The 56,827-nt window shown below is 60.4% G+C and carries 52 protein-coding genes and 2 pseudogenes (1 of these 54 cut by a window edge); 19 read left to right on the top strand and 35 right to left on the bottom strand.

Going from position 1 to position 56,827, the window contains the following annotated elements; genetic code table 11:
- Positions 1–163 precede the first annotated feature (163 nt).
- A complete protein-coding gene (queD, locus tag IE038_RS18425) occupies positions 164–520 on the bottom strand; it encodes a 6-carboxytetrahydropterin synthase QueD (RefSeq protein WP_083199754.1) in 357 nt (118 codons plus the stop codon).
- Between the two features lie 50 nt (positions 521–570).
- Entirely contained in the window at positions 571–1,653 is a 1,083-nt protein-coding gene (locus tag IE038_RS18430; RefSeq protein ID WP_189396070.1) for a patatin-like phospholipase domain-containing protein, read from the bottom strand.
- Between the two features lie 156 nt (positions 1,654–1,809).
- Between IE038_RS18430 and IE038_RS18435 the strand changes: the two genes are divergently transcribed.
- The 4 genes from IE038_RS18435 to IE038_RS18450 are packed head-to-tail and all read left to right on the top strand — an operon-like array spanning position 1,810 to position 4,431.
- Positions 1,810–2,118 (top strand): PepSY domain-containing protein, encoded by a 309-nt coding sequence (locus IE038_RS18435; protein WP_065758494.1) that lies wholly within the window; start codon positions 1,810–1,812, stop codon positions 2,116–2,118.
- Complete coding sequence (locus tag IE038_RS18440) at positions 2,118–2,432, top strand: PepSY domain-containing protein (protein ID WP_163939854.1); 315 nt, start codon at positions 2,118–2,120, stop codon at positions 2,430–2,432. The genes IE038_RS18435 and IE038_RS18440 overlap by 1 nt, the downstream gene beginning before the upstream one ends.
- Complete coding sequence (locus tag IE038_RS18445) at positions 2,432–3,100, top strand: response regulator transcription factor (RefSeq protein ID WP_163939855.1); 669 nt, start codon at positions 2,432–2,434, stop codon at positions 3,098–3,100. The genes IE038_RS18440 and IE038_RS18445 overlap by 1 nt, the downstream gene beginning before the upstream one ends.
- Entirely contained in the window at positions 3,097–4,431 is a 1,335-nt protein-coding gene (locus tag IE038_RS18450) for a sensor histidine kinase (RefSeq protein WP_189396071.1), read from the top strand. The genes IE038_RS18445 and IE038_RS18450 overlap by 4 nt, the downstream gene beginning before the upstream one ends.
- A 30-nt stretch (positions 4,432–4,461) precedes the next feature.
- Here IE038_RS18450 and IE038_RS25365 read toward each other — a convergent pair whose 3' ends face one another.
- Complete coding sequence (locus tag IE038_RS25365) at positions 4,462–5,217, bottom strand: methyl-accepting chemotaxis protein (protein ID WP_438810786.1); 756 nt, start codon at positions 5,215–5,217, stop codon at positions 4,462–4,464.
- A 102-nt stretch (positions 5,218–5,319) separates the two neighbouring features.
- Positions 5,320–6,609: pseudogene (locus IE038_RS25370) on the bottom strand (methyl-accepting chemotaxis protein); the annotation flags it as partial.
- A 254-nt stretch (positions 6,610–6,863) separates the two neighbouring features.
- Between IE038_RS25370 and IE038_RS18460 the strand changes: the two are divergent.
- Complete coding sequence (locus IE038_RS18460; protein WP_189396073.1) at positions 6,864–8,183, top strand: Na+/H+ antiporter family protein; 1,320 nt, start codon at positions 6,864–6,866, stop codon at positions 8,181–8,183.
- Here the strand turns inward: IE038_RS18460 and IE038_RS24815 are convergent.
- The 3 genes and pseudogenes from IE038_RS24815 to IE038_RS18475 form a co-directional block, all read right to left on the bottom strand.
- Positions 8,132–8,323: pseudogene (locus IE038_RS24815) on the bottom strand (hypothetical protein); the annotation flags it as partial. The gene IE038_RS18460 and the pseudogene IE038_RS24815 sit on opposite strands and share 52 nt — an antisense overlap.
- Positions 8,305–10,074, bottom strand: coding sequence for an acyl-CoA dehydrogenase C-terminal domain-containing protein (locus IE038_RS18470; RefSeq protein WP_189396074.1), 1,770 nt, complete (start codon positions 10,072–10,074; stop codon positions 8,305–8,307). The gene IE038_RS18470 and the pseudogene IE038_RS24815, both read right to left, overlap by 19 nt.
- A gap of 32 nt (positions 10,075–10,106) precedes the next feature.
- Complete coding sequence (locus tag IE038_RS18475) at positions 10,107–11,729, bottom strand: acyl-CoA synthetase (RefSeq protein WP_189396075.1); 1,623 nt, start codon at positions 11,727–11,729, stop codon at positions 10,107–10,109.
- Positions 11,730–11,921: 192 nt separating this feature from the next.
- On the opposite strand from IE038_RS18475, the gene IE038_RS18480 reads away from it, so the two are divergent.
- Entirely contained in the window at positions 11,922–13,712 is a 1,791-nt protein-coding gene (locus tag IE038_RS18480; RefSeq protein WP_163934624.1) for a PAS domain-containing sensor histidine kinase, read from the top strand.
- A gap of 13 nt (positions 13,713–13,725) precedes the next feature.
- The gene (locus tag IE038_RS18485) at positions 13,726–14,358 is read left to right on the top strand and encodes a response regulator transcription factor (RefSeq protein WP_189396076.1); all 633 of its coding nucleotides are present in this window, start codon (positions 13,726–13,728) and stop codon (positions 14,356–14,358) included.
- A gap of 26 nt (positions 14,359–14,384) precedes the next feature.
- On the opposite strand, the gene IE038_RS18490 is transcribed toward IE038_RS18485, so the two are convergent.
- A complete protein-coding gene (locus IE038_RS18490) occupies positions 14,385–14,705 on the bottom strand; it encodes an ElaB/YgaM/YqjD family protein (RefSeq protein ID WP_189396077.1) in 321 nt (106 codons plus the stop codon).
- A 129-nt stretch (positions 14,706–14,834) separates the two neighbouring features.
- On the opposite strand from IE038_RS18490, the gene IE038_RS18495 reads away from it, so the two are divergent.
- Complete coding sequence (locus tag IE038_RS18495; RefSeq protein ID WP_163934621.1) at positions 14,835–15,089, top strand: hypothetical protein; 255 nt, start codon at positions 14,835–14,837, stop codon at positions 15,087–15,089.
- Positions 15,090–15,130: 41 nt separating this feature from the next.
- Here the strand turns inward: IE038_RS18495 and IE038_RS18500 are convergent, their stop codons facing one another.
- On the bottom strand, positions 15,131–15,607 hold the full coding sequence (locus tag IE038_RS18500) for an LEA/WHy family protein (protein WP_163934619.1): 477 nt from the start codon (positions 15,605–15,607) through the stop codon (positions 15,131–15,133).
- Positions 15,608–15,760: 153 nt separating this feature from the next.
- Here IE038_RS18500 and IE038_RS18505 point away from each other — a divergent pair, with 153 nt between their 5' ends.
- The 4 genes from IE038_RS18505 to IE038_RS18520 all read left to right on the top strand — a co-directional run bounded on the left by IE038_RS18505 (position 15,761) and on the right by IE038_RS18520 (position 19,051).
- Positions 15,761–16,087 carry a hypothetical protein gene (locus IE038_RS18505; RefSeq protein WP_163934616.1) on the top strand — a complete coding sequence of 109 codons (327 nt, stop codon included), beginning with the start codon at positions 15,761–15,763 and terminating at the stop codon, positions 16,085–16,087.
- Positions 16,088–16,118: 31 nt separating this feature from the next.
- Positions 16,119–17,267 carry a PQQ-dependent sugar dehydrogenase gene (locus IE038_RS18510; protein WP_163934613.1) on the top strand — a complete coding sequence of 383 codons (1,149 nt, stop codon included), beginning with the start codon at positions 16,119–16,121 and terminating at the stop codon, positions 17,265–17,267.
- A gap of 73 nt (positions 17,268–17,340) precedes the next feature.
- Positions 17,341–18,459 (top strand): cell division protein ZapE, encoded by a 1,119-nt coding sequence (gene zapE, locus IE038_RS18515; RefSeq protein ID WP_189396103.1) that lies wholly within the window; start codon positions 17,341–17,343, stop codon positions 18,457–18,459.
- Positions 18,460–18,469: 10 nt separating this feature from the next.
- Positions 18,470–19,051, top strand: a complete 582-nt coding sequence (locus IE038_RS18520; protein WP_163934610.1) for a DinB family protein — start codon at positions 18,470–18,472, stop codon at positions 19,049–19,051.
- A gap of 13 nt (positions 19,052–19,064) precedes the next feature.
- Here the strand turns inward: IE038_RS18520 and IE038_RS18525 are convergent, their stop codons facing one another.
- Positions 19,065–19,499: a YqaA family protein gene (locus IE038_RS18525; protein WP_163934607.1), complete on the bottom strand. Its 435-nt coding sequence runs from the start codon at positions 19,497–19,499 to the stop codon at positions 19,065–19,067.
- Positions 19,500–19,509: 10 nt separating this feature from the next.
- Positions 19,510–19,938 carry a DUF411 domain-containing protein gene (locus IE038_RS18530; protein ID WP_189396078.1) on the bottom strand — a complete coding sequence of 143 codons (429 nt, stop codon included), beginning with the start codon at positions 19,936–19,938 and terminating at the stop codon, positions 19,510–19,512.
- Positions 19,939–20,222: 284 nt separating this feature from the next.
- Here IE038_RS18530 and IE038_RS18535 point away from each other — a divergent pair, with 284 nt between their 5' ends.
- Positions 20,223–20,969 carry an SDR family oxidoreductase gene (locus tag IE038_RS18535; RefSeq protein WP_163934606.1) on the top strand — a complete coding sequence of 249 codons (747 nt, stop codon included), beginning with the start codon at positions 20,223–20,225 and terminating at the stop codon, positions 20,967–20,969.
- Between the two features lie 12 nt (positions 20,970–20,981).
- Here the strand turns inward: IE038_RS18535 and mapR are convergent, their stop codons facing one another.
- The 5 genes from mapR to IE038_RS18560 all read right to left on the bottom strand — a co-directional run bounded on the left by mapR (position 20,982) and on the right by IE038_RS18560 (position 26,963).
- Positions 20,982–22,391: a GntR family transcriptional regulator MpaR gene (mapR, locus tag IE038_RS18540; RefSeq protein ID WP_189396079.1), complete on the bottom strand. Its 1,410-nt coding sequence runs from the start codon at positions 22,389–22,391 to the stop codon at positions 20,982–20,984.
- A 39-nt stretch (positions 22,392–22,430) separates the two neighbouring features.
- Positions 22,431–23,843 (bottom strand): cytochrome c oxidase accessory protein CcoG, encoded by a 1,413-nt coding sequence (gene ccoG / locus IE038_RS18545; protein ID WP_189396080.1) that lies wholly within the window; start codon positions 23,841–23,843, stop codon positions 22,431–22,433.
- 777 nt (positions 23,844–24,620) lie between these two features.
- The gene (locus tag IE038_RS18550) at positions 24,621–25,520 is read right to left on the bottom strand and encodes a hydroxymethylglutaryl-CoA lyase (RefSeq protein ID WP_189396081.1); all 900 of its coding nucleotides are present in this window, start codon (positions 25,518–25,520) and stop codon (positions 24,621–24,623) included.
- Complete coding sequence (locus tag IE038_RS18555; RefSeq protein WP_065758515.1) at positions 25,517–25,942, bottom strand: MerR family transcriptional regulator; 426 nt, start codon at positions 25,940–25,942, stop codon at positions 25,517–25,519. The genes IE038_RS18550 and IE038_RS18555 overlap by 4 nt, the downstream gene beginning before the upstream one ends.
- Before the next feature lie 94 nt (positions 25,943–26,036).
- Positions 26,037–26,963, bottom strand: a complete 927-nt coding sequence (locus IE038_RS18560; RefSeq protein WP_163932106.1) for a LysR family transcriptional regulator — start codon at positions 26,961–26,963, stop codon at positions 26,037–26,039.
- A gap of 138 nt (positions 26,964–27,101) precedes the next feature.
- Here IE038_RS18560 and IE038_RS18565 point away from each other — a divergent pair, with 138 nt between their 5' ends.
- Entirely contained in the window at positions 27,102–28,334 is a 1,233-nt protein-coding gene (locus IE038_RS18565; protein ID WP_163932104.1) for an acyl-CoA dehydrogenase, read from the top strand.
- Here the strand turns inward: IE038_RS18565 and IE038_RS18570 are convergent.
- The gene (locus IE038_RS18570; protein WP_189396082.1) at positions 28,328–29,650 is read right to left on the bottom strand and encodes a substrate-binding domain-containing protein; all 1,323 of its coding nucleotides are present in this window, start codon (positions 29,648–29,650) and stop codon (positions 28,328–28,330) included. The genes IE038_RS18565 and IE038_RS18570 overlap by 7 nt on opposite strands.
- A 182-nt stretch (positions 29,651–29,832) precedes the next feature.
- Here IE038_RS18570 and IE038_RS18575 point away from each other — a divergent pair, with 182 nt between their 5' ends.
- Positions 29,833–30,381, top strand: coding sequence for a hypothetical protein (locus IE038_RS18575; protein ID WP_189396083.1), 549 nt, complete (start codon positions 29,833–29,835; stop codon positions 30,379–30,381).
- Between the two features lie 112 nt (positions 30,382–30,493).
- Here the strand turns inward: IE038_RS18575 and xthA are convergent, their stop codons facing one another.
- A complete protein-coding gene (gene xthA / locus IE038_RS18580) occupies positions 30,494–31,306 on the bottom strand; it encodes an exodeoxyribonuclease III (RefSeq protein WP_163932102.1) in 813 nt (270 codons plus the stop codon).
- Between the two features lie 160 nt (positions 31,307–31,466).
- Between xthA and IE038_RS18585 the strand changes: the two genes are divergently transcribed.
- The 3 genes from IE038_RS18585 to IE038_RS18595 all read left to right on the top strand — a co-directional run bounded on the left by IE038_RS18585 (position 31,467) and on the right by IE038_RS18595 (position 37,591).
- Positions 31,467–32,117, top strand: coding sequence for a GNAT family N-acetyltransferase (locus IE038_RS18585; protein ID WP_163932111.1), 651 nt, complete (start codon positions 31,467–31,469; stop codon positions 32,115–32,117).
- Positions 32,118–32,180: 63 nt separating this feature from the next.
- Positions 32,181–33,920: an autotransporter assembly complex protein TamA gene (locus IE038_RS18590; RefSeq protein WP_189396084.1), complete on the top strand. Its 1,740-nt coding sequence runs from the start codon at positions 32,181–32,183 to the stop codon at positions 33,918–33,920.
- Positions 33,917–37,591 carry a translocation/assembly module TamB domain-containing protein gene (locus IE038_RS18595; protein WP_189396085.1) on the top strand — a complete coding sequence of 1,225 codons (3,675 nt, stop codon included), beginning with the start codon at positions 33,917–33,919 and terminating at the stop codon, positions 37,589–37,591. The genes IE038_RS18590 and IE038_RS18595 overlap by 4 nt, the downstream gene beginning before the upstream one ends.
- 1 nt (position 37,592) lies before the next feature.
- Here IE038_RS18595 and IE038_RS18600 read toward each other — a convergent pair whose 3' ends face one another.
- The 4 genes from IE038_RS18600 to IE038_RS18615 form a co-directional block, all read right to left on the bottom strand.
- Positions 37,593–38,165, bottom strand: coding sequence for a DUF2589 domain-containing protein (locus tag IE038_RS18600; protein ID WP_163932100.1), 573 nt, complete (start codon positions 38,163–38,165; stop codon positions 37,593–37,595).
- A 67-nt stretch (positions 38,166–38,232) separates the two neighbouring features.
- Complete coding sequence (locus IE038_RS18605) at positions 38,233–38,877, bottom strand: DUF2589 domain-containing protein (protein ID WP_163932097.1); 645 nt, start codon at positions 38,875–38,877, stop codon at positions 38,233–38,235.
- A 46-nt stretch (positions 38,878–38,923) separates the two neighbouring features.
- Positions 38,924–39,313 (bottom strand): Mor transcription activator family protein, encoded by a 390-nt coding sequence (locus IE038_RS18610; protein WP_163932094.1) that lies wholly within the window; start codon positions 39,311–39,313, stop codon positions 38,924–38,926.
- Positions 39,314–39,614: 301 nt separating this feature from the next.
- Entirely contained in the window at positions 39,615–40,073 is a 459-nt protein-coding gene (locus IE038_RS18615) for a hypothetical protein (protein WP_163932091.1), read from the bottom strand.
- A 149-nt stretch (positions 40,074–40,222) separates the two neighbouring features.
- Between IE038_RS18615 and IE038_RS18620 the strand changes: the two genes are divergently transcribed.
- Positions 40,223–40,411, top strand: coding sequence for a hypothetical protein (locus tag IE038_RS18620; RefSeq protein WP_065758527.1), 189 nt, complete (start codon positions 40,223–40,225; stop codon positions 40,409–40,411).
- A 40-nt stretch (positions 40,412–40,451) separates the two neighbouring features.
- On the opposite strand, the gene trhP is transcribed toward IE038_RS18620, so the two are convergent.
- The 13 genes from trhP to nuoC form a co-directional block, all read right to left on the bottom strand.
- Positions 40,452–41,771 (bottom strand): prephenate-dependent tRNA uridine(34) hydroxylase TrhP, encoded by a 1,320-nt coding sequence (gene trhP / locus IE038_RS18625; protein WP_189396086.1) that lies wholly within the window; start codon positions 41,769–41,771, stop codon positions 40,452–40,454.
- 123 nt (positions 41,772–41,894) lie between these two features.
- Positions 41,895–43,997 (bottom strand): TonB-dependent receptor family protein, encoded by a 2,103-nt coding sequence (locus IE038_RS18630; RefSeq protein ID WP_163932088.1) that lies wholly within the window; start codon positions 43,995–43,997, stop codon positions 41,895–41,897.
- Between the two features lie 168 nt (positions 43,998–44,165).
- Entirely contained in the window at positions 44,166–45,641 is a 1,476-nt protein-coding gene (gene nuoN / locus IE038_RS18635; RefSeq protein ID WP_163932085.1) for an NADH-quinone oxidoreductase subunit NuoN, read from the bottom strand.
- A gap of 7 nt (positions 45,642–45,648) precedes the next feature.
- Positions 45,649–47,181 (bottom strand): NADH-quinone oxidoreductase subunit M, encoded by a 1,533-nt coding sequence (nuoM, locus tag IE038_RS18640; protein WP_189396087.1) that lies wholly within the window; start codon positions 47,179–47,181, stop codon positions 45,649–45,651.
- A 39-nt stretch (positions 47,182–47,220) separates the two neighbouring features.
- Positions 47,221–49,074 carry an NADH-quinone oxidoreductase subunit L gene (nuoL, locus tag IE038_RS18645; RefSeq protein WP_065758532.1) on the bottom strand — a complete coding sequence of 618 codons (1,854 nt, stop codon included), beginning with the start codon at positions 49,072–49,074 and terminating at the stop codon, positions 47,221–47,223.
- Positions 49,071–49,379 carry an NADH-quinone oxidoreductase subunit NuoK gene (gene nuoK, locus IE038_RS18650; protein ID WP_028944232.1) on the bottom strand — a complete coding sequence of 103 codons (309 nt, stop codon included), beginning with the start codon at positions 49,377–49,379 and terminating at the stop codon, positions 49,071–49,073. The genes nuoL and nuoK overlap by 4 nt, the downstream gene beginning before the upstream one ends.
- 4 nt (positions 49,380–49,383) lie before the next feature.
- Positions 49,384–49,884, bottom strand: coding sequence for an NADH-quinone oxidoreductase subunit J (gene nuoJ, locus IE038_RS18655; RefSeq protein ID WP_065758533.1), 501 nt, complete (start codon positions 49,882–49,884; stop codon positions 49,384–49,386).
- Positions 49,885–49,893: 9 nt separating this feature from the next.
- Positions 49,894–50,439, bottom strand: coding sequence for an NADH-quinone oxidoreductase subunit NuoI (nuoI, locus tag IE038_RS18660; RefSeq protein WP_065758534.1), 546 nt, complete (start codon positions 50,437–50,439; stop codon positions 49,894–49,896).
- An 11-nt stretch (positions 50,440–50,450) separates the two neighbouring features.
- Positions 50,451–51,458, bottom strand: a complete 1,008-nt coding sequence (gene nuoH / locus IE038_RS18665; protein ID WP_065758535.1) for an NADH-quinone oxidoreductase subunit NuoH — start codon at positions 51,456–51,458, stop codon at positions 50,451–50,453.
- Positions 51,455–54,169: an NADH-quinone oxidoreductase subunit NuoG gene (gene nuoG / locus IE038_RS18670; protein WP_189396088.1), complete on the bottom strand. Its 2,715-nt coding sequence runs from the start codon at positions 54,167–54,169 to the stop codon at positions 51,455–51,457. Before nuoG ends, nuoH begins: the two co-directional genes overlap by 4 nt.
- A gap of 132 nt (positions 54,170–54,301) precedes the next feature.
- A complete protein-coding gene (gene nuoF / locus IE038_RS18675) occupies positions 54,302–55,657 on the bottom strand; it encodes an NADH-quinone oxidoreductase subunit NuoF (protein WP_065758537.1) in 1,356 nt (451 codons plus the stop codon).
- Entirely contained in the window at positions 55,654–56,151 is a 498-nt protein-coding gene (nuoE, locus tag IE038_RS18680; RefSeq protein WP_065758538.1) for an NADH-quinone oxidoreductase subunit NuoE, read from the bottom strand. Before nuoE ends, nuoF begins: the two co-directional genes overlap by 4 nt.
- Positions 56,152–56,153: 2 nt before the next feature.
- Positions 56,154–56,827, bottom strand: partial view of an NADH-quinone oxidoreductase subunit C/D gene (gene nuoC, locus IE038_RS18685; RefSeq protein WP_163932083.1) — the end only. Its footprint extends 1,108 nt past the window's final position; the window shows 674 of its 1,782 coding nt (coding positions 1,109–1,782); its start codon lies off the right edge, out of view — the gene reads right to left on this strand; its stop codon occupies positions 56,154–56,156.

Here is a 56,827-nt window from a genome sequence, read left to right on the forward strand (position 1 = left end):
GGGGTTTCCCCATGTGAGAGTAGGTCATCGTCAAGATTAAATTCCGAAACCCCTATCTGCACATGCAGGTAGGGGTTTTGTCTTTGTGGCCTGGAAAATCATCGGTTTTCGCAGGCCAAAAAAAACCACCCATCCTGGGTGGTTTGCCGTTCGTTGCATGCACTTAGTCGCCGTAATACTCGCAGCCACTGGTGCAGGTTTCATGAATGCGGACTTTGGAAAGCTCCGGTAGCAGCGGCTTGACCTGATCCCAGATCCACTTGGCAATCACTTCGCTGGTAGGGTTTTCCAGGCCAGGAATGTCGTTCAGGTAGTTGTGGTCGAGTTGCTCATAGAGCGGCTTGAAGATCGCCTTGATCTCGGAAAAATCGCGGATCCAGCCGGTATGAGGATCGAGAGGGCCGGTCAGGTGCAGGGCGACCTTGAATGAGTGGCCATGCAGGCGCCCACACTTATGCCCGTCTGGTACGTGCGGCAGGCGGTGGGCGGATTCAAACGTGAACTCTTTGAAAATTTCCACGGTGTCTATAACTCTTAGAAGCAATGCTAGCGAGCAGTTTAACAGCAAGGCTAGTGCAGTGGTTGCAGACGCTCGTGCAGCTTGCCAGTTTCTACCAGTTCAAGAAACTCATCGCCTAGACGTTGGCTTTCGGCCATCGCCTTGTGCCAGTAGCGTTGCCGAGCAGCAGCATCTCCCATGAAACGTTTGAAATCGCTACGGTCCGGTAGTTTGCCGTAAGGCAGGCTGGCCAGGTACTGCGCTGATGGCGCCAGTAACAGTACATTTTTCAGGTGCTCGGTATTGCCTCGTCGCCAGGGCAGGGCTTTGTCGAACCAGCCTGGTACGACCTTATCAGTGAAGTGTGGGTACAGGACGATGTCATCACCGTTGTAGGGCAGGTCGAGGTGGTAGTCGAGGAGGCCACCATCGCGAAAGGTTCCGCTGCCGACGCCCTGTATGTCGCGTACGCCCTCCATCACCATCGGAATCGAGCCAGAGGCCAGCAGCGCTTGACGCAGATTAGTGACTTTCAGCGGTAGTAGCCGCGATGGGAAGTCATTCAGTGGCTGCAGGGGTGGGGGCAGGCGGGCATCGTGGAGGATGATCCGTTCAAAATGCCGTGCCAGTCGTGAGCGCCCGAGTAAATTGTCGGCAATCACTGCGGATAACCCGGCCCCTAATCGAGCACGCTGATCGTGTGCAAGCAAACCATGGCTTTTGACCAACATGATGTTCAGTCGATAGAGCGGATTGTCGAGGATTTGCGCATCGCGTCCTTCAAGCAGCGCATCGAGCATTTGGTGACAACTCAGACTGACCTCTGCTTGGGTTGCACCTTTGGCAAAGTCCAAGGCGGTGTATAGCGCGCCTAATCGGCGTAACGCCTGTGCAGGCTGGGGTAGGCAGGCACTGGCGAAGCGCCAGGAACCGATCGAGGCTCCGATCAACGATCGTTCACGTGGTGCTGACGGTAGCCATTGCCCGAACAGCGCCAGATCAAGGCCCTGGATGCCCAGTGCCTTGGGGCCACCTGCAGCACCAGGCACGGTACCCACGTCCATCGCCTGCAAGGTTCGTTGATGCAGCCTGTGAAAGGCCCGTGTGCCCGCTTTCAGGGTTAGCGCTGGATACTTGATATGGATCGCACTCATACAGACCTCGCCGTCAGAGGTGCTGATTATAGAGAGCGCCAGACATTAGCGGGGGTAGTGCTGCGCTATCATGGGGCCAGCCATTTTCAGTTTGAGTTAAGTCCAGTCCGTTACTCTGCTCCCCGTGGACAAGATTAATCTTAATGGAGACGCACTATGAAAACGTTGACTGCCCTGTTCGCCACTGCCGCCCTTGCCCTGACTGCCAACATTGCCATGGCAAAAGACCTTGGGCCGGACCAGGCAATGAAGCTGGTTCAGGAGAACAAGATCCAGTCCTTCGAGAAGCTCAATGCTGCAGCCTTGGCCAAGCACCCAGGCGCAACAGTGACGGACACTGAGCTGGAAGACGCCTACGGCCGTTACATCTATAAGGTCGAACTGCGTGATGCCCAGAACGTAGAGTGGGATGTGGACCTGGATGCCACTACCGGTGCGGTCCTCAAGGACCATCAGGACAAGTGATGAAACACGTCTCTCGAACGGGCTTGGCGCTGCTGCTGATACTGTCAGCGTACTGTGCGCAAGTGCTGGCCCGTGACCTTGATCAGGATGAAGCCCTGCATTTACGTCAGCAGGGCGTTATCCTGCCGCTCGAGCAGTTGATGCAGCAAGCCCTGGGCCGACATCCCGGGGCGAGGCTGTTGGAGGCCGAGCTGGAGGAGAAACACAATCAGTATGTCTATGAAGTGGAACTGCTGACCACTGAAGGCGTCGTGCGTGAAATCAAACTCGATGCAGCCACCGGTGCGCTGCTCAAAGATGAGGAAGATGACTGATGCGCTTGCTACTGGTCGAGGACAATGTTCCGCTGGCCGATGAGCTGACTGCCGGTCTACAACGTCAGGGCTATGCCGTGGACTGGCTGGCTGACGGGCGTGATGCCGTGTATCAAGGCGCGAGCGAGCCCTATGATGCGATCATTCTGGACCTCGGCTTGCCTGGCTTGCCCGGTCTGGAGGTTCTGGGACAGTGGCGTGCAGGCGGGCTGGCAACACCCGTACTGATCCTGACGGCGCGCGGCTCCTGGGCTGAGCGTATCGAAGGGCTCAAGGCTGGAGCCGATGACTACCTCACCAAGCCGTTTCACCCTGAAGAACTGCAATTGCGAATCCAGTCGTTGTTGCGTCGTGCGCGCGGCCTGGCCAATCAGCCGAAGTTGGAGTCGGCGGGTTTGCATCTGGATGAAGGGCGCCAGTGCGTAACGCGTGACGGTGAAGACGTACAGCTGACAGCGGCTGAATTTCGGCTGTTACGCTACTTCATGCTCCACCCGCAGCAGATCCTCTCGAAGAGCCACTTGGCTGAGCACCTCTACGATGGTGAAACCGAGCGCGACTCCAATGTTCTGGAGGTCCACGTCAACCACCTGCGCCGCAAGCTCGGCCGCAGTGTGATCGAAACCCGTCGGGGTCAAGGCTATCGCTTCGGCGGAGTGGCGGAGTGAAGTCGATACAGGCGCGCTTGAGCCTGGGCCTGGTTGGCGTATTGGTGGTCGTGGGCCTGGTGCTGGCCCAACTGAGTTTGTGGCTGTTCGAGGTCGGACTGCAGCGCTATCTCGAAACCGGCTTACGCAAAGAGAGTGAAAACCTTCTGGTTGCGTTGGGGCGGGGTCACTCTGGCCTGGAGCTGGATGAGCGACGGGTATCCTCTGCGTACAAACGGCCATTTTCCGGCTATTACTTCCGCGTTGATTTTGAAGGGGGGAACTGGCGGTCCAGGTCCCTGTGGGACATGGACATGCCCATGCCGAAAACCCCAGGTTTGCACGCGGGGCTGCAACTTGGGCCTGAAGGGCAGCAGTTGCTGGTGCTGCGTGCAGACTATCGACGCCTGGGCCAGCTGATTTCCATCAGCGTTGCGCAAGACTACACCCCAGTACGCGATGGTTTTCGGCGCATGCAGCAGATCGGTTTGGGGATGGGGCTGATAGCTTTGTTGCTGATCCTGATACTTCAGCGGATTACGGTTACCCGATCCTTGCGGCCTCTGGAGCGTACGCGCGAACAGATTGCCCAGCTCCAGCAGGGCAAGCGCTCGCAGCTCGATACCCAAGTACCCACAGAGCTGGAACCTCTGGTTGCGCAGATCAACCACTTGCTGGCCCATACCGAAGAGAGCCTCAGGCGCTCGCGAAATGCCTTGGGCAACCTTGGGCATGCGCTCAAGACACCACTCGCGGTGTTACTCAGCCTGGCGTCCAGTGACAAGCTCGATGATCACCCAGAGACCCGTGAGCTGCTGCGTGAGCAGCTTGAGCAGATTCAGCAACGGCTGGGCCGCGAGCTGAATCGTGCAAGGTTGGCGGGGGATGCATTGCCGGGCGCCTTGTTCGATTGTGATGCCGAACTGCCGGGTTTGCTCGCCACCTTGAGCATGATCCATGGTCAGGCGCTTATTCTCAGCCACGTATCGGCGCCGGGGCTGCTCTTGCCTTGGGATCGTGAAGACGTGTTGGAGCTACTCGGTAACCTGCTGGACAACGCCTGCAAATGGGCGTTCGCCGAAGTGCGTGTGAGTATTCAGGAAAGCCCCGAGGGTTATGTGCTGTGGGTCGATGACGATGGCCCGGGCATTGCGCCGCATTTGCGTGAAGAGGTGCTGAACCGAGGTGCTCGACTGGACGAACAGGTCGATGGTCATGGTCTGGGCTTGGGTATTGTGCGGGATATCGTCGATGCCTGGGGCGGGCGCATGAGCTTGCAGGACAGCCCCATGGGCGGTTTGCGCGTCAGCATTGAGCTGCCACGCCAAGGCACGCGGCAGGCGTCCCCGTAGCGGCCTGATCGCCGCTACGGGGGTAGGTTGTTACACCCGGAACTGATCCATCAGGCCCTGTTGCTGGTTGGCCAGGCTGTTGAGTGACTGGCTGACCCGTGCCGATTCGTTGGCCTGACCGGCCAGCGATTCAGTGACGTCGCGAATGGTTGCGACGTTGTGATTGATTTCCTCGGCCACCGCGCTCTGTTCTTCGGCAGCACTGGCAATTTGCAGGTTCATGTCGGTGATGACCGTGACGGCATCACCAATCTGACGCAAGGCGATGACCGCCTGGCTGACGTGCTCGACGCTGCCCTGGGCTTGGCGATGGCTGCTGTCCATCGCGCCTACCACCTCTTGCGTGCCGGCCTGAAGTTGCTCAATGACCTGACGGGTCTCCTCGACGGATTCCTGGGTGCGCCGCGCGAGGTTACGCACTTCGTCGGCGACGACGGCGAAGCCGCGTCCGGCTTCACCGGCCCGGGCTGCCTCAATGGCTGCGTTCAGGGCCAGCAGGTTGGTCTGTTCGGCGATTGAGCGAATCACTTCCAGTACAGAGCCGATCTTCTCGCTGTTTTCAGCCAAGCCTTCGACCTGACGCATGGCGGTGTTCATATCGGCGGCCAGGGTGTCGATGCTGCTGGTCGTAAGATCGATGACCGACAGGCCCTGGCGTGTCGCCTGGTCGGCCTCGCGGGCCGCCTGGGCAGCTTGGGCGGCGCTGCGAGCGACGTCCTGCGCGGTGGCACTCATCTCATGGGAGGCGGTTGCCACCTGGTCGACCTGGCGGTACTGCTGTTCCATGCCTGCACTGGTCTGGCTGGCGATTGCCGAGGACTGGTCGGCCGTATCGCGTGCGGCCTGAACCGAGTGTTTGACCTCTGCAATGGTCGGTTGCAGCTTGTCCAGGAAACGGTTGAACCAGCCGGCCAACTCGCCCAGCTCGTCGCGTTTGTCGTAGTTCAGGCGGCGGGTCAGATCGCCTTCACCACTGGCGATATCCTTGAGCATCGCCGCAACACCGAGGATGGGGCGGGTGACGCTACGGGCCATCAACCAGACCAGCAGCAAGCCCACCAATGCCGCCAGCAGGCCAAGCCCCAGTTCGATCAGGGTACCGCTGGTGTTACGTTGATCCAGCTCCGCCTTAAGTGCTTCGGCTGGGCCTGTCAGTGCGCTTTCGGGTACATCCAGTAATACGCCCCATGACTTGGCGCCTGGGATCGGTGCAAACGATGCCAGTACTTTCAGGCGGTTGTTGTGATGGATGCTGTGCATGGCTTTGGTGTCGGCCAGCAGGCGAACCAGTTCGGCGCCATTGGCGCTGTCGACCTGTTCAAAGCGCTGCGCCAGTTTGCTCGCGTCAGGGCTGTAGCCAGCCAGCAGGCCGACGGGGCTCAGGATCCCGACCTGGGTGCGGCCCTCATACAGGCTGCGGCTGGCTTGCTGGCTGAGCCCTTGCAGGCTATTGAGGTTGATGTCGACGGAGAGGGAGGCAACGACCTTGTCGGCCACCATCAACGGGTAGACGATGCTGGTCATCAGCACTTGTTGGCCGTTGATTTCATAAAAGTACGGCTCGACCACGCAGGGTTGGCGAGTGGCGCGCGGGCAGGCGAACCAGGTGTTGGCAGGCTCCCCACTCGGGCCGACGCTGGTGTCGCTGATGTCATGCTCAGGCAATGCCATGGCTACCAGATTACCGGGAGTCGGTTGCGACCAGTACAGCGCGAAACGACCTGTTTCGTTACTGCCCAGCGCCTTCTGACCAATGAACAGTGCGTCCTTGTTATCCAGTGCGTTGGGATCGAAGACGAGCGACAGGCCCAGCAGATCAGGGTTGGCCTGCAATGCCGAACGCACTTGGCGCGTCATGTCTTCACGCAGGTCGAAAGCATCCAGGAAGCGCTTTTCGGACTGTTCGCGCAGGAACAGGACCTGGCGCGCGAAGCCGGCACCGTACTGGTACGCGTCCATGAATTGACGGCGAATGCTTGAGGCCTGGACTTCGCCCTGAGACTCGATGCGGGCCTGTGCAGCCTCAGTCAACATCTGCATGCTGCTGGCCTTGACCAGGTCTGAGTTGTGTTCCATGCGGTACAACGAGAGGCCCACCAGCAGGGTGACGATGCTTGCGAGGCACAGTCCGGCCAGTAGCGTGATTTTCCACTGAATGGAAAGTTGTCTGAGCGACATGGCGAAGTCCTTTGAATCAGAGAAGGGCGAAGCTATCGACTGTAACGGCCGACAGGATCTTTTCTTTATTCAAACGACCAATTGAAAGGCGTCGCGTTCGGACATTCAGGCGACTTCCCTCGGGCCCCGTGCTTTGACAAGCCAAGGTCTCTGCTTCAGAGTGTGCGCCCTCCATAAAAATACTAATCACTTCGGCCGGGATACCCCGTTGCCGAAGCGCATGCTTTTTGTCTGTTTTTCAAGAGGTTTCTGGAATGAATGCAGTAATTGCCGCGGTCGGCATCATGCTGATATTGAGCCTGTCCCGCGTGCATGTGGTGATTGCGCTGATCATTGGCGCGTTGGCCGGTGGGCTGGCAGGTGGTCTTGGCATCGAGGGCACCTTGAAGGCGTTCAACAGTGGCCTGGGCGGCGGCGCGACGGTAGCACTCTCCTATGCACTGCTTGGAGCCTTTGCCGTGGCCATTGCCAAGTCGGGGTTGGCGCATGCACTGGCTGATCGGGCGCTGGCAATGTTCGATCGACAGCGGGACAACGAGGGCGGCAAGGTCAAGTGGTTGCTGATTGTTCTGCTACTGGTAGTGGCCATTTCCTCGCAGAATATCTTGCCGATCCATATCGCGTTCATTCCACTGTTGGTGCCGCCACTGTTGTACGTGCTGACCCGGTTGTCGATCGACCGTCGGTTGGTGGCCTGCGTCATGACCTTTGGCCTGATCACACCCTACATGTTCCTGCCCGTTGGTTTCGGTAACATTTTCCTTAATGAGATTCTGCTGGCAAATGTCAACCGCAGTGGTGTGGATGTGAGTGGGGTCAATGTGACTCATGCCATGGCCATTCCAGCAGCGGGCATGCTTTTTGGGCTGTTACTGGCGGTGTTCTTCAGTTATCGAAAAAAACGCACTTACGACCTGGAAAAGATCGAGCAGGTCGAGCAGGTTGCAGTACGCTACAACCCGCTGACACTGTTGGTGGCCGGTGGCGCCATTGCTGCCGCGTTCATTATCCAGCTATGGCTGGACTCAATGATCATTGGCGCCATGGCTGGTTTCCTGATCTTCTCGCTGTCGGGCATCGTCCGCTGGAAAGAAACAGATGGCCTGTTTACCGAAGGCATGAAGATGATGGCCATGATTGGCTTCATCATGATTGCGGCGTCTGGCTTTGCAGAGGTCATGAAGGCGACGGGCGAAGTGAAAACACTGGTTGAGGCATCGGCGTCATGGATCGACCACAGTAAAGGGGTCGGTGCATTACTGATGCTGCTGGTTGGGCTGTTGGTCACCATGGGCATCGGCTCGTCGTTTTCAACCGTACCGATCCTGGCGGCGATCTTCGTCCCCCTGTGCGTACAGTTGGGCTTTGACCCTCTGGCGACCGTGTGCATCGTTGGCACCGCTGGCGCGTTGGGTGATGCCGGTTCACCGGCGTCGGACTCGACCCTGGGGCCAACGTCCGGGTTGAACGTCGATGGTCAACATCACCATATCTGGGACACGGTGGTTCCGACCTTCATTCACTACAATCTGCCACTGCTCGCCTTTGGCTGGGTGGCGGCCATGGTGCTGTAGGTCGAAAGTGACTGAGCATCAGTCTTCCGCGTGACTCCGCGCACAATCAAATGGAAGGCTTTTTCAGACAAGACAACGGGCCCTTGTTGCGTGCACACCAAGGACCCGTTTGTGGTCCGACTTAGAACTGCTCGGCGGACAGCGTGTAGAGCGACGTGCTGCCAGCACGAATGCTGGCGTTCAGCGACAGCACGCGTGGCAGCAGGCGCTCAAAGTAGAATGCCGCGGTGGCCAGCTTGGCCTGATAGAAGTCAGGGTCTTGCGCACGGTTTTCGTGTGCGGTTGCTGCCATCCGCGACCACATGTAGGCATAGGCTACATAGCCGAACACATGCAGGTACTCGACCGACGCCGCTCCCACCGCATTCGGGTCCTTGACCGCCTGTTGGCAAAGCCACTGACTGATGCTTTCCAGTTGAGCCAAGGCTTGTAGCAGCGGCTCGCTGAACGGTGCTGCCGTCTCACAGAAGGCGCGGATTTCCCGGGCGAAGATCGCCAGCGACTGGCCGCCATCGGCAACCACCTTGCGACCTAGCAGGTCCAGTGCCTGAATACCGTTGGTACCCTCGTAGATCTGCGCGATCCGCACATCGCGTACCAGTTGTTCCTGGCCCCATTCGCGGATATAGCCGTGACCACCAAATACTTGCTGGCCCAGTACGCAGCTTTCCAGGCCCGTGTCGGTGAAGAATGCCTTGGCGACCGGCGTCAGCAGGGCCACTAGACGCTGGGCCGAATCACATTCTGCCGGGTCATCACCGTACTTGCTGATGTCCAGTTGCTGGCCCACGTAGGTGGCAAAGGCGCGGCCACCCTCGGTCAGTGCGCGCATGGTCAGCAGCATGCGCCGTACGTCCGGGTGGACAATGATCGGGTCGGCGATCTTGTCTTTCGCTTGCGGGCCACTGGCCGCGCGGCTTTGCAGGCGATCACGAGCGTAGGCAGCGGCATTCTGGTACGAGGCTTCGGCGCAGCCAATGCCCTGGATGCCGATGGACAGGCGCTCGTAGTTCATCATGGTGAACATGGCCGCCAGGCCACGGTTTTCTTCACCGACCAGATAGCCAATCGCGCCGTCGAAGTTCATGACGCAGGTGGCCGAGGCCTTGATGCCCATCTTGTGCTCTACCGAGCCACAACTGACCGCGTTGGTTTGGCCCAGGCTACCGTCGGCATTGACCATGCGTTTTGGTACAAGGAACAAAGAGATGCCTTTCGGACCCGCTGGTGCATCGGGCAGTTTGGCCAGTACCAGGTGAACGATGTTTTCGGTCAGGTCCTGATCGCCGCCAGTGATGAAAATCTTGGTGCCACTGATGGCGTAGCTGCCATCGGCCTGAGGTTCAGCCTTGCTGCGGATGATGCCCAGGTCAGTACCGGCATGTGGCTCGGTCAGACACATGGTGCCAGCCCACTCGCCGCTGTAGATCTGCGGCAGGTAGGTGGCCTTCAATGCTTCGCTGGCGTGAGCGTCGATGGCCAGACAGCAACCGGCACTCAAGGCAGAATAAAGGCTGAAACTGCAGTTGGCGGCGTACAGCATTTCTTCAAACTGCACGGCCAGCATCTTTGGCATGCCCATGCCGCCATACGCCGGGTTGCCGGCCAAGCCAACCCAGCCACCGTCACGGTAGGTCTGCCAGGCTTCTTTGAAGCCTTCTGGTGTGGTCACCGCGCCAGCCTCGAAGCCGACACCTTCTTCATCGCCACTGCGGTTGAGCGGGGCAATCAACTGGCCGGTAATCTTTGCGGCTTCCTCAAGGATCGCATCTGCAGTCTCGGCATCCACTGCGTCGGCCAGTGCTGGCAGACGGGCCCAGAGGGCAGGGCCCTGGAATACCTCATGAAGAACGAAACGCATGTCGCGCAGTGGTGCATTGAACTCAGGCATCGCAGGTCTCGCAGGAATCGGGTGGATAGGGATCAGAGCGCTTTTGCCCAGTCACGCAGCAAGTATTTTTGAATCTTGCCGGTGGACGTTTTTGGCAATTCGCTGAAGATCACTGTCTTCGGCAACTTGAAACCGGCCAGGTGTTCGCGGCAGAAGGCGATGATCTCGTCTTCGGTCGTGTCCTGGCAGTGGCCTTTCAGGGTGATGTAGGCGCACGGGGTTTCGCCCCACTTCTCATCGGGACGAGCGACCACGGCGGCCTCAAGAACGGATGGGTGGCGGTACAGCGTGTCTTCAACCTCAATGGTCGAGATGTTCTCGCCGCCCGAAATGATGATGTCCTTCAACCGGTCCTTGATCTCGACATAACCGTCCGGGTGCCAGACAGCGAGGTCGCCGGTGTGGAACCAGTCGCCACGGAACGCTTCGGCAGTGGCGGTCGGGTTTTTCAGGTAGCCCTTCATGACGGTGTTGCCGCGCATGAAAATCTCACCGATGGTGTTGCCATCACGAGGTACAGGCTCCAGGGTTTGTGGGTCGGCGACCATCAGGCCTTCGAGCGTGACGTAGCGAACGCCCTGGCGTGACTTGATGCGTGCGCGCTCATACAGCGGTTTTTCGTCCCACTCGTTATGCCAGGCACAAACGGTAACCGGGCCGTACACTTCAGTCAGGCCATAGACGTGCGTTACCTTGATGCCCATTTCCTCCACCGCGCCAATGACCTTGGCCGGTGGCGCTGCGCCGGCGACCATGGCATTGACCGGGTGATCAATGGCGGCCTTGGCGGTATCGGGCATGTTGATCAGCGCGTTCAGTACAATCGGCGCACCGCACAGGTGAGTGACCTGATACTCGCGAATCATGGTCAGGATTTTCTGCGGGTCAACCCGACGCAGGAACACATGGGTACCGGCCAGTGCAGTGACGATCCACGGATAGCACCAACCGTTGCAGTGGAACATTGGCAGGGTCCAGAGGTATACCGGATGGTTGCCCATGGCCCAGGTGATCTGGTTGCCCAGCGAGTTCAGGTAAGCACCACGGTGGTGGTAGACCACGCCCTTGGGGTTGCCTGTTGTGCCGGAGGTGTAGTTGAGCGAGATGGCCTGCCATTCGTCTTCAGGCCAGGTCCACTCGTACTCCGGGTCGCCTTCCGCGAGGAAGGCCTCGTAATCCAGGGCACTGACTGCGCAACCTTCGCCATATTCCGGGTCATCGACATCAATGACCAGGGGCGGGTTTTTCAGCATGGCCAACGCTGCTGCGATCACCGAGTGGAATTCTCGGTCGGTGATCAGTACCTTGGCTTCGCCATGCTCAAGCATAAACGCGATGGCCTCGGGATCCAGGCGTACGTTAAGGGTATTGAGTACGGCGCCGATCATCGGCACACCGAAGTGCGCCTCCAGCATTGCCGGAATGTTGGGCAGCATGACAGCGACAGTGTCGCCTTTTCCGATGCCTCGGCCGGCCAAGGCGCTGGCAAGGCGCCGGCAGCGTGCATAGGTGTCTTGCCAGTTACGGCGGATCGAACCATGAATGACTGCGGGGTATTGCCCATAGACAGCGGCTGTGCGCTCAATGAAACTCAGGGGAGTAAGGGCAGTGTGGTTGACAGGTGCGGGCGCGAGGCCTTGTTCGTAGATCGACATGAAAGTGTCCTGTGCAGGAGGCAGCCGCGCTTGGCGAACTGAAACCCCCGTTGGCTGATTGTTAGCTCTGATCAGGTTTCTACAGCGAGATCGTGGCTCGCCGGGTGTCGCATTTTTTACTCTAAACGCCATAGTATATGGAAGCTAGACTATAGCAATATGGTATTTCTACTATAAAAAACGGACCTATTCTTGACGCTATCGACCACTGCCTTATTTGCCAAAGATCCTCAGCCTACGCTCATTCTCGATGCGGCGGCGCGGTTGCTCGGCACTAATCCGGCGTTTGAGGCGTTGATCCAGGGGCGTACCCTGGCGACCCTGTTGCCCTCTAACTACGCCGCCTTGATTCAGGCCTGCCTGTTTCAGGATCGGGCCATTGCTGAGGTAGAGGCGCAGGTTGGCGAGCGCATTCTGCTATGGACCTTGATCCCTTCCGATGATTGCCGCCAGGTCATTGCCCGCTGCCGTGATGCCACTGCCGAACGCCAGGGTGTGCGTGATGCCAGCCAGGCCCGGCGGCTCTATCGGCTGATTACCGAGAACACTACCGACCTGATTTCCCGGCATACGCCCGATGGATGTTTCCTCGATGCGTCGCCGGCGTCCTACCGCTTGCTTGGTTACTGGCCGGAAGAGCTGCGCGGTGTTGCCGTGCAGAGCCTGTTCCATCCTCATGACTGTTTGCAGTCGCTACCTCAGGCAGGCGAGGCACTGGAGCAGGATGGTTATCAGACCATGACCTGTCGTGTCCGCCACCGTGACGGCCATTACCGATGGTTTGAGATTGCCAGCCGGGCAATCCGCGAAACCTACACCGGCGCGGTGGTTGAGGTGATCAGCGTTTCCCGTGAGATCACCTTGCGTGTCGAGGCTCAGGAGAACCTGCGACGATTGGCCGAGGTGGTAGAGGCCAACACCGATCTGGTGCTCTTTACCGATCCGGCGGGGCAGCTCACTTACCTGAATCGTTCGGCACGGCGCGCATTGGGGTTGGTTGAGCAGCAGACCGCGCCTGGCCTTCGCGATGTGCTCGATGATGAAGCCGTGCAGCGTCTGGATGCTGAAGGTTGGCAGCAGGCCGAACGTGAGGGCGTCTGGCAGTGCGAAGCGACTTTCAAGCCCTGCGGGGGCGGCAGCCTGTTTCCAGTGTCACTGGTACTGTTGGCTCATCGGGCCAACGGTGGTGAACGCTATTACTCGCTGGTAGCGCGGGACATGACCGAGCGTGAACTGCGTGAAGCACAGCAGCGTCGACATCAGGACGAGCTGGCGCATACGGCGCGGTTGGTCACGTTGGGTGAGTTGGCTTCGGGTATCGCCCATGAAATCAACCAGCCGTTGGCCGCCGTGGTGAACTATGCCAGTGCCAGTCAGCGCTATCTGCAGGCGCTGGAGCACGACCCCAAGGCGGTGCAGCGCGTCGCGCAAGGGCTGCAACGGATCAATGAGCAGGCCACTCATGCGGCTGAAGTGATCAAGCGTCTGCGCGCATTCTTGCGCAAGGAGCCGCGTCGCCTGCAGGCCCTGCATATCGCTGAAGTTGCCCGGGAAGCGGTGCGTTTGTGCGCATGGGAAGCCAATCAGGCGCAGGTGACGATCGACCAGCGGATGGCGCACAATCTGCCGCCGGTTTACGCCGATCGGATTCTCCTTGAACAAGTGCTGCTCAACTTGCTGCGTAATGCGTTTGAGGCGAACCGTGAGCAACAGCCCGGCCGCCCTTCGCATGTGCTGCTGAGTGCCGTGTTAGAGGCAGGGTGGTTGACGATTCGGGTGTGCGACCAGGGGCCAGGTGTTGCGGCAGAGCGATTGGACGGCATCTTCACCCCGTTCAACACCAGCAAGCCGGAAGGGCTCGGCTTGGGCCTGAGCATGAGCCGCAGCATTGTCGAGGGCTTTGGTGGGACGCTGCAGGCCAGCCCGGGCGATGGTGGGGGATTGATTTTGTGTTGTCGGCTGGCGCCGGCAGTTACTGTCTGAACAAGAGGTCTTGATGCAGGAACCGAAGGTTTACGTGGTCGATGACGATCAGGGCATGCTCGACTCTACAGTCTGGCTGTTGGAGTCGGTGGGCCTTCAGGCACTGCCGTTCACCAGTGGCCAGGCTTTTCTGGATGCCTGTGACGCTTGTCTGCCAGCCTGTGTGCTGCTTGATGTGCGAATGCCGGGGATGGGTGGGCTGAGTGTGCAGGAAGCGTTGAGGGCGCGCGGGCTCGATTTGCCCATCATTTTCCTCAGCGGCCATGCCGATGTGCCGATTGTGGTGCGAGCCTTCAAGGCCGGCGCTTGTGACTTTATCGAAAAGCCCTACAACGACCAGCTGTTGCTCGACAGCGTTCAAGATGCGCTGGGGCGCTCTCACCGGGCGCGGGCTGGCAGCAGCCAGCGTGATGCGGTTCAGGCACGCATTGACAGCCTCACCCCGCGGGAGCGCGATGTGTTTTTGCCTCTCGTGCAAGGTTTTACCAACCGGGAAATTGCCGAACAGTTGGCGGTCAGCGTGAAGACGGTTGACTTGTACCGCTCTCGGGTCATGAAGCGCATGCAGGCCGAACACTTGCCGGAGCTGGTGGGTATGGCGATTGCCTGCGCACAGGTCGACCCGCTGCAACTGCGCGGGCCTTGAGGTCGCGCAGTTGTTGCTCGCAGATGTTAGCCCCGGCGACCCAGCAGCAGGCCGACAATCAGGCCAACCCCGGCGGAAATCGCCACGGTCTGCCATGGGTGGCCACCCATGTAGGCCTCGGTCGCTTCGACGACCGGTTTCGCGCGTTCAGCGACGGCGCTCATCGCATGGCGTGCCTGCTTGAGTTTCTGGCCAGCCTGGGTGCGCAAGGTCTCGGCCTCGGCGCCAACCAGTGTGGAGCTGTCTCTCAGCAGCTTTTCCGATTCTTCAATCAGCGCCTGCAACTCACTGAAGGCCTGATCCTTGATTTGCTCGGTATCGGCTTGCACAGTGATTTTCCTGGCCATGAACGCTTCCTCTGTAGGGTTGAACATTGATCAATGGGGGCTGGCGGGCGCGGAAAATTGCAGGGGTTTGGCCGACGCCAGCGGCTACAGTGTAAGATAACGCCCATTTTCAAGCGGTAGGAAGTCCTCATGAGTTTCAATCTGGCCAACAAGAGTTTTGCCGAGCGGGCACAGATCGAAGACGAGAAGTCCCGACTGTTCGAACTCTGGCAGACCAGCCTTGGCAAAGCCAAGGGCGAGGCTGCCCGACTGATCGGCGAAAAGCCACGCCGCAAGGGCAAGTGGGCCGAGTGGGTGCGTACTGAGCTGGACGGCATGTCGCCGCCCGAATACGCCAATATGGTGCGCAGTGAAGTCAACAAGCTGATGGCTGCGGCGCGCTGACGCTGGCGACAGCCGTTTCTGCAGCCTTGCAACGCCTATCGTTACCAGACACTGCGCGTGGGTTCTGGCAGGTTCAAGCGCCCGCGGTCGGTAAAGCGTACGGTGCCCTGCGGCCCACTGGCCAGTTTGCCGCGTAACTCATACGGCAGGCCATTCAGGCTGCGCGCCTGACCTAATCCGTACGCCTGGCGCAGCATGGAGAAGGCAGTGATGCTCACCGGAACTACCAGTATGTCCTCGCTGTAGCGGGCGACGCTGCCGCGCTGATCACTGACTCCCGCTGCCAGTGGTTGGCCATTGACCTCAAGGTTCAGGGCAATGCCGTTGTAGTTGATAGGGGTTTCGTTGGGGTTCTGGATACGTAGCTTGACGGCCATGCGCAGTTCAAGCTCTTGTCCCTGTAGCGGTTCGATACCGATGACGCTGATGTTGACCGGGTCACGCCCCTGAAACAGCGCGCACGCGCTCAAGGTCAGGATCAGCAGCACGCTCAGGGTTTGACGCAAGGAACGAATCATTGGCAGTCCTCGGTAATAGGGCACACACTCAGTGTGGCAAATACACGGGGGTGGTGGTAGTCGAGGTGAACAGCAAACCACAGGGTTGTGGCTGAACCTGTAGCGTTCCGGGCTATCCAACGACTGGGTGCAAGACGCTGTGGAGGTGACCTGATGAACACATCATGGCAAGGCGTACAGGCGCTTGGCTTGAGCCTGTTTTTGGCGGCAACCGTACAGGCGCAACCGTTCACCTCATTGTATGTGGCTGCGCAAGCCGATAACCCTTACAACAGCCCGATCCGCCGAGCCAACCCGAACAGTCGACAAGGTAGCGTGCCAGCTATGCCGCCAGTCCCAGCGCCGTCTACCCAGCCCAACCCGCGCCCACCGACCCTGGAAAACCGGGGCATTGGCAACGGCGACAACCTGCGCCGTGAACAGCAGGTGCCGAATCTGGAGCCTTCGCGTCCGCCGCGCGACTCCACCCGTGCGCCTTGACTGCAGTGGCCCAGCGGTTAAGGAATCGAACATGCTGCCACGTTTTGGGTTACCTGTTCTTTGTCTCGCTGCACTGATACCCGCGTTGGCGGCAGCGGCCCCTGAGCGCGAATTTCCCAGTGAGGAGGGGATGCTGAGCGTCAGGACACTTGCCGAAGGCCTCAAGCACCCTTGGGCGCTGGCTTTTCTCCCCGATGGCAAGGGAATGCTGGTGACTGAGCGCCCCGGTAACCTGCGTCTGATCAGCAGCGAAGGCCAGGTCGGGCCACCAATCAGTGGTGTACCGCAGGTTTGGGCCACTGGCCAAGGGGGTCTGCTTGATGTCGCGCTGTCGCCAACCTTCAAGATTGATCGGCTGGTGTACCTGTCCTTTGCCGAGGGAGGGGGTGAAGGCGGTACTGCCGGCACAGCGGTGGGGCGTGGTCAGTTGTCGGCAGACCTCGCGCATCTGGACGATTTCAAGGTGATTTTCCGTCAGTTGCCGAAGCTGTCGAACGGATATCATTTTGGTTCCAGGCTGGTGTTCGACCGTGATGGCTACCTGTTTATTGCATTGGGTGAGAACAACGACCGGCTCAGCGCCCAAGACCTGGATAAGCTACAGGGTAAGGTGGTGCGTATTCTCCCGGACGGCCAAGTGCCAAAGGACAACCCGTTTGTCGGACGCAAGGATGCCCGTGCGCAAATCTGGTCATTTGGTCACCGCAATCAGCAGGGGGCCGCGCTCAACCCCTGGACGGGGGAAATCTGGACGCACGAGCATGGGCCTCGTGGTGGTGACGAGATCAATATCCCGAAACCCGGCAAGAATTACGGTTGGCCACTGGCAACCCATGGCATCGACTATTCACTGATGCCGATACCTGAAACGCAGGGTAAGCATGTTGATGGTATGGTCGACCCACACTATGTCTGGGAAAAGTCCCCGGCTATCAGCGGTATGGCGTTCTACGACAACCCGCGCTTCAACGCCTGGCAGCACAACCTGTTCATAGGTGCGTTGGCTGCGCAGAGTTTGATTCGCCTGAAGTTGGAGGGGGACGCCATCGTTCATGAGGAACGCCTGCTCGGTCCGCTCAATGCGCGCATACGCGATGTTCGACAGGGGCCGGATGGCTATCTGTACCTGTTGACTGACGCGGAGGATGGTGCCTTGTTGAAGGTGGGGTTGGAGCCATAAGCGCTATTCGCGTAATGCTGGCGCTCTGACGTTGCCGGGCGTTAGGCTTGGCGTTTTGCCTGAGACGCTCCTGATGTCTGGCTTCAGCCAACCTTCACCGTTGCAGTTCTATCAGCAGGCGATTGCCTGCAATGGCTTTGTCGCCGATGTTGCCCAGTTGCAGGCCGCAACGGCCCTGCAGGCGTGTTTCGACGCCTTGGAACAGGGTGTGCCAGCACGTGGCGTCTATCTTTGGGGGCCGGTGGGGCGCGGCAAGACCTGGTTGATGGACCAGTTTCACCGCAGCCTGAGACAGCCCGCGCGGCGCCAGCATTTCCACCACTTCATGCGCTGGGTGCACCAGCGTCTGTTCCAGCTCAACGGTACGGCTGATCCGTTACGGGCCTTGGCGCGCGCTTTGGCTGAAGAGATTCGGGTGCTGTGTTTCGACGAACTGTTCGTTAACGATATTGGTGATGCGATCATTCTGGGCCGACTGTTCCAGGTCTTGTTCGAAGAGGGCGTCGTTGTCGTTGCCACCTCTAACCAGCCGCCGCAACAGCTCTATCAGGACGGCTTCAATCGTGAGCGCTTTCTGCCAGCCATCGCGGCGATTGAGCAGCATATGCAGGTCGTCGCTGTGGATGGCGGGCAGGATCACCGTTTGCACCCAGGGGCGGCCAAGCAGCGCTATTGGGTGCAACAGCCTGGCGAGCGCAGTGCGCTGGGGGCAGTGTTTGCCAGTTTCTGTGGCGATGCCGCGTGGACCACTGAACCACTTTCTGTCGAGCACCGTAGCGTGCAGGTGGTGCAGCGCAGCGATCAAGTACTGTGGTGCCGCTATGCTGACCTCTGCGAGCAGCCGATGGCAGCGCCGGAGTTCATAGCCTTGTGCGACCGCTTCCAGGCGATTCTGCTGAGCGAGGTACCCGCCCTTGGCGCGATTCAGCGGCCGGCAAAAATTGCGCGTGGCACTGAGGACGGCGTCGAACGGGTCGCCGCAGGTGACCGTGAGTTGCCGCAGTTGTCGGTACAGGATGATGGTGTGCGGCGCTTTATCGCGTTGGTCGATGAGTGTTACGACCGTCGGGTGGCCTTGTACCTGGAGGCGCAGGTACCGCTGGAAGCGCTCTACACTCAAGGGTATCTGGAATTCCCGTTCCGGCGCACGTTGAGCCGCTTGCGGGAGATGCAACTGCAACGCTTCTGCTGAGGAGCTGATCATGGCCGAGCCACTGTCGCATCACTTGCTGACCATGGCCTACAACAATGCCTGGGCCAATCACCGGTTGTACAAGGCTTGCCTGCAATTGACCCAGGATGATTTCGTTGCGCCACGCTGCGGCTTCTTCCCGTCAATCAAGGCCACGCTTGAGCACATTCTGCAGGTCGACAGTTTCTACCTCCAAGCCTTGGAGTGCGAACACCGCGGTGAACCTCCGGACACTGAGGCCGAAGGACTCTTCGAGCCTCAGGAGATTTTCGAAAGCTGTGACCAACTGCAGCGTGAGCAGGCGCAGGTAGATCACCGTCTGATCGCCTACTGCAGCCAGTTGCACGACCATCAGTTGCAGCGAGAGGTCAGCATTGTTCGGCCTGGACGTGTGCAGAGTGAGCAACGTTTGCGGCTGCTGGCGCACCTGTTTCAGCATCAGATCCACCACCGTGGTCAAGTGCACGCGATGCTCGCCGAGACTGAAATACCGCCACCGCAGCTCGACGAGTTTTTCTTTGCGCAGGAATCTGACCTGAGGGCTCAGGATTTTGCCGAGCTGGGTTGGACAGAGGAACAGATCTGGGGCTAGTGCGGTGCCAGTATCAACGGTGTATCCAGCCGAGGGTGAACAGCGCAAGTATCAGGTAGCGACCACCCTTGGCCAGACTGACGAGTAACAGAAAGCGCCAGAACGGTTCGCGCATTACCCCGGCGATCAGGGTCAGCGGGTCGCCGATCACCGGCATCCAGCTCAGCAGCAGCGACCACTGACCGTAACGTTGGTAGCGCTGTTGCGCCTTGTTCAGTTGTTCGGGCTTGAACGGAAACCAGCGTTTGTCGCGTAGCTGTTCTATACCACGGCCCAATAACCAGTTAACGACCGAGCCCAGCACATTACCGAGTGTGGCAATCAGCAGCAGGCTTAGCACTGCCTCGGGCTCGCCAATCAGCAAGCCCACCAATACCGCTTCGGACTGCATGGGCAGCAGTGTCGCTGCCGCAAAAGCACTGAGAAACAGCCCCCAGTGGCTGAGCATGAACACGTGATCAGTACGTGGCGATCACTTCGTCAGTGCCGTCTTTGGTCAGGCCGATGACCTGGTAGGCGTCTTTGTGGTCACCCATTTCCATGCCGGGTGACCCCATTGGCATGCCCGGAACAGCCAGGCCTTTCAGGTCTGGGCGCTTGGCCAGCAGCTTGATCTGCTCGGCGGGGACATGGCCCTCGACGAATTTTCCATCGATGACACCGGTGTGGCATGAAGCCAGTCGCGGCGCGACGCCCAAGCGTTCTTTGACCGCGCTCATGTTCGGTTCGACGTGGTCATTGACCGTAAAGCCATTGTCCCGCAGGTGACTGATCCATGCCTTGCAGCAGCCGCAGCTAGGGTCGCGGTAGACATCAATGGTCTGCCCGGCTTGCGTCAGGGTGCTGAAGGCCAGCAGGCCAAACAGGGCGATTTTCTTGGTCAGCATGGTTAATCTCCAGATCCGGAAGTTGGCGCGCGACGCGTGTTCGAGTGCCCAGCGGTTAGTCGGCAGAATAGCGGAATTGGCCTTCAGGCGCAGCGCGGCCTGTTGCCGCTGGCTCATCCCCTCTGTAACGGAGCGGGAGACAGCGATCACGCTGAGGGCGCGATTCTAGCCCGTTTGCCCTGTCAGAAAGCTGAGCATTGGATTACAGATTTGTAAGGTGTTGTCAGCGGCCTGATCGGGGCGTTAGCCTTGAATAAGTAAGGGTTATTGAGCAAGGAGTCTCCATGCAGCATGTCATCGTCATCACCGGCGCAAGCCGTGGCATTGGTGCCGCCACCGCACGTCTTGCGGCGCGACAGGGCTATCGGGTGTGCATCAACTATCACGCCGACGATCAGGCCGCCGAGCGTGTGCTGGCAGAGGTCCGCGAGTTGGGTGCCGAGGCGATTGCCGTTCGCGCCGATGTCAGTGTCGAAGACGAAGTCATCCAGTTGTTTCATCGGGTCGACAGTGAGCTGGGGCGGGTAACGGCGCTGGTCAACAATGCCGGGACCATTGGGCACTCGAGTCGGCTTGAGGACATGTCCGAGTTCCGTCTACTCAAGCTGATGAAGACCAATGTGGTGGGGCCGATGCTCTGTGCCAAACATGCGCTGCAGCGGATGTCGACCCGTCACGGCGGATTGGGGGGCAGTATCGTGAACGTATCTTCGGTGGCCGCCCGGCTGGGTTCGCCCAACGAGTACGTCGATTATGCCGCCTCCAAAGGTGCGCTGGACACGTTCACCGTAGGGCTGGCCAAGGAGGTGGCGGGTGAAGGTGTGCGGGTTAATGCGGTGCGCCCTGGCTACATCCACACCGATTTCCACGCGCTCAGTGGCGACCCGGACCGGGTCAGCACGCTTGAGTCCAGCATTCCGATGGGGCGCGGCGGACAGGCCGAAGAAGTGGCCGAGGCGATTATCTGGTTGTTGTCAGACAAAGCCTCCTATTCCACCGGCAGCTTCATCGACCTCGGCGGTGGTCGATGAAGCGCCTGCAGATCAGAACGAGCGGACGATTCGCCCCAGCGTCTCCATGGCTTTTTCAGATTGCTCGGTCCAGGGGCTGCCGTAGTTCAGTCGAATGCAGTTACGAAAGCGCTGGGTGGCCGAAAAAATAGGCCCCGGCGCAATGCTGATGCCCTGCGCCAAGGCCATCTGGAACAGCTTCAGAGAGTCCATCTGCTCCGGCAACTCCAGCCATAGGAAGTAACCTCCGTCCGGATGACTGACCCGTGTTTGCGCCGGGAAGTGCCGGGCAATTGCAGCGAGCATGGCGCTCTGCTGTTCTTCCAGGGCATAGCGCAGTTTGCGCAGGTGGCGGTCATAGCCGCCGTGTTGCAGGTAGTCGGCAATGGCTGCCTGTGCCGGCATCGAGGCGCACAGCGACGTCATCAGCTTGAGCCGTTCGATCTTCTGGGCGTAGCGACCGGCGGCGACCCACCCTATGCGGTATCCGGGTGCCAGGCTTTTGGAGAAGGAGCCGCAGTGCATCACCAGGCCATCGGTGTCGAACGCCTTGGCTGGTTTAGGCGCCTGTTGGGCATAGTAGAGCTCGGCGTAGACGTCATCTTCGATCAGTGGCACCTGATGTTGACGCAGCAGTTCCACCAGCTGCTTCTTTTTCTCATCCGGCATGCTGGCGCCTACCGGGTTCTGGAAGTTGGTCATGCACCAGCAGGCTTTGACCGGATGCCGTTCCAGTGTCTGGGCAAGGACGCCAAGGTCGATACCTTCGCTGGGGTGAACGGGAATCTCCACTGCTTTGAGCTTCAACCGTTCGAGCACCTGCAGGCAGGCATAGAAGGCAGGCGCCTCGATGGCCACCAGATCGCCGGGTTCGGTGACGGCTTGCAGGCACAGGTTCAGCGCCTCCAGGGCGCCGTTGGTGATCAGCAGCTCCTCCATCGGTAGCATCAAACCACCGACCATGTAGCGCAGGGCAATCTGTCGACGCAGCTGCGGGTTGCCCGGTGACAGGTCGGTAACCACCATGCGCGGGTCCATTTCCCGGCTGGCGCTGGCCAGCGACCGGGCCAGGCGTGGCAGCGGGAACAGGCTCGGGCTTGGGAAGGCCGAGCCGAAGGCGACGGTTTGCGGGTCTTTGATCGAGTCGAGAATGGAGAACACCAGTTCGCTAACGTCAACGTCGGTGGACTCGCTGGCCTGTTCGATGACCTGCGGTTCATTGAACTGGCGTGGCGCGTGGGCATTCACAAAATAGCCTGAGCGTGGCCGGGCCCGGATCAGCCCGCGACGCTCCAGCAGGTAGTAAGCCTGGAACACCGTGGACGGGCTGACACCGTGGGTCTGGCTGGCATAGCGCACCGACGGTACCCGCTGGCCGGGGCCGAGCACCCCGGAACGGATCAGTTCGGCAATATCGTCGGCGAATTTCTCGTAGCGTTTCATCATGGCTCGGCAGGTTCTGAGTACACGGAGTGTATGTGATCAGCGGTTCAACGGCGCGACAAAACGGCTGCGGGCGATGCTGTACACCCCGGGCTCATCACGGTCGACGATTTCAAAACCGATTTCCTTGGAGCTGCTGTCTGGACGGTCGGCGAGCATGGCTACCGAGACCGGCAAGTCGCTGATCTCACCCGGTGCCAGGCTGAATTCAGTCTGGCCGTGGAGCACGAAGCCTTCGCTATCGACCAGGCGTAGGCGGTACTGCTGACGTTGCTGGGTCTTGTTGATGACCTTGAGGGTGTAGATGTTTTCAATCTGCCCCAGGTTGTTTTCACGGAACAGTCCGCGGTCTTTGCTGACATCGAGCGAGACCATTGGGCGCTGGTTCAAGGCCATCATCAGGGCACCGATCATCACCACCAGTACGGTGCAGTAACCGAGGAAGCGCGGGCGCAACCAATGGGTCTTGCCTCCTTGCAGGGTGTGTTCGGACTTGTAACCGATCAAGCCGCGGTCATAGCCCATTTTGTCCATGATCGAGTCGCAGGCGTCGATGCAGGCCGCACAGCCGATGCATTCCATTTGCAGGCCGTCACGGATATCGATGCCGGTCGGGCAAACCTGTACGCACATATGGCAGTCGATACAGTCGCCCAAGCCCTTGGCCTTGTGGTCGACGTCTTTCTTGCGTGCGCCGCGTGATTCACCGCGTCGCGGATCATAGGCAACAGTCAGGGTGTCCTTGTCGAACATCACGCTCTGGAAGCGTGCGTAGGGGCACATGTGCATACAGACCGCTTCACGCAGCCAGCCGGCATTGATGTAGGTCGCCCCGGTGAAAAACAGGATCCAGAACAGGCTGACGCCGCCCAGTTGCAAGGTGAAGAGCTCTTCGGCCAACGGTCGGATGGGTGTGAAGTAGCCAACAAAGGTCAGCCCGGTCAGCACGCTAATGGTCAGCCACAGGGTGTGCTTGGCCGAACGGCGGGCCAGCTTGTTCAGGGTCCAGGGGGCGGCATCCAGTTTGATCCGCTGGTTGCGCTCGCCTTCGGTGACTTTCTCGCACCACATGAAGACCCACGTCCAGGCGCTTTGTGGGCAGGTGTACCCGCACCAGATGCGCCCGGCAAATACAGTGATTGCAAACAGGCCAAAGGCGCAGATGATCAGCAATGCCGAGAGCAGGATGAAATCCTGCGGCCAGAAGGTGGCACCGAAAATATGGAACTTGCTTTCGGCCAGGTCCCAGAGGACGGCCTGACGCCCGCCCCAGTTCAGCCAGACAGTGCCGAAAAACAGCAGGAAAAGAAAGCCGGCACCGCCGATGCGCAGGTTGCGGAACAGGCCGGTGAAGCTGCGGGTGTGAATGTGTCCATCGCTGCTGGCGGCCTTCTTCTTGACGGGGGAGGGCTCGGCAATCTCAACGATCTGGACGGGGATTCTATCGCTCATGGTTCGTCGCTCATCAGGCCTCGATCAGGCCAGAGCACTATGGCGAGCCATCTGTTTGCATAACAGGCTCAGGTATTGCGATAAAAACCGTATCAGATTCAGTTGAGCGGACGCGTAGGCCGCACACCGCCTGCCTTTGGCCGTTATGCGTGATTTGCCTGCGACTATCCACCGCACCTGTTGTAGAGGTACTGATGAGTGGTTGGCTGGGCATATTTTTCAAGGGGCAGGAAGCACTGAGGGGAGCCTAGGCTCCCCTCAAAGATTGTTGCGTGCTCTTTTTATTATTGTGAGGGTGGCCTTTTGTTGTTTTTGTCGGCCACGACCTCTGTGTTGCGGGCGATCCCCATCCGGGATCAAGAGCAAACGTATTTTTTTGAGCGCTGATCTGCTTTCATCATTGCTGATACAACCTGACAGGCGCTACCTTGGGGTAGTTTTATTGTTCTCTGTGTCTGGTCGTGGGGCACGCCCCCGAAAAGCACATCATCTCCAAAAAAATCTGTTAGCTGCGTCTCTGCCGTGGTTGTTCTTGTTATGCCAGAGTCGTTACGTCTTGTTTTTATTGGGTTGTCACATTTTTTATTGTTGTTGTACCAAACATATAGCAGGTGCCGTGCCAACTTTTTAAAAGCCAATAAAATCAACGGTTTAGCGATTTTGCTGGAATGGCTGGTCGGGAGATTCTGTCGATTTGTTTCCGTGTTACCCGTTTTTTCCCTGAAAAACGTGGGAGCGGTAACACTGGCTGTGAGGCCGGCTGTTACCGCTGCGGGATTACTGGGCGTTACGTGCGCGGGCAACACGTGAACCGCTGGCGCGGCCCAGTACGGCGCTGATCCGTTGGCCGGCTGCAATCAGTGCATCCAGGTCGATGCCGGTCTTGATGCCCAGGCCCTGGAGCATGTACAGCACGTCCTCACTGGCCACGTTACCGCTGGCGCCCTTGGCGTAAGGGCAGCCACCCAGCCCGGCGACCGAGCTGTCGAACACGGCAATCCCTTCCAGCAGGCTGGCATAGACGTTGGCCAGTGCCTGGCCATAGGTATCGTGGAAGTGGCCGGCCAGTTGTGCTCGTGGTACCTGTGCACCAACCACGTCGAACATCCGGCGGGTTGCGCCTGGGGTGCCGGTACCGATGGTGTCACCCAGCGAGACTTCATAGCAGCCCATGTCGTAAAGCTCGCGGGCCACCGGGGCCACTTGCTCGGCGCTTACCGCACCCTCGTAAGGGCAGCCCAGTACACACGACACATAGCCGCGTACACGCACGCCGTGCTGGCGTGCAGCGTCCATGATCGGTACGAAGCGCTGCAGGCTTTCGCTGATCGAGCAGTTGATATTGCGCTGAGAGAACGCTTCAGAGGCTGCAGCGAAGACCGCAACTTCCTTGACCCCGGCGGCCAGGGCATCCTCGAAACCGCGCAGGTTCGGTGCCAGGGCGGCGTAGGTAACACCGGCTTTTTGCTGGATGTGGGCGAACACGTCGGCGGACCCCGCCATCTGCGGTACCCACTTTGGTGAGACGAAGCTGCCGACTTCAATGTAGCCAAGCCCCGCAGCCGTCAGGTCATCGACCAGTTGTACCTTGTCTGCCACGCTGATCGGCTGGGCTTCGTTCTGCAAGCCGTCGCGGGGGCCGACTTCGACCAGGCGAACGTTCTCGGGCATTGTCATTGGGAAGGTTCCTGTGACGCCTCAACGGCGCTTTTCTGATTGTTCAGGGTGGTTGCCAGCGCCTGTATGCAGCGCTCTTCGGCAGTGTCCAGTTCCAGTTGCATCTGCTGGATATCCAGTAGCTGCTGTTCCAGTTGGGCACGCCGCTCGGCGATCTTCGCCAACATACTGTTGAGCTGCTTCTGGTTGCCGCTGCTGGGGTCGTAGAGTTCGATCAGCTCGCGGCACTCCGCCAGCGAAAAGCCGATTCGCTTGCCGCGCAGGATCAGCTTCAGGCTGACCTTGTCGCGGGCTGTATAGATACGCTCCAGGCCCCGACGTTCGGGGCTGAGCAATCCCTGTTCTTCATAAAAGCGAATGGCGCGGGTGGTGATGTCCAGTTCGCGGGACAGGTCGGAAATACTGTACGTCTGGCTACTCATGGCAAGGCTCGGCTAGGTGCATGGGCTAAACCTAAAGGCAGCTTTACGTATACGTCAAGCCGGATCGTCATTGTGTACGCAATAGGCGTTCAGTTCAGGCCTGTTCTTGCTGCGTTTCTTTCGCGACGACTCGCTGGCACAGTTCGATGATCTGCTCGCGCATCCAGCGGTTGGCCGGATCCTGATCGGTGCTCTCGTGCCAGTACAGGTGAGTTTCCAGAGGCGGGACATCGTTGACCGGCAAGGGTGTGAAATTCAATTGGTGGCGGCGGGCAAACCGCTCCGGCACGGTCATCACCATGTCGGTCTGCTGCAACACGTGCGAGGCCATCAGGTAATGCTGTGAACGCAGGGCGATCTTGCGTTGCAGGCCCATCTTGCCCAGCGCCAGGTCGACATACCCCAGGCCGTTGCGGCGGCTGGAAATATGGATGTGGGTCAGGCTCATGTACTCATCCAGGCTGAGGGTGTCCTTGGCCAGCGGGTGGCCCTGGCGCATGGCGCAGACATATTGGTCCTGCATCAGCTTTACATGACGCACTTGCGGGTCGGTGTTGAGCGGGGCGTCGACGGCGAAATCGAGGCGCCCAGCGGCCAGTTCCTTGGTGGTCTCGCGGCGTTTGCACAGGAAGCTTTCGATGACCACAGCGGGTGCCAGACGTCGCAGGCGCTGGAACAAAGGCGGCAGAATCAGCGCTTCGGTCAGGTCCGTCATGCTGATACGAAAGGTCTTGTTCGCCTGCAGTGGGTTGAAAGTCCGGCTTTCCTGTACCGACACCCGCAGCAACGACAAGGCATTACGCACCGGGCCGATAATGTTCTGAGCCATGGGTGTAGGCACCATGCCTTGGGCCGTACGCACGAACAGGGGGTCGTTGAAGGTGTCACGCAGCCGTGCCAGGGCGTTGGAGACCGCAGGCTGGGTAATGCCGACGATCTGCCCGGCGCGGGTCAGGTTGGCTTCGGTGTAGATCGCATCAAAGACGATGAACAGATTGAGGTCGACCTTGTTCAGGTTCATGGGCGCTGCTCTTGTAGGTGTTATGGCTCGATCATATATCGGTTATGAATGTTTATACACGCCGAGAATAGGTTATGTGGATTTTGGCCGGTGAACTACAGTCTGCTCAGTCCCCTTTTTACGCAGCAGGTACCGTCAATGGATTTCGCCTATTCACCCAAGGTCCAGGCGTTGCGCGAGCGCGTCATGGCGTTTATGGATACCTATGTCTACCCGGCCGAAGCGGTCTTCGAGCGTCAGGTCGCCGAGGGTGATCGCTGGCAGCCGACTGCAATCATGGAGGAGCTCAAGCGCAAGGCTCAGGCCGAAGGCTTGTGGAACCTGTTCTTGCCTGAGTCGGAGCTGGGGGCTGGGTTGACTAACCTGGAGTACGCGCCGCTGGCCGAGATCATGGGCCGCTCATTGCTGGGGCCGGAGCCATTCAACTGCTCGGCACCGGACACCGGCAATATGGAAGTGTTGGTGCGCTACGGCAGCGAGGCGCAGAAGCAGCAGTGGCTGGTGCCCTTGTTGCGGGGTGAGATCCGTTCTGCGTTCGCCATGACTGAACCGGACGTGGCGTCGTCCGATGCCACTAACATGCAAGCCACGGCGGTACGTGATGGCGACGAGTGGGTCATCAATGGGCGCAAATGGTGGACGTCCGGTGCCTGCGATCCGCGCTGCAAGATCATGATCTTCATGGGCTTGAGCAACCCGGAGGGGCCGCGTCATCAACAACATTCGATGATCCTGGTGCCCACCGATACGCCCGGCGTGAACATCGTTCGGCCATTGCCGGTGTTCGGTTACGACGATGCGCCTCATGGCCATGCTGAAGTGCACTTTGAGAATGTCCGCGTCCCCTATGACAACGTGTTGCTGGGCGAGGGCAGGGGGTTCGAGATTGCCCAAGGCCGTCTCGGCCCCGGTCGCATTCACCATTGCATGCGCTCGATCGGCATGGCGGAGCGTGCCCTGGAACTGATGTGCAAGCGCTCGGTGGAGCGCAGCGCATTTGGCAAGCCGCTGGCGCAGCTGGGCGGTAACATCGACAGAATCGCTGACTCGCGGATGGAGATCGACATGGCCCGCCTGTTGACCCTCAAGGCCGCTTACATGATGGACACAGTGGGTAACAAGGTCGCGCGCAGCGAGATCGCTCAAATCAAGGTCGTGGCACCGAACGTTGCGTTGAAGGTGATCGACCGGGCGATTCAGATTCATGGGGGAGCCGGCGTTTCCGGGGATTTCCCGTTGGCCTACATGTACGCGATGCAGCGCACGTTACGATTGGCAGATGGCCCGGATGAAGTCCACCGGGCCGCGGTCGGTAAGTACGAGATTGGCAAGTACGCACCGCGGGAGCACCCGCGCCGCGAGCATCAGTAAACCCAGACCTCAACCCGGCGGTTGCGAAGGCGGCTCTCGTCCTGGTCGTTCGCCGCCACCGGCAGCTCGGCGCCCAGACCAAGGATCTCCCTGGCGGTCACACCTTGGCGCGCCAGTTCGCGGCGCACGGCCATGGCCCGCAATTTGGACAGCAGGGTTGCCCGCGCCGGGTCGCTCTTGGCGTCACCGAACCCTACCAGGCTGATCTTCTGATCGAGCTTGCCGGTGCGCTTGAGGTACGCCACCACCCGCTGCAGGTCGGCCTGGGCCTTGTTGTCCAGCGTGGCACTGCCTTCGGCGAAGCGAAAATTCACCGAGAGCCGTTGTGCCTGTTCAAGCAGCCCCCGATAGGCTGCCGGCATCTCGGCATTGGCCCGTACCGGCATCGCCTGAATGGTTTGGGCAATGAAGCCGCTGGCGGTGACGATGGACTGGCCGGATTCGCTTTGTGCAAAGCGAATCAGCGCTTGAGCCCATGGGTTGTGCTGGCCGGGTGGCAGGTAAAAGTACAACCGGCGGGCCAGCGGGTAATCCTCGCTGGCGATCAACCCAGGCGTTGGTAACATCGCACTCGCTGCACCGTCGGCGATGGCCAGGACTTTGGCACCATGCACCGAACTCAAGCTGCTGAAGCCAATCGCCTGGCGATCACGACGGACTTCGGCGGCCAACTGTTCACTCGATTCAAACCGAGTGGTACTGGTTGCCAGCGTCAGATCATGGGTATCGAGTACCAGGCTCTTGAAGGTCTCGAACGTACCGGAGCGATCGTCGCGGGCGTACAAACGGATCGGTCCGCTGCCCAGGCCCAACGCTTCCCAGGTTGTAATGCGGCCCGCGAAAATGTTGGCCAATTGTTCGGTAGTCAATTGCGGCAAAGGATTGTCCGGGTGGACGATGACCGCCACGCCATCAAGGGCGATGACCTGTTCGGCCTCGGCACTTTTCAGGTCGCCCAGCGCCTCCAGGTCTACAAGCTCGCTGTCTTTGATCGGGCGTGAGGCCGCCGCAAGGTCGGCGTCACCGGTTTTAAGCGCAGTAAAACCGGTACTCGAACCGTGGGCTGCGATGCTCACCTGGATCAACTGTCCTTGTGCAGTGCGGCCTTTTACCTGGACTTCGTTGGCAACCGCGCCGGGCAGCGTCTGGATATCCTGCACGGCTTGCGCTTGCAGCATGCCGCGTACCAATGCGGGTGCCAACACACTGCCGATGGTGTTGGAGCCCTGCAGGCGCAACACGGTCTGCTCCGCGTGCGCGGCGACCGGGAGTGCGGCCAACAGGCTGAGTAGCAGGCGAAAAACGGGGGGGAACATGCCAATGGGTGCTCGCGGCTGAAAAGTCGTGCCGGAAGATTAAGACAGTACGATGACCGCAAGATGACGAAGCGCCCAGCATCCTGGCTGAATGGAACGTCGACGCCATGGCTACTACCCTCACAGAACAACCTGCTTCGAGTGGCGTTCTGTGGCCAAACGCCTGACGTGAGGATCGACCGATGGTGCAACGGTTAAGTGTGACGTTACTGGTTTCTTCCTTCGTACTGCTTACGGCGTGTGCGGGGCACATCGACAGTACCAGCGAGGCGACATTCTCGGCGTCGATGGTGGGCATGAGCGAGGACATGGATCTGGAACAGAAGGCGGCATATGACCGGGCGTTGACGGTAGTCAGGGAGGCATACGGACTCGACCGTGCCCGAATGGCCAAGGCATTGGATGGCAAGGACGCCGAGGACGTCCTGGACCTTGCGGCGGATATCCGTGAAAAACAGGAAAAGGCTGCTCTCGCGCAAGCCGAAAAGGACCAGGCCGCTCATCTTGAGGCGTCGAAGGCGAGCCTTGCGCAGTACACGGAGCGTTGTGAGGCGCTTGAAACCAAGCGTCTGGCCGAAGATCCGGACAGCCGTGGCCCCAGTCGATTTGAGGCGCACGTATGTGCTTCCGCAAACCGCTACGAGCGGACGGTCGCCAATCTCAAGGAGATGACCCCGGAGCAGTACAGGGATGCTGACAAAGACACGATCAGCCAGCTCAAGCTGGACTGAATGTCGGGTTTGCCTGCGATGGCGGCGGTGACGGGCAGGGCGTTCGCGGTGTTTGCATTGAGGGCAAGCCCGCGCCACACATGTGTGGGATGCAGGCAAGCCAGGGCGGGTCTTAGCTCAGTTCCAGCCAGATCGGTGCGTGGTCCGAGGGTTTTTCCATGCCACGAAGTTCATAGTCGACTCCGGCATCCTTGACCCGTGGCAGCAGCCCTTGAGAGGTCATGATCAGGTCGATACGCAGGCCACGCTTGGGTTCATCCTCGAAGCCACGGCTGCGGTAGTCGAACCAACTGAAACGGTCGCAGACGTCGGGGTTCAGGTGGCGGAAGCTGTCAACCAGCCCCCAGTTTTTCAGTCGGGCCATCCACTCGCGCTCTTCCGGCAGGAAGCTGCACTTGCCGGTCTTGAGCCAGCGCTTGGCATTGTCGGGGCCGATGCCAATGTCACAGTCTTCCGGGGAGATGTTCACGTCCCCCATCACCACCAAGGGTTGCTGGTTCTGGAACTGACTTTCAAGCAGGGCTTGCAGGTCGCTGTAGAAGCGCTGTTTTGCCGGGAACTTGGTGGGGTGATCGCGGTTTTCCCCCTGGGGGAAATAGCCATTCATGATGGTGATCGGTGTGCCATCGGCGTCGGCGAAGGTGCCCCAGATGAAGCGTCGCTGGGCGTCTTCCTCGTCGGTGCTGAACCCCTTGAACAGGCTTAGCGGCGCCTGGCGCGAGAGCAGGGCGACGCCGTAGTGGCCCTTTTGACCGTGGAAGCTCACGTGGTAGCCCAGTGCTTGGACTTCAGCCAGCGGGAATTGCTCGTCCGCCACCTTGGTCTCTTGCAGGCCGATCACGTCCGGTTGGTGCTTTTCGATCAACGCGGCCAACTGATGGGGCCGGGCGCGCAGGCCGTTGATGTTGAACGAGACGATCTTCATGGAAGCAACAATCCTGGTAAAAGTCAGGATGCTAGCTGACATCGCCGGCTACGACCAGCATGGCGGCCATGCAGATCGCCTGCTAACGTGCTTCACGAGGGCGCGCCAGCGTAGCGCGCACCTTGATGGCAATGAATGCCCAGGCCTGGAGGGTTCCATGATGTCCGAATCGACTGCCGTTACGGCTGAAGTCCGCTTGCTCGATGGGGGCTACAGTCATGAGACCCGCTCATTGCTCTACCATGCCTACCGTCATGAGCCGACCTTCGCCTACCTTTTCGAGGCGGCGCGCCCTGGGTACGACCACCGTATCCGGGCTACGGTGCGAGAGCTGGTATGCCAGCATTTCTATCAAGAACTGCCCGCGCTGGGGCTGTTGATCGGGGAACGTTTGATTGGCGTTGCACTGATTGCGCCACCACAACGTCGGCTCAGTGTCACGGAAAGCTGGGCCTGGCGGATGCGCATGTTGCTCAGCGCCGGGTTCAACTGCACGCGCCGCTACCTGGATTACCAGGCGGCACTGATGGCCTGCCTGCCTACTGACGCGGTTCACATGCTGCCGCTGCTGGGTATTCATCCGCAATTCCAGGGCCAGCACTACGGGGAGCAGTTGCTTCAGGCATTACACGACTGGTGTGCTGAAGATGAACATTCCCAAGGGATTGTCCTGGACACCGGCAATGAGCATTACCTGGCGTTTTATGCACGGCAGGGCTATCAGGAAATTGGTGAAATAGCGGTAGGGCCTGTTCGTGAGCACGTTTTTTTTCACCCGAATCCCCAGCATTCCCGGCAGATCGGGGCGTAATCGAACCGTGAGCGATGGCTATGGTCGCCCGGCTGCCGCCAAGCTCTGGTAGCATCGGGGCTTATGACGTATTTAGCACCTTTTACCTGCGGTTTGATTCTATGCATCGCCAGCTTCGCCGTCTGTGCGCAAAGTGAACTGGTCGTTCGGATAGAGCCTGCCAATAGCGAGCTCAAGGACAATATCGAAGGTTACATTGGTAGCCTCGGCGACCGTGACGAAGAGGCCTTGATGCGCTTCAGTCGCGGCGCCGTCGAGCAGGCCAGAAAAGCCGCCCAGGCGCTGGGGTACTACCAGCCCCACATCGAAACCGAAGTCAAACCCCCAGCCAAGGCGAACAAAGGTCCACGTCTGGTGCTGAAGGTTGAACCTGGTGAGCCCATCCGGCTTCGTGACATCACGGTGCGTATTGAAGGCCCGGCCAGTCAGTTGAAGGCCTTTCGCATACCTAACAGCCGCTACTTGCGCTCGGGTGAGGTGCTCAACCATGGGCACTATGGGGACGCCAAGCGGTTGATTCAGAATCAGGCTTCGCGCTACGGTTTTTTCAGTGGCCGTTTTCTTCGCCAGCGTCTGGCTGTCGATCCACTGGCCGGGGTCGCGGATATCGAACTGGTCTATGACAGCGGCCCGCGCTACGCCCTGGGCAAGGTTCAGTTCACTGGCGACAGCCCTTTCGACGAGGACCTGCTGCGCAGGATGGTGCCGTTTCAGGACGGTGCGCCCTATGATTCTGAGCTGATTGCCGAGCTCAATAACGCCTTGCAGTCCAGTGGCTACTTTGAAGGCGTGCGGGTCGATGCTGCGCCGACGGCAGCGGTGGGCCAGACGATCCCGGTGGCGGTTCAGTTGCAGACCCGCAAGCCCCGCACCATGGGCTTGGGCCTGGGATTCTCGACGGACGTCGGTCCTCGTGCCAAGGCTAACTGGACGCGCCATTGGGTTAACCCTGAAGGTCATAGTTATGGTGTCGAGACAGAAGTCTCGGCCCCCCGGCAGAACGTCGGCCTGTGGTACGACGTGCCTCTGGACCCGCCGCTGACCGACAAGTTTCGTTTTGCCGGCGGTTATCAGAACGAAGAAATCGCCAACACCGACAGCCTCAGCAAGCTGCTGACGGTAGGCCCGGAATGGCACAGCAAGTTGCCCAGTGGTTGGCAACGGGTGATTTCGCTCAAGTGGCAGCGCGAGGAATACCGCCTGGGTGATGACTCCGGGCTGAGCAACCTGTTGATGCCGGGTGTCAGTTACGCCTACTTGCGTAGCGACAACCGCATTGATCCGCACAATGGCTACCGCCTGCAGTTCGACACGCAGGTCGCGAAGGAAGGTGTACTCTCGGATACCAACCTGGTGCATGGCAATGTCCTGCTCAAGGGCTTGACCACCCTTGGGCAGAATCACCGTTTCCTGGGCAGGGTGCAGTTTGGCGGCAGTGCCACCAACGGCTACAAATCAATGCCGCCATCGTTGCGTTTTTTCGCCGGTGGCGATCAGAGCGTGCGCGGTTACGACTACCAGACGCTGTCGCCGAAGAACTCGGATGGTGACCGTATTGGTGGCCGCTACCTGGTGGCCGGCAGTGTTGAGTACCAGTATTCGATTGCCGAGAAGTGGCGCGTGGCGACCTTCGTCGATCAAGGCAACTCATTCAACAGTCTGGAGTTGCCAAGCCTCAAGACCGGCGTCGGTCTTGGCGTACGCTGGGTCTCTCCGGTGGGTCCACTGCGATTGGACCTCGCCCACGCGCTGGATGACGAGGGCGGTATTCGTTTGCACTTTTCCATGGGGCCGGAACTGTGAGTCGTGTGTTTAAAGGGATTGCTATCGGCTTGGTCAGCGGACTGCTGATTGTGGTTTTCGGCGTGGTCGCGGTACTGGGTACGCAGGCAGGCAGTCGTTGGGTACTGAGCCGGGTACCAGGGTTGCAACTGGACGACTTCCAGGGGCGGCTGGCAGGGCAGTGGCAGGCCAAGCGCTTGTTGTGGGAGCAGTCGGGTAACCGGGTTGAGCTGACCCAGCCGCTGCTGGAGTGGTCGCCCGCCTGCCTGTTGCGCATGACCCTATGCGTAACGCAACTCCGTGCCGAGCGGGTGGACCTGGCGTTTGCCCCCGGCGAACCTTCGACAGACAGCGGCCCGCTGCAGTTGCCGGCCTTGGCACTGCCGCTGAGCATCGAACTGGGTGAGCTGCAGGTTGGTCGACTGACGCTGGATGGCAACGAGCAGTTGAGTCAGTTGCAACTGGCGGCCCATTGGGGCATCCAGGGCCTGCGTATTGATCGCTTGCAGGTTCAGCGAGAGGAATTGCACCTGACCTTGCAGGGGACGTTGCAGCCTGAGGGCGACTGGCCTTTGCAGGCCACCGGCCAACTGCAATTGCCGGCCGTGGATGGGCAGTCGTGGCAATTGGCTCTGAAGGTGGACGGTGACCTGCAGCAGACGTTGCGGGTGGGCGCCGACAGTACGGGCTATTTACAAGGGCGGCTTGACGGGCAGTTACAGCCGCTGGCAGCGAACTTGCCGGCCAAGGTGCGTATCAGCGCCGATGCCTTCAAGGCGAGTGCCGACCTGCCTGATACCCTCCAGCTCAATCAGGTGTTGCTAACCGGTGAAGGTGACCTGAGCGCCGGTTACCGGCTCGCGGGCAATGCCAGCCTGCCGGCCTTGCAGGGCCCGATAGCCTTGGCCCTGCAAGGCCGGGTCGATGCCCGTGGCGCTGAATTGTCGGCCCTTGATCTTAATGCCGCTGCCGAGCAGTACCTCGCGCTCAAGGCCACTGCCGACTGGCAGCAGGGCATCAAGGCCGGCGCTCAGGTTGAGTGGCTGGACTTCCCCTGGTTGCGCCTTTACCCGATGGATGAAGCGCCCCAGGTCACCCTGCGTCGTTTCAATGGCCAGGTCCGTTACCAGGAAGGGCGTTACGAAGGGGATTTTGCCGGTGACCTGGATGGACCGGCCGGTGCGCTCAAGGTCAGCAGTCCGTTCAACGGCGATCTCACGGCGATCGAGCTGCCACAGCTTGTCCTGACTGCGGGGCAGGGCAAGGCATCCGGTCACCTCACGCTGCGGTTCGCCCAAGGCATCGCCTGGGACACGGCACTGACCCTGTCTGCGCTTGATCCCGCGTATTGGCTGGCCGAGTTGCCAGGTTCACTGGCCGGGCCGTTGCGCAGCACGGGCGAGTTCAAGGATGGCCAGTTGCGCCTGGATGCCGACTTGAACCTGAAGGGCCGCCTGCGTGGCCAGCCCGCACAGCTTCAGGTCAAGGCCGAGGGGGCTGGGGAGCAATGGACCTTGGGCACTCTGGATGTACGTCTGGGGGACAACCATATCAACGGTAGTGGCAGCCTTCAGCAGCGCTTGGCCGGCCAGCTCGACCTTGACCTGCCCCGTTTGGGGCAGCTCTGGCCGCAACTGCAAGGTCGCTTGAAAGGGCGCCTGGAGGTTGCGGGTACATTCAAGGCACCGCAGGGCCAACTGATGTTGCTGGGGCAGCAGTTAGTCCAGGGCGAGAACCGTCTACAACGCCTGGACCTCAGGGCGCACCTGGACTCGACGCAGCGTGCGCTGATTGAACTGGAGGCGGGTGCGATCCAGTTGGGTGAAACGGCGTTGGGCACGCTGACCGCCAAGGGGGAGGGTGATAGGCGTCAACAGCAGTTGAGTTTGGGGCTATCAGGGCCGCAGTTGGTGCTTGACCTTGCGCTGGATGGCCAGTTGGACAAGGAGAACTGGCGAGGGCGCCTGGCCAGTGGGCGTATCCAGGCCGGTGGTCAAGACTGGCAGTTGCAGGCGCCGGCTCGGCTGCAGCGTCTGGCGAATGGCCAGATCGACTTTTTTGCGCATTGCTGGCGCTCGGGCGACGCCAGCCTGTGTGGCGAAGACCAGCGTCTGGCGCCTGAGCCGAGGTTGCGTTATCACCTCAAGCAGTTCCCGTTGCAGAGCCTGGCCCAATGGTTACCTAAAGACTTCGCCTGGAACGGCCTGCTCAATGCCGATATCAACCTCGATCTGCCGGCCAGCGGCCCCAAGGGGCTTGTTCAGGTCGATGCTGGTGGTGGCACGTTTCGGCTGCGTGAGAAAGGACAATGGCTGGACTTCCCTTACCAGACCCTGCGTCTTGACAGCACCCTGGCCCCACGACGGGTAGATACTCGTCTGGCGTTTCGTGGAGAACGACTGGGTGAACTGAACCTGGATACGCGCCTCGATCCTTTGGCGAAGAACAAACCGGTCAGTGGCACGTTCAGTCTGAATGGACTGGACCTTTCCATCGCCCGCCCCTTCGTTCCAATGGTGGAACGTCTGGCCGGTCAGTTGAATGGCAGCGGCAGGGTGTCCGGCACACTGCTGGCCCCTCAAGTCAACGGTAGCCTCATTCTGTCGCAGGGCGAAGTCAGCGGGTCAGAATTGCCCGTCAGCATGCGCGAGCTGACGTTGCGTGCCGTGGTTGCTGGCGAGCAGGTCCAACTGCAGGGCGGGTGGAAAAGTGGTGAGAGCGGTCAGGGCCAGTTGAACGGTCAGATCGGCTGGGCGCGTGCGCTGGCGGTCGATCTGCGTGTGCGTGGCCAACGCTTGCCGGTCAACGTCGAACCCTACGCCGCGCTTGAGGTGGCCCCTGACCTGAGCATTGGCCTGCAAGGTGACAAGCTGGCAATCACTGGCAAAGTGCTGGTGCCCAAGGGCAAGATCAGCATCCGTGAACTACCGCCTTCAACCGTCAAGGTCTCCGATGATACGGTGATCGTCGGCCATCAGACCGAGGCGGGTAAGGTACCCCTGGCGGTCGCCATGGACGTCGATGTTGAGGTAGGGCAGGAAAAATTGTCGTTCAGGGGCTTTGGTTTGAGTGCAAACCTGCGCGGTGCCGTGCATATCGGTGACAACCTCGATACCCGCGGCGAGCTGAGCCTGGTCGATGGCCGTTACCGCGCGTATGGTCAGCGCCTGACCATTCGTCGTGCTCGATTGCTGTTTGCCGGCCCTATCGACCAGCCGTATCTGGATATCGAGGCTGTGCGCAAGACCGATGACGTGATCGCCGGTATCCGCCTGAGCGGCAGTGCCGAACAGCCAACCACCCAGGTGTTTTCCGAGCCGGCGATGAGCCAGGAACAGGCCTTGTCGTACCTGGTGTTGGGGCGACCGTTGGGCAGTACCGGTGAAGACAACAACATGCTTGCGCAAGCGGCGTTGGGCTTGGGACTGGCTGGCAGTTCGGACCTGACCGGCAGCCTCGCGAAGAATCTGGGTATCGACGACTTCCAGCTCGACACTCAGGGGAGTGGCGCCAGCACCAGTGTGGTCGCCAGTGGCAACCTGACCGAGCGCTTGAGCTTGCGCTATGGCGTGGGCGTCTTCGAGCCGGCCAACACCATTGCCTTGCGCTACCTGCTGAGTAAAAAGCTCTACCTGGAAGCCGCCAGTGGGATCGCCAGCTCGCTTGATCTGTTCTACAAGCGCGACTTCTGAGTCAGCGAACGGTTGCGGCGGCGATGAACTCGTTGTCTGTGGACGGCGGTGCAGGGGTGGGTTGGCGGCTGGGGACAATCAGTTGGGTGTACTCTTCGATCAGTCGATTCAGTGCCTCGGGCGGTTCGCAGGCCTGAAACTGCATGCGAATCTGTACTTCGTCCGGGTCACGATGATCGCCTTGGCGCTTGTTCTGAGCGCCAACGGTGACCATGAACCGTTCGTGCTTGAGCGCGCTGTTCTCCAGTACGTGGCTTGCATCGGCCAGCTCGGTGTTCTGGATTTTTACCGAGAGGTCGACTTGCATCCGCTCCAGGGCCAGGCCGCGGGGTGATACCAGGGTGATCAGTGGGATGCTCAGGGTATGCCGGTCATCCATGGCAACATCGACCATCTTGGCCTTCATGGGGGCGCCCAACGCTTCGGCGTCATAGTCAAAAAACTGGTCAAACAGCTTGATGTACTGTTGGGCGATCAGGTTGTTCGCCGCCGCTGCGGCGTCCTGCAGACCTCGGGTAATGTCAGCCAGATCGCAGGTAGCAAGCGGCTCTTTGTCGTTAGGACTGCGTTCCAAGAGGCTGGGCTCCTTTGGCGAGGGACGGGAAAGCTCCGCTCATCAGAGCGGAGCCTGCTGTAGCGTGTCAGACGGTGGTCTGTTGCACCTGGTCTGGCATCGGCAGTTTGGATTCAGGCAAGGCGTCCTTGTTCTGCGCCTCGGTGTTGGGAAGCATGACGGGCTTGGTGGCGGCATCGGTCAGGATGTCGATGACCCGCATCAAGGCTTCTGGTGGATCCTGGCGTTTGACACGGGTATTGAATGCGTAACGCGCGCGGGTGTCGGTCTTGCGGGTTTGTGTTGACTTGTGGCTGACCTGGCCTTTGACGTTCATCTTGAACGGGCCCCAGCCAATGGAGGCGCCGAACTCAGCGCTGCCACCGGTTTCAGTGCTGCTTTCGGCCTGCTGGCTGATGGTCAGCTCGAACTCGATGTTACCTTCTTCAATGGCGATGTTCGGGTGGGTGACAGCCGCCAGCAGGGGGATCTGCATTTTCTTGGCGACGGTACCCTGATAGACACCCTGTTCGTCCGTGAGGGTTTCTTCGTAGTCGAATTGGATGGCGACCGCCTTGCCATCTTGAATGCAGACGCCCATGAGGAAGTCTGCGTAGGATTTACTGGCGCTGACCTGCGCCTGAATCATGGCCTGCAGCGGCCCGGAGATCATCCGATCCAGTGGCAGTGCGTTCATGACCGAGCCGATGAGGCTGTTATCGATAGTTGCCATGGTGCGATTTCCTTATCGTGAAGTGCGCGTCAGTGCGCGGTTACCGTTAGGCGGTGTGGCGAGCGTGAGCCTCTTGACGCCTGATGTTGCCGATCTGGCGCAGGCTCAGGCCGTATTTGTCGGCCAGCACGCTACGGGACAGGCCGTGCGAGCTTTCCTGTTGAATCTGTTGGTTACGCAGTTGCCGGTTGAAATGGTCGGGTTTGGGAATCTCCAGCGCAGTGCCCGCGTAGCGTTTGATCAAGGCCTCGAGTTGTTCGCTGGGCAGCACATCGGCCAGCGTTGTGCGGCCCGGATGCTTGGGAATGTACTTGGGCCTGCCGCCGTAGATGCAGGTCAAGCGGTACGCGCTTTCCAGCCCGACACAGGCGATCAACGCTTGTAGGGAATGAGGCAGTTGCGTGATGTCGATGCGGTTCAGGTCGCTGAGTTCCATGAGCACTTCCTTGTCAATGGGCAGGCCATTCAGGCCTGCGTTGTGTATTGGCCATCAACCTTCAGCCCGACCGGTACTGCCGTACCGGCTGAATGCGTTGGTTGGCGTCATGGGATGATTCTCGGGCACTGCACGACAAAAGATCTAGGTAGCAAGCGGGTCTCTGCCAGTAGCTGTTCCTGCTTATATTCGGTGGGAAAAATGGCGAAGGTATGTGGGTATTCACCAGAGCAGTCGGCGCAAAGCCCCGCTTTTCGGTCAGTCACCACAATGGCAATGCCGCTGCTTGGGTCTACCAGCGTCAGTCGCAAGGATGGGTGATCAACAAGTTGACTTGAGCCATCAGTGCGGTTTGGCGAGGTAAGGCATTGTCGGGAAAGGACCGCCAGTCGACCCATAGGCAGATGGCGGTGAGTGGGGTATCACCACGTGCGCCGACGACCTGTGGGGCGAAGTCGCGGCGGTACAGGGCTTGGGTTTTCTTTAGCCCTTGGGCGCTATCGGCCGAGGTCAATGTGGCTCTCACCAGCGGCGGAATTTCCCTCATGGTGACGGTGAAGGCTTCTTGTGTTTCCGGACTGCCCAGGTGTCCGGCCTGTCGAGAGCGTTGCCACAACTGCTGCCATTGGCTGTTGCCTGCGCTGTTCGCTAGGCCGGTACCGAGTTGCTTCAGGTGTGAAGGATCGAGGTCTACGGTTTGCAGTGCTTGAGCCTCAATACAGACCAGCAGGCCGATACTGAGCAGGGAAGGTATGCGCATGAGGGGGGCTCCGCGAGGCGTAAGTGCGTGAGCGCTCATGTTTGCAAGTTGGCTGGTGGGGCAGAACCGGGAAAATATCCTTGTGATCGGGATGGACGTTGTATGATTCGCGTTTGATTTTTTGTCTCCAACGCCTCAAGGAAACCCACATGACTCAAGGCCAACGCCTTAAATACTCCATCCTGCTGTCCCTGCTGGTGTTGGCAACCATGCTGGGGCTGTCTTATCTGCAGAAAGACGGTGTGATCAGCGAAAAGGTGTTCCAGTACATTGCCATCGGCGTGGCGGTCGTCGTGGTCATCGTCAACGGCATCATGCGCCGCAAGGTCAAACTCTGACTCCAGGGCGGCCAGCAGTGAAGCTGGCCGCCACCGGCCGTTACAGGGTCAGGTCACGCAGCAGGAGGCCATACTCCAGGTTCACCTGCTCGGGAATCGGCAGGTAGACGGTATGGCCGTCGCCAGGGGCAACCTCAATGGGTTGGCCCTGGCGATTGCGCAATTGATGCAGGTCGAAGTGGTAGTTGCCACGTGGCGTCATCAGCTCAAGGTGATCGCCAAGGCCAAAGCGGTTTTTCACCTGTACCTCGGCCAGCCCATCGACCCGCTCGCCGGTCAGTTCGCCAACGAACTGCTGGCGTTCAGACAGCGAGTTTCCACGTTGGTAGTTCTGGTACTCGTCATGCACGTGGCGGCGCAGAAAACCCTCGGTGTAACCCCGTTGCGCCAGTGACTCCAGATTGAGCATCAGCGAGCGGTCGAATTCGCGACCTGCCACAGCGTCGTCGATTGCCTGGCGGTAGGCCTGAGTGGTGCGGGCGCAGTAGAAGTGCGACTTGGTACGGCCCTCGATCTTCAGCGAATGGACGCCCATGTTGGTCAAGCGCCCGACGTGCTGTACCGCGCGCAGGTCCTTGGCGTTCATGATGTAGGTGCCGTGCTCGTCCTCGAATGCCGGCATTTCCTCGCCAGGACGGTTGCTTTCTTCCAGCAGGAAGACTTCATCAGTGGGCGCACCCAGGCCCAGCGTCGGTTCGACTTCGCGGACGATCTCGCCAGTAACATTTTCCGTGGCCGGGGTGGCGCTGTACTTCCAGCGGCAGGCATTGGTGCATGAGCCCTGGTTGGCGTCACGCTTGTTCAGGTACCCGGACAACAGGCAGCGGCCGGAATACGCCATGCACAGTGCGCCGTGAACGAACACCTCCAGTTCCATTTCGGGAACCTGGTGACGAATTTCCTCGATCTCCTCCAGTGACAACTCGCGGGACAGGATCACCCGGGTCAGGCCCAACCCGCGCCAGAACTCCACGCTGGCCCAGTTCACCGTGTTGGCCTGTACGGAAAGATGAATCGGCATTTCCGGAAAATGCCGACGAACCAGCATGATCAGGCCCGGATCGGACATGATCAGTGCATCCGGGCCCATGGCGATCACCGGCTCCAGGTCCTTGAGGAAGGTCTTCAGCTTGGCGTTATGCGGTGCGATGTTGACCACCACATAGAACTGCTTGCCCTGGGCCTGGGCTTCCTTGATGCCGATGGCCAGATTCTCATGGTCGAATTCGTTGTTGCGTACCCGCAGGCTATAGCGCGGTTGCCCGGCATAGACCGCGTCGGCGCCATAGGCGAAGGCATAGCGCATGTTCTTGAGGGTGCCGGCAGGGGCAAGTAATTCGGGTTTGGCGAGGCTGGTCATGGGAGATCGGGTCGCAGCTGAAAAAGGCGCAGAGGCTACCTCACTGCGCTGCCGCGTTTATTGATCTATAGCAATGCCATGGTGCGGGGCCACGTATTCGGTGGCCTCGCCGTTGGCACTGTTTCAGCGCAGGCTGTAGGACACGCCAACATAGGCCCCGAAACCCTCGCCGGGTGTGGAGCGGGCGATGTCCTTACCTTGGTCGTTGTAGCCTGGCGTCACGGTGGCGGCGTACCGTTTGTTGGTCAGGTTGCGCAGGTCCAGCCAGGTTTGCCAGTCGTTTTTCGGCGCGTTGAAGCCGAATGTCGCCCCGAGCAGTGCATAGGCATCGGTTGGGTAAGAGTTGGCGTAGTCAACCTGTACCTTGGACGCCATCTGCGTATTGAGCCCGGCATAGAAGCCCGTCGGGTGATCGAAGCGCACCTCGGCCTGGTAGTAATGCATCGGGATGCCGGGCAAGCGGTTGTCACCGAAGACGTCGTCATCCCGGTAGTGGAAATCGCTGAAGGTGTAGGCTTGACGCAACGACACCTTGCCGACGGCAGCACGTTCCCAGAGCAGGCTATTGAGGCCGGCTTCGATGCCCTGGTGGATTGTAGGGCTGGCGTTGATTTCGGTAGCCGGATTGCCAGGCACGGTTTCTACGGCCAGCAACTCATGGCGTACTGCGGCGTAGTACCAGGCCAGGTCCCAACGACCCACTGCCGAGTCGCCACGGGCGCCAAGTTCAAGGGTGGTAGCGGTCTGATTTTGCAGTTCGACGGGGGTTTTCTGAAGTTTGGCGGCCGGGCCGCTGGCGAAGCGTTCGCTGGCACTCCAGATCAACGCCCACGGGTGTGGCGGCTCGACCGAGCGGCTGAGGTTGCCGTAGACCTCCAGTTGCGGGTTGAAGGCGTAACGCAGGCCGATGCGTGGGGCGTAGTCCCAGTCATGCTGGCTGACCTTGCCGCCATCGGCAGGGTAGCTGACATCACTTTCCCGGCGGGTGTAGATCAGCGCCAGGCCGGTGGTCAGCCACAGGTCTGGCATCAGCTCCAACTCGTTGCTGGCGTGCAATACGTTGTCAGAACCCTGATAGCTGAAGTCGCGGGTTTTGGTACCAATCGGGATGCCGACATTCTGACTCTGCTGGACGCGCACATACTCGGATGCGCCGCTATTGGGCAGATGCTTGGTCGAACGCCAGCCGATCGAAGTGTTGCTCTCGCGGTCGAACAGGGTGTCTCGACGGAAGTAGTTCAACGTACCACTGACATCGGTGTAGGCCACTTTCAGGCGGTTCAGGCCTTCACGCAGGTCCATCGGGTAGTCGTGATACACCAACCCGGCCTCCAGGCGTGAATCGTCATCCAGAAAGAAGGTGGTCTTGTTCGCCAGCCAGGTGCTGCCCGGCTGTGGGCGGCTGGCGTCACGGGAGAGGTAGGTTGGGTTCGCAGCCCGTGGATCATGCTTGATCTGTGCTTTGGTCAGGCGCCCGGCCAGGTCGTTCTCGGTTTCCCGATAACGCAGGTAGAAGCGGGTTTCCAGGTTCGGGTTGAAGCGGTAGCCGACATTGGCGGCGATGCCTTTGCTGCTGCCGCTGCTGTGATCCTGATAACCGTCGTATGCCGAGTCGGTCGCCGCCACGTAGTAATCCAGGTCGCCCAGCACCTGGCCGGAACTGATCTGGCGCTTCATGTAGCCGCGGCTGCCGGCTTCATAACGAACTTGCAGGGGCGCTGCGTCATACCCTGTGTGGGTGATGTAGTCGATGGCCCCGCCCAATGCCAGCGCGCCCTTGTCGAAGCCATTGGCGCCGCGCAGCACTTCGGCGCGGCTCAGCCACAGCGGTTCGAACAGTTCGTAGGGCGTACCACCGGGGCCAGTCAGTGGCAGGCCGTCGAACAGGGTATACACCCCGGAGCCGTGGCTGCCCGGTGCCCGGTTGATGCCCGAACCACGAATCGATAATTTGATCCCATCATTACCGGCGGACTGTGCAAATACGCCGGGCTGGTAGGCCAGCACATCCTGGTTGCTGGCAACCCGGCCTTGCTCGACCTGCTGCATGTCTACCAGATTGGTCCCGCCCGGCACCCGCTGCAGGCGCTCTTTGGCCGACGCCAGTTCGCTCTGTTCCTGTTCCTGAATCAGCACCTGACCCAGTTCGACAGCGTCGTCGGCCTGGACGGTGGTGGCGCAGACGAACAGCAGTGCCAGTGGAGAGCGTGGGAGGGCGGATCGCATTATCAAGAATTCCAGGTTATGAGGCGGCTATCTGACGCCGCAACTACCAGACGAAGCACAGTCGAGAAGCTGCACAGGTTGGCTTTGTCGGCGATGGGTATCCGGAAAACAAAACACCCCGCCGAGGCGGGGTGTCTGTTGTTACCGAAGCAATTGTTACCTGGGCGATCAACCGATCAGTTGAAACCCGGCGTGTTGGACCATGTCCAGCAGCGGTTGCGGGTACACGCCCAGCACGAAGGCCAGGATCGCGATGGCCAGCAGCATGACGCCGCCAGTACGCTGTTCCCAGTTCAGCGGAGCATCGTGGCGACGCAGGTTTGGCTCGATCAGGTACAGGGTAACCATGACGCGCAGGTAGTAGAACACGCCGATGGCGCTGCCCAGTACCAAGGCGCCAACCAGCCACCACAGTTGCGATTCGACACCGGTTGCAATGATGTAGAACTTGCCGATGAAGCCTGCGGTCAGCGGGATACCGGCGAGCGACAGCATCATTACGGTCAGTACGGCGGTCAGGTACGGACGGCGCCAGAACAGGCCGCGGTACTCGTACAGGGCGTCAGCGTCGCGGCCGTTGTACGGCGACGACATCAGGGTGATGACACCGAAGGCACCGAGGCTGGTGATCACGTAGGTGACCAGGTACACGCCGATGGCCTCCATCGCCAGGCCCTTGCTGGCCACCAGGGCAATCAGCAGGTAACCGAAGTGGGCGATGGACGAGTAACCGAGCAGACGCTTGAGGTTGCTCTGGGTCAGCGCCAACAGGTTACCGATCAGGATCGAGGCGACCGCGATGACCGACAGTACGGTGGTTAGCACACCGCTGCTGGCAGCCGGCGAGATCAGGAACAGGCGTACGACGACGGCGAATACTGCAACCTTGCTGGCGGTGGCCAGGAACGCTGCGACCGGTGCTGGTGCACCTTCGTAAACGTCCGGGGTCCACAGGTGGAACGGTACCAGCGACAGTTTGAATGCCAGGCCAACCAGCATCATGCCCAGGCCCAGTTGGGCCAGCAGGCTTGGCATGCCAGTGGCTGCCAGTGCCTTGCCAATACCGCTGAAGGTCAGGCTGCCAGCGTCAGCGTAGAGCAGTGCCATACCGAACAGCAGGAAGGCAGAGCCTGCGGCCGACAGCACCATGTACTTGATGCCGCCTTCCAGCGAACGCTTGTTGAAGAACGCGTAAGCCACCAGGCCATAGACCGGTACCGAGAGCAGCTCCAGGCCGATGAACAGGCCAGCCAGGTGCTGTGCACAGACCAGTACCAGGCCACCAAGGGCAGCCATCAGGATCAGCAGGTACAGTTCTTCACGGTTGCCTGGGTAGCCTTTGCCGCTTTTGCCTTCACCCAGGTAGGCGTGGGCGAGGGTTACGCAAGCCAGGGTGGCGACCAGGATCAGCGCCATGTACAGGCAGGCGAAGTTGTCGATGGTCAGCAGCGGGGTGACCGCCAGGGGCGTCACTTTCAAGGTCGGAATAATCGACAGCAGGGCCAGGTTCAGGCCTACGGTCGACAGCAGGAAGGTTTGCGAGTGATTGCGGCGCCAGGCGATGGCCAGCATCACCACAACAGTGGTGATACTGGTAATCAGCAGCGGCGCAAGCGCGATAAAGTGTTGAATCGTCAGGTCCATAGCGCTCTTACCGGGCCGAAGCGAGTTGAGTGAAAGCGGTGCCGAGCCAATGCTGCACACCACTCATGGTTGCGGCAGAGGTGTCGAGGAACGGCTGCGGGTAAACGCCCAGCAGGATCAGCAGGCCAGCCAGGCCCAGCACCATGATCATTTCGCGAGTGTCCATGCCGGCGAGGACTTCATCGGATTTCGCCGGGCCGAAGTAGGCACGGTGAATCATGATCAGCGAGTAGACCGAACCGAAGACCAGGCCGCTGGTCGCGATCACAGTCACCCATGGCGAGCTGACGAAGCTGCCGATCAGGATCAGGAACTCACCGACGAAGTTACCGGTACCTGGCAGGCCCAGCGATGCGGCGGCGAAGAACAGGCTGATGGCTGGCAGGTAAGCGATACGGTGCCACAGGCCGCCCATCTGACGCATGTCACGGGTGTGCAGGCGTTCGTACAGTTGGCCACTCAGGATAAAGAGTGCCGCAGCCGACAGACCGTGTGCGAGCATCTGGATCACCGCGCCTTGCAGGGCTTGCTGGCTGCCGGAGTAGATACCGATCAGCACGAAGCCCATGTGCGAGACGCTGGAGAACGCGATCAAGCGCTTGATGTCGGTCTGTGCGAAGGCCAGGAACGCACCGTAGAAAATCCCGATCAGACCCAGGGTCATGGCGATCGGCGCGAATTCCGCCGAGGCATTCGGGAACAGCGGCAGGGCGAAACGCAGCAGGCCGTAGGCAGCGGTTTTCAGCAAGATACCCGCCAGGTCCACGGAACCAGCGGTAGGTGCCTGGGCGTGAGCGTCAGGCAGCCAGGAGTGGAACGGTACAACCGGCAGTTTCACCGCGAAGGCGATGAAGAAGCCCAGCATCAGCAGGTACTCGGTACCGGCTGGCAGTTCGGCCTTGAGCAGTGTGCTGTAGTCGAAGGTCAGTACGCCGGTGGTGTTGTAGTTCACCAGTACCAGGCCCAGGATCGCCACCAACATGATCAGGCCGCTGGCCTGGGTGTAGATGAAGAACTTGGTTGCTGCGTAGATCCGGGTCTTCTTGCCGTCCGCCGAGCTGTGACCCCAGAGCGCGATGAGGAAATACATCGGCACCAGCATCATTTCCCAGAAGAAGAAGAACAGGAACAGGTCCAGGGCCAGGAACACCCCGACCACGCCGCCCAGGATCCACATCAGGTTGAGGTGGAAGAAGCCGACGTGGCGCTGGATCTCTTTCCACGAGCAGAGGACCGACAGCACACCGAGCAGGCCGGTGAGCAAGATCATCAGCAGCGACAGGCCGTCCAGGCCCAGGTGCAGGCTGATGCCGAAGCGCTCGATCCAGAGCACTTTGTATTCGACAGTCCAGGCAGGCTCGGCACCCGGTGCCGGGGCGAGCGTGTAGTCACCGTGGGCCCACAGCCAGAGGCCGATACCGAGCAACAGGGACATGGTCAGCAGCGCAATCCAGCGTGGCAGGGTGGCGCCGAAGCGCTCACCCAGCCAGCACAGCAGGCCGCCGATGAAGGGGATCAGGATCAGCCAAGGCAAAATCATGACGGGCTCAATTCCTTTCGCAAAGTCGCAAGGTTCATATCAGACCGCAGCCAACAACACAGCGCCGAGAACAATCACGGCACCTGCGGCGATCGAGGCGGTGTACCAGCGCAGCTGACCGGTTTCGGTACGGCTCATGGCAGCGTGGCCACCACGTGCCAGACGCGGCACCAGACCAATGCTGCGGTCAACCGGGTCCTTGCGCAGCACATGGCTGATCAGCAGGTAAGGTTTGACGAACAGCTTGTCGTAGATCCAGTCGAAGCCCCAGGCAGCGAACCACCAGGCCGACAACACGCGACCGATGCCGCTGTTGGCGATAGCTGTCACCAGGCGGCGTTTGCCCAGGAACAGCACGGCTGCCAGAAGGATGCCGGCGATGGCAATGGCGCCCGAAGCGATTTCCAGGCTGTGCTTGGCTTCGCCACCGGCATGGCCGGCGCTCTGCGGCAGTACACCGGCCAGTGGTGGATGAATCCAGGCACCGACGAAGGTGGACAGTACGATCAGCACGCCCAGCGGCAGCCAGTGGGAAATACCGTGGCCAGCATGGGCTTCGGTCTTGGCTTCGCCGTGGAAGGCGATGAAGATCAGGCGGAAGGTGTACAGCGAGGTCATGAAGGCACCGACCAGGCCGGCGTACAGCAGACCGTTGTTACCGCTGGCGAAGGCTTCCCAGAGGATTTCGTCCTTGGAGTAGAAACCGGCGGTCAGCAGCGGCAGGGCTGCCAGGGCGGCACCACCGACGATGAAGCTGGCGTAGGCCAGCGGCAGTTTCTTCCACAGGCCACCCATCTTGAAGATGTTCTGCTCGTGGTGGCAGGCAACGATGACGGCACCGGAGGCAAGGAACAGCAGGGCCTTGAAGAAGGCGTGGGTCATCAGGTGGAAGATCGCGCCTTCCCAGGCACCAACGCCCAGCGCCAGGAACATGTAGCCGATCTGGCTCATGGTCGAGTAGGCGAGGATACGCTTGATGTCGGTTTGAACCAGCGCGGCGAAACCGGCCAGTACCAGGGTGACACCGCCGACCACGCCGACCAGGTGCAGCACGTCCGGCGCAAGGGCGAACAGGCCGTGGGTACGGGCGATCAGGTAGACACCGGCGGTCACCATGGTTGCAGCGTGGATCAGTGCCGAAACCGGGGTTGGGCCCGCCATCGCGTCAGCCAGCCAGGTCTGCAGTGGCAGTTGGGCGGATTTACCAACCGCACCGCCCAGCAGCATCAGGGTGGCCATGACGATCCAGAAGTCACCGGCCTTGAAGTGCTCCGGTGCGCGCACCAGCAGTTCCTGGACGTTCAGGGTGCCCAGTTGCTGGAACAGGATGAACAGGCCGATGGCCATGAACACGTCGCCGATACGGGTCACGATGAAGGCTTTGAGTGCTGCGTTACCGTTGTTGCGGTTGCTGTAGTAGAAACCGATCAACAGGTAGGAGCACAGGCCCACGCCTTCCCAACCGAAGTAGATGAACAGCAGGTTGTCGCCCAGGATCAGGAACAACATGCTGGCAATGAACAGGTTGGTGTAGGCGAAGAAGCGCGAGTAGCCCGCTTCACCGCGCATGTACCAGGAGGCAAACAGGTGGATCAGGAAGCCGACGCCGACCACCACACCCAGCATGGTGACCGACAGGCCATCCAGGTACAGGGTGAAGTTGGGTGCGAAGCCGTCTACCGACATCCACTGCCACAGCAGCTGGCTGTACGCGCCGCCTGCAGGCGGTGCAACGTTGAACTGCCAGATCACGTAGGCCGCGACGATGGCCGAGAGGCCTACCGAGCCAACGCCGATCAGCGCCGAGAGGTTCTCCGAGAACCGTCCGCGCGAGAACGACAGCAGCAGGAAGCCGATCAGGGGAAATACGAAAGTCAGAAAGAGAAGGTTCATCCGCGCATCTCACTGGCTGCATCGATATCGAGAGTGTGGAAGCGGCGATACAGCTGCAACAGGATCGCCAGGCCAATACTGGCCTCGGCGGCTGCCAGGCTGATCACCAGGATGAACATGATCTGTCCATCCGGCTGCGCCCAACGGCTGCCCGCGACAATGAACGCCAGTGCCGAGGCGTTCATCATGATTTCCAGGCTCATCAGCACGAAAAGAATGTTGCGGCGCACCATCAGCCCGACCAGACCGAGGCAGAACAGGATGCCGGCGACGGCCAGGCCATGTTCGAGAGGAATTGCAGGCATGTCGTTACTCCTTCGCCTCGTTGCGGCCGAGATGGAATGCCGTTACCGCTGCGGCGAGCAGCAGCATCGAGGCCAGTTCCACCACCAGCAGGTAAGGGCCGAACAGGCTGATGCCAACGGCCTTGGCATCGACAGTGGTGTGGCCGATGCCGACACCGCTTTGATTGCCGAACAGCACATAGAGCAGTTCCAGCAGCAGCAGGGCGCCGAGGAACACCGGCCCCGCCCAGATACCGGGCTTGAGCCAGTCGCGCTCCTGGCGAACCGAAGCCGGCCCCAGGTTGAGCATCATCACCACGAAGACGAACAGCACCATGATGGCGCCAGCGTAGGCGATCACTTCCAGTACGCCGGCAAACGGCGCGCCGAGGGCGAAGAACGTCATCGCCACCGAGATCAGGGAAATGATCAGGTAGAGCAGGGCGTGTACCGGGTTGGTGTTGGTGATCACCCGAAGGGTGGACACCACAGCGACACCGGATGCGAAATAGAAAGCGAATTCCATCTTTCTTCCTTAAGGGAGCAAGCTCTTCACGTTGATCGGCTCGGCTTCGTTCTGCGCAGCGCCTTTCGGCTTGCCGGCAACTGCCATACCTGCAACACGGTAGAAGTTGTAATCAGGGTTCTTGCCGGGACCGGAGATCAGCAGATCTTCTTTCTCGTACACCAGATCCTGACGTTTGAACTCGGCCATTTCGAAATCCGGCGTCAGCTGGATCGCGGTGGTCGGGCAGGCTTCCTCGCAGAGGCCGCAGAAAATGCAGCGCGAGAAGTTGATGCGGAAGAACTCGGGGTACCAGCGACCGTCGTCGGTTTCGGCCTTCTGCAGCGAGATGCAACCGACCGGGCAGGCCACGGCACACAGGTTGCACGCTACACAGCGCTCTTCGCCATCGGGATCGCGGGTCAGGACGATGCGACCACGGTAGCGTGGTGGCAGGTAGACCGGCTCTTCCGGGTATTGCAGGGTGTCGCGTTTGCGGAACCCGTGGGAGAACACCATCACCAGGCTGCGCAGCTGGGTGTAGGTGCCTTTGATGATGTCAAAAATGTACTTCATGCTCTATATCCTCACTGAACCGCGCCGGCCGGCGTGTTCAACAACACGAGCGCGGCGGTCACCAGCAGGTTGATCAGGGTCAGCGGCAGGCAGAACTTCCAGCTGAAGTCCATCACCTGGTCATAGCGCGGGCGCGGAATCGAGGCGCGCAGCAGGATGAACAGCATGATGAAGAACGCGGTCTTCAGGGCAAACCAGAGGAACGGCAGTTGCGGCAGGATGCCGAACGGGCCGTGCCAGCCACCGAAGAACAGCGTTACCAGCAGCGCCGAGATCAGGATGATGCCGATGTACTCACCGACGAAGAACATGCCCCATTTCATACCGGCATATTCAATGTGGTAACCGTCGGCCAGTTCCTGTTCCGCTTCCGGTTGGTCGAAGGGGTGACGGTGAGTCACGGCAACGCCAGCGATGAAGAAGGTGCAGAAGCCAAAGAACTGCGGAATGATGAACCACAGGTTCTGTGCCTGGTAGTCGACGATGTCGCGCATGTTGAACGAACCAACCTGCGCCACGATGCCCATCAGCGCCAGGCCCATGAACACTTCGTACGAAACGGTCTGGGCCGAAGCCCGCAGGCTGCCGAGCAGCGCGTACTTGTTGTTCGACGACCAACCGGCGAACAGTACGGCGTAGACCGACAGACCGGCCATGGCGAAGAAGAACAGCAGGCCGATGTTCAGGTCCGCGACACCCCAGGTCGGGGTGATCGGGATGATCGCGAAGGCAATCAGCAGAGCACTCATGGCCACGACCGGCGCCAGGGTGAAGATCACCTTGTCGACGAAGGGTGGGTTCCAGTCCTCCTTGAAGAACATCTTCAGCATGTCGGCAGCAATCTGGAACATGCCGAATGGGCCGACGCGGTTCGGACCGTAACGGTCCTGCCACCAACCCAGCAGGCGCCGCTCGACGAAGCTGAGCAGCGCGCCGCAGACCACCACGGCCAGCAAGACCACGATGGCCTTGACGACGGTGATGATCACATCGATCACTTCAGGGGTGAACCAGGTCATTGTGCTGCCTCCTGCAGGCCTTCGACGGTGTGACCGAAGATGGCTGGCGGGATACCGGCCAGGCCTTTCGGCAGGGCAACCAGGCCAGCGCCCAGTTCCTCATTGATACGCAGCGGCAGACGCAGGGTCTGGCCGGCGACGTTCAGGCTGAGCATGGCGCCGTCGTTGACACCCAGGCGGTCGGCTTCGGACTTGGCCAGTGCGACGTAGGCTTGCGGGATACGCTCTTGCACCGGTGCTGCGCGCGAAGAGTTCTCTTCACTGCCGAACAGGTGGTAGAACGGTACGGCCTGCCAGGTACCACGCGCTGGTGCGAATGCGCCTGGAATGCTGGCGAACCAGTTCAGCTTGTCGCCCTGGCTTTCGATCAGGCGGGTGCCCGGGTCGCCAGCGCGCAGGTGACCACCGACTTCGTCCTGGAACTTGTTCCAGGCTTGAGGCGAGTTCCAGCCCGGAGACCAGGCAAACGGCACTTGCTGACGCGGTTCAACCGAACCCGAATAACCTTCCATGGAGAAGGCGAATGCGGTGTCCTGGTCTTGTGGGGTACGCGGCTCATGTACGCTGATGTTGGCGCGCATGGCGGTACGACCGGAGTAGCGCAGCGGCTCGCGGGCCAGTTTCAGGCCTTTGATACGGAATGCCGCCGACGGTGCCGCATTGACGATGCCGGCCAGTTGCGGTGCCGCTGTTGCGCAGGCGCTGGTGACATGGTCCAGTTGGGTCCAGTCCACCGGCTTGTTCAGCAGGGTCGAGCGCAGGGCGTGCATCCAGCGCCAGCCTTCGTGAACCAGGATCGAGGCGTCCATGTAGGTCGGATCGAACACCTGGAAGAAACGCTGGGCGCGGCCTTCGAGGCTGACCAGGGTCCCGTCGCCTTCAGCGAAGGTCGCAGCAGGCAGCACCAGGTGGGCGCGGTCAGTGGTCGGGGTCTTCTGGTGGTCCGCCACGATGACAACCTTGGCGGCCGCCAGTGCAGCATCGACCTTGGCCGCTGGCAGGCGGCTGTACAGGTCGTTTTCCAGTACGACGATGGCGTCGGCTTTACCGGCAATCACGGCGTCCAGCGCGGCATCGGCCGAGTCACCGCCGAGCATGGCGAGCCCCAGGCTGTTGGCTTCGGGGACGACCAGGCTCAGGGAGCCATTCTTCTCGCGCAGCTTCAGGGCCTTGGCGATGTTGGCGGCGGCTTCGATCAGGGCCTTGGAGCCCAGCGAAGTACCAGCAACGACCAGTGGGCGGTTGGCAGCGACCAGGGCATCGGCAATGCGCTTGGCCAGGGCCAGGGCTTCGGCGTCCAGGCCTTCAACGGCAGGGGCGCTTGGGTCGATGGCGTGGGCGACAGCGAAACCGAGGCGAGCCAGGTCATCCGGGGAGGCGTGTACGCATTCTTCGGCGACGTCATCGAGCTTGGTTTCGGCTAGGCTGGCGATGAACAGCGGGTACATGGCGTGCTGGCCGATGTTCTTCACCGCAGCGTCGAGCCAAGGCTGAACACGCATGGCGTCGGCCATGGCCTCGGCCTTGCCCTTGACCGACTGGCGCAGGGCCAGGGCAACGCGGGCAGCGGTTTGGGTCAGGTCTTCACCGAGGACGAACACGGCGTCGTGATCTTCCATCTCGCGCAGGGTTGGCACCGGCAGCGGGCTGTCGTTCAACACTTGCAGGACCAGGCGAACGTTTTCCAGTTCAGCCGCTTCCATACCCGAGTAGAAGTGCTCGGCACCGACCAGCTCGCGCAGGCCGTAGTTGCTTTCCAGGCTGGCGCGTGGCGAACCGATACCGACGATGTTGCGACCACGCAGCATATCGGCGGCTTTATCCAGGGCGGCGTCCAGGCTCAGTTTCTGGCCATTGGCGAGCAGCGGCTGGCGAGGGCGGTCTTCACGGTTGACGTAGCCATAGCCGAAACGACCACGGTCGCACAGGAAGTACTGGTTGACGGAGCCGTTGAAGCGGTTCTCGATACGACGCAGTTCGCCATAACGCTCGCCCGGGCTGATGTTGCAACCGCTGGAGCAGCCATGGCAGATGCTCGGGGCGAACTGCATGTCCCACTTGCGGTTGTAGCGCTCGGAGTGCGTCTTGTCGGTGAACACGCCGGTCGGGCAGACCTCGGTCAGGTTGCCGGAGAATTCGCTTTCCAGCGCACCGTCTTCGACGCGACCGAAATAGACGTTGTCGTGGGCACCGAAAACGCCCAGGTCAGTACCGCCAGCGTAGTCCTTGTAGTAACGCACGCAACGGTAGCAGGCGATGCAGCGGTTCATCTCGTGAGCGATGAACGGGCCGAGTTCCTGGTTCTGGTGGGTACGCTTGGTAAAACGGTAGCGGCGCTCGTTGTGGCCGGTCATCACCGTCATGTCTTGTAGGTGGCAGTGACCGCCTTCCTCACAGACCGGGCAGTCGTGTGGGTGGTTGGTCATCAGCCATTCGACGACGCTGGCGCGGAACACCTTGGCTTCTTCGTCGTCAATGGAGATCCAGCTGCCATCGGTGGCCGGGGTCATGCAGGACATGACGATACGACCACGCTTGTCGTTCTCGTCGGTGTACTGCTTGACCGCGCACTGGCGGCAAGCACCGACGCTACCGAGCGCCGGGTGCCAGCAGAAATAAGGAATGTCGAGGCCGAGCGACAGACAGGCCTGTAACAGGTTGTCTGCGCCGTTGACTTCGAGCTCTTTGCCGTCTACGTGGATAGTGGCCATGGTTCAAAGTTCTTCGTTGGCCCGCGTCTGCGGGCGTGGCTAATGGAAAACTGTGTGCTTGCAGCCCGCGACAGGCGGACCCGGGCGAGCAGTGCAAGCAGCGGGTGGCACGGACCACCCGCGTTCTATTCGTTATGCGCCGACGACGATCGGCTTCGCCAGGTCCGGGCGCACGCCTGCGTTCGCAGCAATGCCAGCCTCGAATTCCGGGCGGAAATATTTGATCGCGCTGCCCAATGGCTCCACGGCACCCGGTGCGTGCGCACAGAAGGTCTTGCCTGGGCCGAGGAAACCGACCAGACCCAGCAGGGTCTCGATGTCGCCCTGCTGGCCCTGGCCTTTCTCGAGGGCGCGCAGGAGCTTGACGCTCCATGGCAGGCCGTCGCGGCACGGGGTGCAGAAACCACAGGATTCACGGGCAAAGAACTCTTCCATGTTGCGCAGCAGCGAGACCATGTTGACGCTGTCGTCCACGGCCATGGCCAGGCCAGTACCCATACGGGTGCCAACCTTGGCAATGCCACCGGCGTACATTTGTGCGTCCAGGTGCTCAGGCAGCAGGAAACCGGTACCGGCACCACCAGGTTGCCAGCACTTGAGCTTGAAGCCGTCGCGCATGCCACCGGCATAGTCTTCGAACAGTTCGCGAGCGCTGACGCCGAATGGCAGTTCCCACAGGCCAGGGTTCTTCACCTTGCCGGAGAAGCCCATCAGCTTGGTACCGTGGTCTTCACTGCCTTCGCGGGCCAGCGACTTGTACCAGTCGATGCCGTTGCCGACGATCGCCGGCACGTTGCACAGTGTCTCGACGTTGTTCACGCAGGTCGGCTTGCCCCAGACGCCAACGGCGGCAGGGAAGGGCGGCTTGGAGCGTGGGTTGGCGCGGCGGCCTTCGAGGGAGTTGATCAGTGCGGTTTCTTCACCGCAGATGTAACGACCGGCACCGGTGTGGACGAACAGCTCGAAGTCAAAGCCGCTGCCGAGGATGTTCTTGCCCAGCAGGCCGGCAGCCTTGGCTTCTTCGACCGCACGGTTCAGGTGCGCGGCAGCAGTGACGTATTCGCCACGCAGGAAGATGTAGCCACGGTAGGCTTTCAGCGCACGGGCGCTGATCAGCATGCCTTCGATCAGCAGATGGGGCAGTTGCTCCATCAGCATGCGGTCTTTCCAGGTGTTGGGTTCCATTTCATCCGCGTTGCACAGCAGGTAGCGGATGTTCATGGATTCGTCTTTGGGCATCAGGCCCCATTTGACGCCAGTCGGGAAGCCCGCACCACCACGGCCCTTGAGGCCGGAGTCCTTGACGGTCTGGACGATGTCGTCCTGGGACATTTGCCCCAGTGCCTTGCGGGCGGCAGCGTAGCCGTCCTTGGCCTGGTATTCGTCGAGCCACACCGGCTGGCCGTCATCGCGCAGACGCCAGGTCAGCGGGTGGGTTTCGGCGGTGCGGGCGATGCGGTTGGCAGGCCCGAAGGAGGTAAGGGTCATACGTAGCCCTCCAGCAGTTTGGAGACGCCGGCCGGCTGTACATCGCCGAAGGTGTCGTCATCGATCATCAGCGCCGGGGCCTTGTCGCAGTTACCCAGGCAGCACACTGGCAGCAAGGTGAAGCGACCGTCTGGCGTGGTCTGGCCGAGGCCAATGCCCAGTTCGCTCTGGATCTGGCTGACGACCGACTCGTGGCCACCGATGTAGCAGACCATGCTGTCGCAGACACGGATGATGTGCCGGCCGACAGGCTGACGGAAGATCTGGCTGTAGAAGGTTGCGACGCCTTCGACATCGCTGGCCGGGATGCCCAGGATCTCGCCGATGGCGTAGACCGCACCGTCAGGCACCCAGCCGCGTTCTTTCTGAACGATCTTCAGGGCTTCGATGGACGCCGCGCGCGGGTCCTCGTAGTGATGCATCTCGTGCTCGATGGCCGAGCGCTCGGTTTCGCTCAGGGCGAAACGGTCGGTTTGGATAAGCGTGCTATTCATGCTTAGCGGTCCACGTCAGCCATAACGAAGTCGATACTGCCCAGGTACGCAATGAGGTCCGCGACCATGCTGCCGCGGATCACCGAAGGGATCTGCTGCAGGTGCGGGTAGCTCGGGGTACGAATCCGGGTGCGGTAGCTCATGGTGCCGCCATCGCTCGTCAGGTAGTAACTGTTGATACCCTTGGTCGCTTCGATCATCTGGAAGGATTCGTTGGCCGGCATGACCGGGCCCCACGAAACTTGCAGGAAGTGCGTGATCAGGGTTTCGATGTGCTGCAGGGTGCGCTCTTTCGGTGGCGGCGTGGTCAGCGGGTGATCCGCCTTGTACGGGCCTTCCGGCATGTTGCGCATGCACTGGTCGATGATGCGGATACTCTGGCGCATCTCTTCAACGCGGACCATGCAACGGTCGTAGGCATCGCCGTTGTGAGCCAGCGGCACTTCGAACTCGAAGTTCTCGTAGCCCGAGTAAGGGCGGGCCTTACGCAGGTCGAAGTCGAGGCCGGTGGAACGCAGGCCAGCACCAGTGACACCCCACTCCAGGGCTTCCTTGGTGTTGTACTGGGCAACGCCGATGGTACGACCGCGCAGGATACTGTTCTGCAGGGCGGCTTTTTCGTACTCGTCCAGGCGCTTGGGCAGCCAGTCGACGAAGTCCTTGACCAGACGGTCCC

Source organism: Pseudomonas laurentiana (assembly GCF_014648275.1).
Taxonomy (GTDB): Bacteria; Pseudomonadota; Gammaproteobacteria; order Pseudomonadales; family Pseudomonadaceae; genus Aquipseudomonas; species Aquipseudomonas laurentiana.

Bases quoted from the DNA above. Each gene is read 5' to 3' on its own strand.
- IE038_RS18430 (WP_189396070.1), bottom strand. From the start codon at position 1,653: ATGAGTGCGATCCATATCAAGTATCCAGCGCTAACCCTGAAAGCGGGC.
- IE038_RS18435 (WP_065758494.1), top strand. From the start codon at position 1,810: ATGAAAACGTTGACTGCCCTGTTCGCCACTGCCGCCCTTGCCCTGACT.
- IE038_RS18440 (WP_163939854.1), top strand. From the start codon at position 2,118: ATGAAACACGTCTCTCGAACGGGCTTGGCGCTGCTGCTGATACTGTCA.
- IE038_RS18445 (WP_163939855.1), top strand. From the start codon at position 2,432: ATGCGCTTGCTACTGGTCGAGGACAATGTTCCGCTGGCCGATGAGCTG.
- IE038_RS25365 (WP_438810786.1), bottom strand. From the start codon at position 5,217: ATGGAACAGCAGTACCGCCAGGTCGACCAGGTGGCAACCGCCTCCCAT.
- IE038_RS18460 (WP_189396073.1), top strand. From the start codon at position 6,864: ATGAATGCAGTAATTGCCGCGGTCGGCATCATGCTGATATTGAGCCTG.
- IE038_RS18470 (WP_189396074.1), bottom strand. From the start codon at position 10,074: ATGCCTGAGTTCAATGCACCACTGCGCGACATGCGTTTCGTTCTTCAT.
- IE038_RS18475 (WP_189396075.1), bottom strand. From the start codon at position 11,729: ATGTCGATCTACGAACAAGGCCTCGCGCCCGCACCTGTCAACCACACT.
- IE038_RS18485 (WP_189396076.1), top strand. From the start codon at position 13,726: ATGCAGGAACCGAAGGTTTACGTGGTCGATGACGATCAGGGCATGCTC.
- IE038_RS18490 (WP_189396077.1), bottom strand. From the start codon at position 14,705: ATGGCCAGGAAAATCACTGTGCAAGCCGATACCGAGCAAATCAAGGAT.
- IE038_RS18495 (WP_163934621.1), top strand. From the start codon at position 14,835: ATGAGTTTCAATCTGGCCAACAAGAGTTTTGCCGAGCGGGCACAGATC.
- IE038_RS18500 (WP_163934619.1), bottom strand. From the start codon at position 15,607: ATGATTCGTTCCTTGCGTCAAACCCTGAGCGTGCTGCTGATCCTGACC.
- IE038_RS18505 (WP_163934616.1), top strand. From the start codon at position 15,761: ATGAACACATCATGGCAAGGCGTACAGGCGCTTGGCTTGAGCCTGTTT.
- IE038_RS18510 (WP_163934613.1), top strand. From the start codon at position 16,119: ATGCTGCCACGTTTTGGGTTACCTGTTCTTTGTCTCGCTGCACTGATA.
- zapE (WP_189396103.1), top strand. From the start codon at position 17,341: ATGTCTGGCTTCAGCCAACCTTCACCGTTGCAGTTCTATCAGCAGGCG.
- IE038_RS18520 (WP_163934610.1), top strand. From the start codon at position 18,470: ATGGCCGAGCCACTGTCGCATCACTTGCTGACCATGGCCTACAACAAT.
- IE038_RS18525 (WP_163934607.1), bottom strand. From the start codon at position 19,499: ATGCTCAGCCACTGGGGGCTGTTTCTCAGTGCTTTTGCGGCAGCGACA.
- IE038_RS18530 (WP_189396078.1), bottom strand. From the start codon at position 19,938: ATGCTGACCAAGAAAATCGCCCTGTTTGGCCTGCTGGCCTTCAGCACC.
- IE038_RS18535 (WP_163934606.1), top strand. From the start codon at position 20,223: ATGCAGCATGTCATCGTCATCACCGGCGCAAGCCGTGGCATTGGTGCC.
- mapR (WP_189396079.1), bottom strand. From the start codon at position 22,391: ATGAAACGCTACGAGAAATTCGCCGACGATATTGCCGAACTGATCCGT.
- ccoG (WP_189396080.1), bottom strand. From the start codon at position 23,843: ATGAGCGATAGAATCCCCGTCCAGATCGTTGAGATTGCCGAGCCCTCC.
- IE038_RS18550 (WP_189396081.1), bottom strand. From the start codon at position 25,520: ATGACAATGCCCGAGAACGTTCGCCTGGTCGAAGTCGGCCCCCGCGAC.
- IE038_RS18555 (WP_065758515.1), bottom strand. From the start codon at position 25,942: ATGAGTAGCCAGACGTACAGTATTTCCGACCTGTCCCGCGAACTGGAC.
- IE038_RS18560 (WP_163932106.1), bottom strand. From the start codon at position 26,963: ATGAACCTGAACAAGGTCGACCTCAATCTGTTCATCGTCTTTGATGCG.
- IE038_RS18565 (WP_163932104.1), top strand. From the start codon at position 27,102: ATGGATTTCGCCTATTCACCCAAGGTCCAGGCGTTGCGCGAGCGCGTC.
- IE038_RS18570 (WP_189396082.1), bottom strand. From the start codon at position 29,650: ATGTTCCCCCCCGTTTTTCGCCTGCTACTCAGCCTGTTGGCCGCACTC.
- IE038_RS18575 (WP_189396083.1), top strand. From the start codon at position 29,833: ATGGTGCAACGGTTAAGTGTGACGTTACTGGTTTCTTCCTTCGTACTG.
- xthA (WP_163932102.1), bottom strand. From the start codon at position 31,306: ATGAAGATCGTCTCGTTCAACATCAACGGCCTGCGCGCCCGGCCCCAT.
- IE038_RS18585 (WP_163932111.1), top strand. From the start codon at position 31,467: ATGTCCGAATCGACTGCCGTTACGGCTGAAGTCCGCTTGCTCGATGGG.
- IE038_RS18590 (WP_189396084.1), top strand. From the start codon at position 32,181: ATGACGTATTTAGCACCTTTTACCTGCGGTTTGATTCTATGCATCGCC.
- IE038_RS18605 (WP_163932097.1), bottom strand. From the start codon at position 38,877: ATGGCAACTATCGATAACAGCCTCATCGGCTCGGTCATGAACGCACTG.
- IE038_RS18610 (WP_163932094.1), bottom strand. From the start codon at position 39,313: ATGGAACTCAGCGACCTGAACCGCATCGACATCACGCAACTGCCTCAT.
- IE038_RS18615 (WP_163932091.1), bottom strand. From the start codon at position 40,073: ATGCGCATACCTTCCCTGCTCAGTATCGGCCTGCTGGTCTGTATTGAG.
- IE038_RS18620 (WP_065758527.1), top strand. From the start codon at position 40,223: ATGACTCAAGGCCAACGCCTTAAATACTCCATCCTGCTGTCCCTGCTG.
- trhP (WP_189396086.1), bottom strand. From the start codon at position 41,771: ATGACCAGCCTCGCCAAACCCGAATTACTTGCCCCTGCCGGCACCCTC.
- IE038_RS18630 (WP_163932088.1), bottom strand. From the start codon at position 43,997: ATGCGATCCGCCCTCCCACGCTCTCCACTGGCACTGCTGTTCGTCTGC.
- nuoN (WP_163932085.1), bottom strand. From the start codon at position 45,641: ATGGACCTGACGATTCAACACTTTATCGCGCTTGCGCCGCTGCTGATT.
- nuoM (WP_189396087.1), bottom strand. From the start codon at position 47,181: ATGATTTTGCCTTGGCTGATCCTGATCCCCTTCATCGGCGGCCTGCTG.
- nuoL (WP_065758532.1), bottom strand. From the start codon at position 49,074: ATGAACCTTCTCTTTCTGACTTTCGTATTTCCCCTGATCGGCTTCCTG.
- nuoK (WP_028944232.1), bottom strand. From the start codon at position 49,379: ATGCCTGCAATTCCTCTCGAACATGGCCTGGCCGTCGCCGGCATCCTG.
- nuoJ (WP_065758533.1), bottom strand. From the start codon at position 49,884: ATGGAATTCGCTTTCTATTTCGCATCCGGTGTCGCTGTGGTGTCCACC.
- nuoI (WP_065758534.1), bottom strand. From the start codon at position 50,439: ATGAAGTACATTTTTGACATCATCAAAGGCACCTACACCCAGCTGCGC.
- nuoH (WP_065758535.1), bottom strand. From the start codon at position 51,458: ATGACCTGGTTCACCCCTGAAGTGATCGATGTGATCATCACCGTCGTC.
- nuoG (WP_189396088.1), bottom strand. From the start codon at position 54,169: ATGGCCACTATCCACGTAGACGGCAAAGAGCTCGAAGTCAACGGCGCA.
- nuoF (WP_065758537.1), bottom strand. From the start codon at position 55,657: ATGACCCTTACCTCCTTCGGGCCTGCCAACCGCATCGCCCGCACCGCC.
- nuoE (WP_065758538.1), bottom strand. From the start codon at position 56,151: ATGAATAGCACGCTTATCCAAACCGACCGTTTCGCCCTGAGCGAAACC.